At 71.5% G+C, this 55631-nt stretch carries 57 protein-coding genes (2 of these 57 only partly in view); 31 read left to right on the forward strand and 26 right to left on the reverse strand.

Translation table 11 applies throughout. The annotated features are described in order from the left end of the window. The 4 genes from IQ210_RS12645 to IQ210_RS12660 form a co-directional block, all read right to left on the reverse strand. A protein-coding gene (locus IQ210_RS12645) for a questin oxidase family protein (RefSeq protein ID WP_194079040.1) crosses the window boundary here: on the reverse strand, positions 1-696 show its 5' portion. It extends 312 nt beyond the left edge of the window; 696 of the gene's 1008 nt are visible here — the first part of the coding sequence; the start codon lies at positions 694-696; its stop codon lies beyond the left edge, outside the window. A gap of 99 nt (positions 697-795) precedes the next feature. Further along, complete coding sequence (locus IQ210_RS12650) at positions 796-1575, reverse strand: NPP1 family protein (RefSeq protein ID WP_194079041.1); 780 nt, start codon at positions 1573-1575, stop codon at positions 796-798. Between the two features lie 162 nt (positions 1576-1737). After that, on the reverse strand, positions 1738-2718 hold the full coding sequence (locus IQ210_RS12655; protein ID WP_194079042.1) for an ATP-dependent DNA ligase: 981 nt from the start codon (positions 2716-2718) through the stop codon (positions 1738-1740). A gap of 80 nt (positions 2719-2798) precedes the next feature. After that, positions 2799-3551, reverse strand: coding sequence for an SDR family oxidoreductase (locus tag IQ210_RS12660; RefSeq protein WP_194079043.1), 753 nt, complete (start codon positions 3549-3551; stop codon positions 2799-2801). A gap of 116 nt (positions 3552-3667) precedes the next feature. Here IQ210_RS12660 and IQ210_RS12665 point away from each other — a divergent pair, with 116 nt between their 5' ends. Beyond that, positions 3668-4348, forward strand: coding sequence for a TetR/AcrR family transcriptional regulator (locus tag IQ210_RS12665; protein ID WP_194079044.1), 681 nt, complete (start codon positions 3668-3670; stop codon positions 4346-4348). A 1-nt stretch (position 4349) separates the two neighbouring features. Here the strand turns inward: IQ210_RS12665 and IQ210_RS12670 are convergent, their stop codons facing one another. Both IQ210_RS12670 and IQ210_RS12675 read right to left on the reverse strand, forming a co-directional pair. Further along, positions 4350-5027: a response regulator gene (locus IQ210_RS12670; protein WP_194079045.1), complete on the reverse strand. Its 678-nt coding sequence runs from the start codon at positions 5025-5027 to the stop codon at positions 4350-4352. After that, a complete protein-coding gene (locus IQ210_RS12675; RefSeq protein WP_194079046.1) occupies positions 5024-6229 on the reverse strand; it encodes a sensor histidine kinase in 1206 nt (401 codons plus the stop codon). The genes IQ210_RS12670 and IQ210_RS12675 overlap by 4 nt, the downstream gene beginning before the upstream one ends. Positions 6230-6570: 341 nt before the next feature. Between IQ210_RS12675 and IQ210_RS12680 the strand changes: the two genes are divergently transcribed. From IQ210_RS12680 to IQ210_RS12705, 6 genes are all read left to right on the forward strand, one after another. Then, positions 6571-6747, forward strand: a complete 177-nt coding sequence (locus tag IQ210_RS12680) for a hypothetical protein (protein ID WP_194079047.1) — start codon at positions 6571-6573, stop codon at positions 6745-6747. Between the two features lie 84 nt (positions 6748-6831). Continuing rightward, positions 6832-7485, forward strand: a complete 654-nt coding sequence (locus IQ210_RS12685) for a TetR/AcrR family transcriptional regulator (protein WP_194079048.1) — start codon at positions 6832-6834, stop codon at positions 7483-7485. A gap of 156 nt (positions 7486-7641) precedes the next feature. Continuing rightward, positions 7642-8874, forward strand: a complete 1233-nt coding sequence (locus IQ210_RS12690) for a cytochrome P450 (protein WP_194079049.1) — start codon at positions 7642-7644, stop codon at positions 8872-8874. A 47-nt stretch (positions 8875-8921) separates the two neighbouring features. Continuing rightward, positions 8922-9116: a ferredoxin gene (locus IQ210_RS12695; RefSeq protein WP_194079050.1), complete on the forward strand. Its 195-nt coding sequence runs from the start codon at positions 8922-8924 to the stop codon at positions 9114-9116. Continuing rightward, a complete protein-coding gene (locus tag IQ210_RS12700) occupies positions 9113-10288 on the forward strand; it encodes an NAD(P)/FAD-dependent oxidoreductase (protein ID WP_194079051.1) in 1176 nt (391 codons plus the stop codon). Before IQ210_RS12695 ends, IQ210_RS12700 begins: the two co-directional genes overlap by 4 nt. A 52-nt stretch (positions 10289-10340) precedes the next feature. After that, the gene (locus IQ210_RS12705) at positions 10341-10856 is read left to right on the forward strand and encodes a MarR family winged helix-turn-helix transcriptional regulator (RefSeq protein ID WP_194079052.1); all 516 of its coding nucleotides are present in this window, start codon (positions 10341-10343) and stop codon (positions 10854-10856) included. Here the strand turns inward: IQ210_RS12705 and IQ210_RS12710 are convergent. Continuing rightward, positions 10814-11983: an MFS transporter gene (locus tag IQ210_RS12710; RefSeq protein WP_194079053.1), complete on the reverse strand. Its 1170-nt coding sequence runs from the start codon at positions 11981-11983 to the stop codon at positions 10814-10816. The genes IQ210_RS12705 and IQ210_RS12710 overlap by 43 nt on opposite strands. A gap of 54 nt (positions 11984-12037) precedes the next feature. Between IQ210_RS12710 and IQ210_RS12715 the strand changes: the two genes are divergently transcribed. The 4 genes from IQ210_RS12715 (at position 12038) to IQ210_RS12730 (ending at position 16132) form a co-directional block, all read left to right on the forward strand. Next, positions 12038-12787 (forward strand): AraC family transcriptional regulator, encoded by a 750-nt coding sequence (locus IQ210_RS12715; protein ID WP_194079054.1) that lies wholly within the window; start codon positions 12038-12040, stop codon positions 12785-12787. Between the two features lie 73 nt (positions 12788-12860). Continuing rightward, entirely contained in the window at positions 12861-13241 is a 381-nt protein-coding gene (locus IQ210_RS12720) for a DoxX family protein (protein WP_194079055.1), read from the forward strand. Beyond that, positions 13238-13705, forward strand: coding sequence for a peroxiredoxin (locus tag IQ210_RS12725; RefSeq protein ID WP_228047711.1), 468 nt, complete (start codon positions 13238-13240; stop codon positions 13703-13705). Before IQ210_RS12720 ends, IQ210_RS12725 begins: the two co-directional genes overlap by 4 nt. Positions 13706-13792: 87 nt before the next feature. Next, complete coding sequence (locus tag IQ210_RS12730) at positions 13793-16132, forward strand: SpoIIE family protein phosphatase (RefSeq protein WP_194079056.1); 2340 nt, start codon at positions 13793-13795, stop codon at positions 16130-16132. Positions 16133-16152: 20 nt separating this feature from the next. On the opposite strand, the gene IQ210_RS12735 is transcribed toward IQ210_RS12730, so the two are convergent. The 3 genes from IQ210_RS12735 to IQ210_RS12745 form a co-directional block, all read right to left on the reverse strand. Further along, a complete protein-coding gene (locus IQ210_RS12735; RefSeq protein ID WP_194079057.1) occupies positions 16153-16590 on the reverse strand; it encodes a cupin domain-containing protein in 438 nt (145 codons plus the stop codon). A 118-nt stretch (positions 16591-16708) separates the two neighbouring features. Next, entirely contained in the window at positions 16709-17302 is a 594-nt protein-coding gene (locus IQ210_RS12740) for a DNA polymerase ligase N-terminal domain-containing protein (RefSeq protein WP_194079058.1), read from the reverse strand. Between the two features lie 50 nt (positions 17303-17352). Then, positions 17353-18183 carry an aldo/keto reductase gene (locus tag IQ210_RS12745; protein ID WP_194079059.1) on the reverse strand — a complete coding sequence of 277 codons (831 nt, stop codon included), beginning with the start codon at positions 18181-18183 and terminating at the stop codon, positions 17353-17355. A 104-nt stretch (positions 18184-18287) separates the two neighbouring features. Between IQ210_RS12745 and IQ210_RS12750 the strand changes: the two genes are divergently transcribed. Then, positions 18288-19352 carry a LacI family DNA-binding transcriptional regulator gene (locus tag IQ210_RS12750; protein WP_194079060.1) on the forward strand — a complete coding sequence of 355 codons (1065 nt, stop codon included), beginning with the start codon at positions 18288-18290 and terminating at the stop codon, positions 19350-19352. Here IQ210_RS12750 and IQ210_RS12755 read toward each other — a convergent pair. The 4 genes from IQ210_RS12755 to IQ210_RS12770 are packed head-to-tail and all read right to left on the reverse strand — an operon-like array spanning position 19315 to position 23910. Continuing rightward, complete coding sequence (locus IQ210_RS12755) at positions 19315-20682, reverse strand: glycoside hydrolase family 32 protein (protein ID WP_194079061.1); 1368 nt, start codon at positions 20680-20682, stop codon at positions 19315-19317. The genes IQ210_RS12750 and IQ210_RS12755 overlap by 38 nt on opposite strands. Further along, positions 20679-21533: a carbohydrate ABC transporter permease gene (locus tag IQ210_RS12760; protein ID WP_126269958.1), complete on the reverse strand. Its 855-nt coding sequence runs from the start codon at positions 21531-21533 to the stop codon at positions 20679-20681. Before IQ210_RS12760 ends, IQ210_RS12755 begins: the two co-directional genes overlap by 4 nt. Before the next feature lie 17 nt (positions 21534-21550). Further along, positions 21551-22504 (reverse strand): carbohydrate ABC transporter permease, encoded by a 954-nt coding sequence (locus IQ210_RS12765; RefSeq protein ID WP_194079062.1) that lies wholly within the window; start codon positions 22502-22504, stop codon positions 21551-21553. Beyond that, positions 22501-23910 (reverse strand): extracellular solute-binding protein, encoded by a 1410-nt coding sequence (locus tag IQ210_RS12770; RefSeq protein WP_194079063.1) that lies wholly within the window; start codon positions 23908-23910, stop codon positions 22501-22503. Before IQ210_RS12770 ends, IQ210_RS12765 begins: the two co-directional genes overlap by 4 nt. A gap of 147 nt (positions 23911-24057) precedes the next feature. Between IQ210_RS12770 and IQ210_RS12775 the strand changes: the two genes are divergently transcribed. The 3 genes from IQ210_RS12775 to IQ210_RS12785 are packed head-to-tail and all read left to right on the forward strand — an operon-like array spanning position 24058 to position 27220. After that, positions 24058-25605, forward strand: coding sequence for a glycoside hydrolase family 32 protein (locus IQ210_RS12775; protein ID WP_194079064.1), 1548 nt, complete (start codon positions 24058-24060; stop codon positions 25603-25605). 20 nt (positions 25606-25625) lie between these two features. Beyond that, on the forward strand, positions 25626-26222 hold the full coding sequence (locus tag IQ210_RS12780) for an AAA family ATPase (protein ID WP_194079065.1): 597 nt from the start codon (positions 25626-25628) through the stop codon (positions 26220-26222). 20 nt (positions 26223-26242) lie between these two features. After that, a complete protein-coding gene (locus IQ210_RS12785; protein ID WP_194079066.1) occupies positions 26243-27220 on the forward strand; it encodes a TauD/TfdA dioxygenase family protein in 978 nt (325 codons plus the stop codon). A gap of 2 nt (positions 27221-27222) precedes the next feature. Here IQ210_RS12785 and IQ210_RS12790 read toward each other — a convergent pair whose 3' ends face one another. The 4 genes from IQ210_RS12790 to IQ210_RS12805 all read right to left on the reverse strand — a co-directional run bounded on the left by IQ210_RS12790 (position 27223) and on the right by IQ210_RS12805 (position 31447). Beyond that, positions 27223-28251, reverse strand: coding sequence for an LLM class flavin-dependent oxidoreductase (locus IQ210_RS12790; RefSeq protein WP_194079067.1), 1029 nt, complete (start codon positions 28249-28251; stop codon positions 27223-27225). Positions 28252-28322: 71 nt separating this feature from the next. Beyond that, on the reverse strand, positions 28323-29825 hold the full coding sequence (locus IQ210_RS12795) for a metallophosphoesterase family protein (RefSeq protein WP_194079068.1): 1503 nt from the start codon (positions 29823-29825) through the stop codon (positions 28323-28325). Positions 29826-29919: 94 nt separating this feature from the next. Further along, the gene (locus tag IQ210_RS12800) at positions 29920-30813 is read right to left on the reverse strand and encodes an MHYT domain-containing protein (protein WP_194079069.1); all 894 of its coding nucleotides are present in this window, start codon (positions 30811-30813) and stop codon (positions 29920-29922) included. Between the two features lie 181 nt (positions 30814-30994). Further along, entirely contained in the window at positions 30995-31447 is a 453-nt protein-coding gene (locus tag IQ210_RS12805) for a hypothetical protein (protein WP_194079070.1), read from the reverse strand. A gap of 92 nt (positions 31448-31539) precedes the next feature. Between IQ210_RS12805 and IQ210_RS12810 the strand changes: the two genes are divergently transcribed. Next, on the forward strand, positions 31540-32367 hold the full coding sequence (locus IQ210_RS12810; protein WP_194079071.1) for a sugar nucleotide-binding protein: 828 nt from the start codon (positions 31540-31542) through the stop codon (positions 32365-32367). A 16-nt stretch (positions 32368-32383) separates the two neighbouring features. Here the strand turns inward: IQ210_RS12810 and IQ210_RS12815 are convergent, their stop codons facing one another. From IQ210_RS12815 to IQ210_RS12830, 4 genes are all read right to left on the reverse strand, one after another. Then, positions 32384-32809, reverse strand: a complete 426-nt coding sequence (locus IQ210_RS12815) for a VOC family protein (protein WP_194079072.1) — start codon at positions 32807-32809, stop codon at positions 32384-32386. A gap of 37 nt (positions 32810-32846) precedes the next feature. After that, positions 32847-34046, reverse strand: coding sequence for a glycoside hydrolase family 64 protein (locus IQ210_RS12820; RefSeq protein ID WP_194079073.1), 1200 nt, complete (start codon positions 34044-34046; stop codon positions 32847-32849). A 168-nt stretch (positions 34047-34214) separates the two neighbouring features. Continuing rightward, entirely contained in the window at positions 34215-34970 is a 756-nt protein-coding gene (locus IQ210_RS12825; protein ID WP_194079074.1) for a dienelactone hydrolase family protein, read from the reverse strand. 146 nt (positions 34971-35116) lie between these two features. After that, the gene (locus tag IQ210_RS12830) at positions 35117-35737 is read right to left on the reverse strand and encodes an L-threonylcarbamoyladenylate synthase (RefSeq protein ID WP_194079075.1); all 621 of its coding nucleotides are present in this window, start codon (positions 35735-35737) and stop codon (positions 35117-35119) included. Between the two features lie 198 nt (positions 35738-35935). On the opposite strand from IQ210_RS12830, the gene IQ210_RS12835 reads away from it, so the two are divergent. Then, on the forward strand, positions 35936-37420 hold the full coding sequence (locus IQ210_RS12835) for a helix-turn-helix domain-containing protein (protein ID WP_194079076.1): 1485 nt from the start codon (positions 35936-35938) through the stop codon (positions 37418-37420). A 170-nt stretch (positions 37421-37590) separates the two neighbouring features. Here IQ210_RS12835 and IQ210_RS12840 read toward each other — a convergent pair whose 3' ends face one another. Next, a complete protein-coding gene (locus IQ210_RS12840; RefSeq protein WP_194079077.1) occupies positions 37591-38817 on the reverse strand; it encodes a cytochrome P450 family protein in 1227 nt (408 codons plus the stop codon). A gap of 135 nt (positions 38818-38952) precedes the next feature. On the opposite strand from IQ210_RS12840, the gene IQ210_RS12845 reads away from it, so the two are divergent. The 8 genes from IQ210_RS12845 (at position 38953) to IQ210_RS12880 (ending at position 44782) form a co-directional block, all read left to right on the forward strand. Continuing rightward, positions 38953-40302 (forward strand): transaminase, encoded by a 1350-nt coding sequence (locus tag IQ210_RS12845; protein ID WP_194079078.1) that lies wholly within the window; start codon positions 38953-38955, stop codon positions 40300-40302. A gap of 4 nt (positions 40303-40306) precedes the next feature. Beyond that, positions 40307-40747 (forward strand): Lrp/AsnC family transcriptional regulator, encoded by a 441-nt coding sequence (locus IQ210_RS12850; RefSeq protein ID WP_194079079.1) that lies wholly within the window; start codon positions 40307-40309, stop codon positions 40745-40747. A gap of 84 nt (positions 40748-40831) precedes the next feature. Next, complete coding sequence (locus tag IQ210_RS12855; RefSeq protein ID WP_194079080.1) at positions 40832-41068, forward strand: hypothetical protein; 237 nt, start codon at positions 40832-40834, stop codon at positions 41066-41068. 188 nt (positions 41069-41256) lie between these two features. Then, positions 41257-42276, forward strand: a complete 1020-nt coding sequence (locus IQ210_RS12860) for a DUF389 domain-containing protein (protein ID WP_194079081.1) — start codon at positions 41257-41259, stop codon at positions 42274-42276. Between the two features lie 107 nt (positions 42277-42383). Further along, positions 42384-43163, forward strand: coding sequence for an alpha/beta fold hydrolase (locus IQ210_RS12865; RefSeq protein WP_194079082.1), 780 nt, complete (start codon positions 42384-42386; stop codon positions 43161-43163). 54 nt (positions 43164-43217) lie between these two features. Then, positions 43218-43733 carry a hypothetical protein gene (locus IQ210_RS12870; protein ID WP_194079083.1) on the forward strand — a complete coding sequence of 172 codons (516 nt, stop codon included), beginning with the start codon at positions 43218-43220 and terminating at the stop codon, positions 43731-43733. A 70-nt stretch (positions 43734-43803) separates the two neighbouring features. Next, positions 43804-44157 (forward strand): ArsR/SmtB family transcription factor, encoded by a 354-nt coding sequence (locus IQ210_RS12875; RefSeq protein WP_194079084.1) that lies wholly within the window; start codon positions 43804-43806, stop codon positions 44155-44157. Next, positions 44150-44782 carry an SRPBCC family protein gene (locus IQ210_RS12880; RefSeq protein ID WP_194079085.1) on the forward strand — a complete coding sequence of 211 codons (633 nt, stop codon included), beginning with the start codon at positions 44150-44152 and terminating at the stop codon, positions 44780-44782. Before IQ210_RS12875 ends, IQ210_RS12880 begins: the two co-directional genes overlap by 8 nt. An 11-nt stretch (positions 44783-44793) precedes the next feature. On the opposite strand, the gene IQ210_RS12885 is transcribed toward IQ210_RS12880, so the two are convergent. Continuing rightward, positions 44794-45345, reverse strand: coding sequence for an AMIN-like domain-containing (lipo)protein (locus IQ210_RS12885; protein WP_194079086.1), 552 nt, complete (start codon positions 45343-45345; stop codon positions 44794-44796). Between the two features lie 104 nt (positions 45346-45449). Then, complete coding sequence (locus IQ210_RS12890) at positions 45450-46118, reverse strand: lipoprotein (protein WP_194079087.1); 669 nt, start codon at positions 46116-46118, stop codon at positions 45450-45452. Positions 46119-46226: 108 nt separating this feature from the next. On the opposite strand from IQ210_RS12890, the gene IQ210_RS12895 reads away from it, so the two are divergent. From IQ210_RS12895 to IQ210_RS48215, 3 genes are all read left to right on the forward strand, one after another. After that, positions 46227-46901 (forward strand): nucleotidyltransferase domain-containing protein, encoded by a 675-nt coding sequence (locus IQ210_RS12895; protein ID WP_194079088.1) that lies wholly within the window; start codon positions 46227-46229, stop codon positions 46899-46901. A gap of 98 nt (positions 46902-46999) precedes the next feature. Next, complete coding sequence (locus tag IQ210_RS12900) at positions 47000-47533, forward strand: 2,4'-dihydroxyacetophenone dioxygenase family protein (RefSeq protein ID WP_194079089.1); 534 nt, start codon at positions 47000-47002, stop codon at positions 47531-47533. A gap of 28 nt (positions 47534-47561) precedes the next feature. Further along, positions 47562-48482, forward strand: coding sequence for a helix-turn-helix domain-containing protein (locus IQ210_RS48215; protein WP_194079090.1), 921 nt, complete (start codon positions 47562-47564; stop codon positions 48480-48482). A 5-nt stretch (positions 48483-48487) separates the two neighbouring features. On the opposite strand, the gene IQ210_RS12910 is transcribed toward IQ210_RS48215, so the two are convergent. After that, a complete protein-coding gene (locus tag IQ210_RS12910) occupies positions 48488-52162 on the reverse strand; it encodes a LamG-like jellyroll fold domain-containing protein (RefSeq protein ID WP_194079091.1) in 3675 nt (1224 codons plus the stop codon). Between the two features lie 261 nt (positions 52163-52423). Between IQ210_RS12910 and IQ210_RS12915 the strand changes: the two genes are divergently transcribed. The 3 genes from IQ210_RS12915 to IQ210_RS12925 form a co-directional block, all read left to right on the forward strand. After that, positions 52424-53443 carry a LacI family DNA-binding transcriptional regulator gene (locus IQ210_RS12915; RefSeq protein WP_194079092.1) on the forward strand — a complete coding sequence of 340 codons (1020 nt, stop codon included), beginning with the start codon at positions 52424-52426 and terminating at the stop codon, positions 53441-53443. 152 nt (positions 53444-53595) lie between these two features. Continuing rightward, positions 53596-54840: a sugar ABC transporter substrate-binding protein gene (locus tag IQ210_RS12920; protein WP_194079093.1), complete on the forward strand. Its 1245-nt coding sequence runs from the start codon at positions 53596-53598 to the stop codon at positions 54838-54840. Between the two features lie 20 nt (positions 54841-54860). After that, a protein-coding gene (locus tag IQ210_RS12925; RefSeq protein ID WP_194079094.1) for a carbohydrate ABC transporter permease crosses the window boundary here: on the forward strand, positions 54861-55631 show its 5' portion. Its footprint extends 186 nt past the window's final position; only the first 771 of its 957 coding nucleotides appear in the window; the start codon lies at positions 54861-54863; its stop codon lies beyond the right edge, outside the window.

Consider the following 55631-nt stretch of genomic DNA (forward strand, 5'->3'; position numbering starts at 1 on the left):
GGTCGGCTCGCCGTGGCCGTGGGTGGCGTAGCGGTGGGTCGCGGCGTGCACGAGCTCGTTGAGGCGGGCGCGGGCGATGTCGGGGTCCGTCACGTCGTCGGCCCAGACGGGGAGTTGACGTACGGCGGCCAGGCGGTTGCGGAAGCCCACGTTGCCGGGTGCGATGGCCGGAACGGCGTCCAGCGCCTCGCCGGCGGTCGGCGCACCCGGCACCGTGGTGATGCCGGTGACCGGCTGGTGCCGTGCCGCCCAGTAGCCGAGCGCGTGCGCGAACTCCGCGAGGCGGGGCGGGTTCTCGGCGGCTTCCAGGGCCCGTACCGCGTGGCCGACGCGGATGACGGTGTGCGTGGCGCCGCCGTACAGGCCGGACAGCAGCCGCGGCCACCAGGTGGCGAGGACGTCCCGCCAGGGCCGCTCGGCGAGCATGCGGGCGTAGTAGTCGGTCCAGTCCGCTATGCGGCGCGGATCGCCCAGCGCCTGAGCCCAGTTGGCGTCCGTGACCGGCTCCGAGCGGTCGGGGAAGTCGTCCAGCCTGTCCTGGTAGAGGTCCAGCCAGCGGTGGACCGCGTCCGTCTGTCCGTGCGCGGCCAGTGCCTCGACGACCATGGGGGCGTGGTTCGTGAGCCAGCCGTCGAACTCCGGGCCGGCGGCGTGGACGCGTTCGAGGGCTTCTTCGAGGTGTCCGGTCGTGGTCATGACCGGACGGTATGCCGTGTACGAGGGTGCGGTGATCGGGCGCGGGTCGGAACCCGGCGGTGCGGGGGACCTAGGTCCCGCGCCCGAGGACCGTGTTGATCAGGCGTTCGGGTCGAACGCGATGCCGGACGGCTTGGCCGAGCTCAGGTGCGCGGCGAAGTTCGCGTCCTTCAGGCCGAAGTTGGCGCTGCCGAAGTCGTACGCGCTGAGCTTGTCGCGGACGGCCGTCGACGGGTAGCCGTTCCAGCCGACCAGCGGCGGGTACTGCCAGGTGCCCTTGGCGTTCTCCGGCGGCTCGTCATTGGAGCCCGCGAGCCGGAAGCAATGGGTGCTGATGCCGTCCTTGTGGTACACGATCTTCGCGTGGGTGCCGTCGAAGCGGACACTGGAGGCGGCGCTGACCGTGAACGAGCCGTGGTTGGACGTCGACACGTACTGGACCGTGCCGTTCTGCACCCAGATCACGACGTGTTCCCAGTCGTGCCGGTGGCCGCCGATGCTGCTGTTCGCGAGGGCCTGGTCCTTCTCGAAGTACAGGCCGTACATGTAGGCGCACCAGCCGTTGTTGCACTTGTAGCGCGAGTAGCTGTTGGTGTTGTTCAGATCCGAGAGGTCGTGGCAGTCACCGCTCAGTGAACCGGTCGGGTTCAGACCGCCGTTGACGGTGCCGTCGGGGCCGATCGCCGGCGTCGAGTAGCAGCCGTCGGTGTCGTAGTCGAAGGCGGGCTGGTACGTGTACTCGGCGGCCTCGGCGTTGGTCGGCAGCGCCGAGGGCGGGGCGGCCAGGGCCGTGCTGGGGAAGGCGAGCACGAGGGCGGCGGCGCCGGCCGCGCCGACGGCCCATCTCTTGCGGTGAGTTCCGGAGCGGTTCGACGACACTGCGTCCTCCTCTTGATGCGGGCGCAGCCCAACGGCTGTGGGGGAGAGGGAAGTTCCACTTCCCGGGCCAGGACAGCTTCCCGGCTTTTCATGTCCGCGCCAAGAGGTCGTAAGCGACTCACAGGTAACAAGCGTCCGAACCCTTGGATCTTGTTCGGGATATCAGACCGGATCGTCCGGCAGGTCGGCCGCCGACTCCTCCGGGGTGAGGTCCGGACGCAGTCGCAGCCAGGACGGTTGACGCAGCAGGCCCGCGCGGGTGCGGGTGCTGTAGCGGACCTCCCCGACCAGCCTGGGCAGCACCCAGTGGGCGCCCGCGACCCGTGGCGCCGGGCTGAAGGGGCAGGTGTCCGTGGCGGCAGCGCCCAACAGCCCGGCGAGATGCGTCCGTTCCGCTTCGCTCCACCCCGTGCCCACGCTGCCGACGTACCGCAGCCCCCCAGTGCCCCGCTGGCCCACCAGGACCGCGCCCGGCAGGCCGGTGAGTCGCCCCTTGCCGGGCAGCCAGCCCCCGATGATCACGTCCTCGCTGTGCATGTTCCGGATCTTGATCCAGGCGCGCGAGCGCACCCCGGGTTCGTACACCGAGTCCAGCCGCTTGCAGACGAGGCCCTCCAGACCGTGCGCGCGCGTGGCTTCCAGGGCCTGCGCGCCGTGACCCACGAGGGCGCCCGGCGTGGACCAGAAGGGGCCGTCCAGGCCCAGCTCCTGAAGCTGTTCGCGCCGACGGAGGTAGGGGAGGGCGATCAGGGGCCGGTCCGCCAGATGCATCACGTCGAACAGCACCAGGTGGACGGGCGTTTCGGCCGCCTTCCGCGCGGCCCGGACCGGCGCGTGGGCCAGGCCCATCCGGGACTGGAGCAGCTGGAAGTCGGCCCGGCCCTGTGCGTCGAGCGCCAGGATCTCGCCGTCCAGCACGGCGGACCGGCGGCCGAGCGAGCCGCCCAGCGGCCCCAGTTCGGGGTAGGCGGCGGTGATGTCCTCCCCCGACCGGGCGCGCAGCGTCACGCCTCCGTCCCCGGTCAGATAGGCCACGACGCGCTGGCCGTCCTGCTTGGTCTCGTAGGCCCAGCGGGCGTCCTGCGCGGCGGGCGGCAGGCTGCCGGGAGTGGCCAGCATGGGCGGGATCAGGGGGAGGCTCACGGCTCAGTTCTCGACGGGCCTGCGCCCCGGCACGCCCGCCTGCGAGCGGTTTCCCCTGAACGGCGGCCGGGAGCGCCGCCTCAGATGATGCCGCCGTTGGCCCGCAGCACCTGCCCGTTGACCCAGCGGCCGCCGGGGCCGGTCAGGAACGACACCACGGCGGCGATGTCCTGCGGGGTGCCGAGCCGCTCCAGCGGGGGCTGCGCGGCCAGCCGGGCGACCGTCTCCTCGTCCTTGCCGTCGAGGAAGAGGTCGGTGGCGGTCGGGCCGGGCGCCACGGCGTTGACCGTCACGTCACGGCCGCGCAGTTCCCGCGCGAGGATCAGCGTCAGCGCCTCGACCGCGCCCTTGCTCGCGGCGTACGCGCCGTAGCCGGGGAAGGCGAGGCCGACCACCGAGGACGAGACGTTCACCAGCGCCCCACCCGGGCGGAGCCGGCGGGCGGCCTGCTGGTCGACGACGAACGTGCCGCGGATGTTGGTGCGGTACAGCGCGTCGAGGTCGGCGAGGTCCAGCTCCACGATCGGGGCCAGCGGCATCCGGCCCGCCGCGTGCACCACGGCGTCGACCCCGCCGTACACCGTCTCGGCCCGGTCGAACAGCGCGGCGACCTCGGTCTCGTCGCCGACGTCCGCGCGGGCGGCGAAGGCGCTGCCGCCCTCGGCCTCGATCTCCCGCACGACCTCGTCGGCCGCGTCCTTGCTGCCCGCGTAGCCGACCACGACGGCGAAACCGTCGGTGGCGAGCTGCCGGGCGACCTGGCGTCCGATGCCGCGCGAGCCGCCGGTCACGATCGCGACGCGCTGTCCGGTGCCGGGTTCGGTGGTGGTCATGGTGGCTCCCTCATGAGTTAGCGACGCTACGGTCATCTCGTAACGACGATAACACGGGATCGTAGCGATGTTATTCCCCAGTCGTATCGCCGCTACGAATGGCGTACCGTGCACCCATGGACGCGAGGGAAAAGATCCTGGAAGCCGCCGCGGAACTGCTGGCCGAGGCGCCGGCCGCCGAGGTCTCGACTCGGGCCGTGTGCGAGGCGGCCGGGGTCGGGGCGCCGATGCTCTACCGGCTCTTCGGCGACAAGGCCGGACTGCTGGCCGCCGTGGTGGACCGGGGCTTCGAGCAGTACCTCGCCTCCAAGCGGGCGGCCCGGCCCGGTGACGACCCCGTCGCCGACCTCAGGAGCGGCTGGGACAACCACATGCGCTTCGCGCTCGACCACCCCCACCACTACCGGCTGATGTACTCGCCCGAGCTGACCGTCCCGCCCGCCGCGGCCCGCGAGGCCCACGCCCTGCTGCACGCGATCCTCGAACGCTGCGCCGCGGCCGGACGCCTCGCCGTGCCGCCCGCCGTCGCGACGCAGGTGATCATGTCGGCCAACGTCGGGGCGGCCCTGTCGATGCTGACCAGGCCCGAGCAGTACCCGGACCCCGGCTTCTCGACGCGACTGCGCGACGCGGTGATCGACTCGCTGACCCGCGCTACAGCGCCGGAGCAGGCGGACGGCGTGCCCGTCGCCGCCGCCACCCTCGCGGCCCGGCTGCGCGCCGCGCCCCCGGCGGAGTTCACCGCGGCTGAGTCCGGCCTGCTCCAGCAGTGGCTGGACACCCTCGCCGAGGGATGAGTCAGCCGCGCGGCGGGGCCTGCACCAGCCCCGACTGGTAGGCGATGACGACGAGCTGGGCGCGGTCCCGGGCGCCCAGCTTCGTCATGGCCCGGTGCACATGGGTGCGCACGGTCAGGGGGCTGACGAACAGCTTTCCGGCGATCTCGTCGTTGGAGTGCCCCTCGGCGACCCATGCCATCACCTCGCGCTCCCGGGCGGTCAGCGGGGAGAGGTCCGCCGGTACCGCCGGCCGGGCGCCCTTCGGCGGAACGGCCAGGAACCGGGTGATCACCGTGCGGGTGGCGAGCGGGGACAGCAGGGAATCGCCCGCCGCCACGGTCCGCACGCCCGCCAGCAGCGCGTCCGCGGTGACGTCCTTGCCGAGGAAGCCGCTCGCCCCGGCCCGCAGCGCCTCGGCCACGTACTCGTCGATCTCGAACGTGGTGAGGATCAGCACCCGGGTGTCCGCGAGGTCCGGGTCGGCACAGATGGCGGAGGTGGCGGCGAGGCCGTCGGTGCCCGGCATCCGGATGTCCATCAGGACCAGGTCGGGACGGAGGCTGCGGGCGAGGGCGACGGCCTCGTCGCCGTCGGTGGCCTCGCCGACCACCTCCATGTCCTCGCATGAGTCGATCAGGATCCGGAAGGTGGCCCGCAGCAGAGCCTGGTCGTCGGCGAGGAGTACACGGATGGTCATGGGGTCCGATCTTCTGGTTCCGGTGCGATGGGGTAGAGGGGGAGTCGGGTGGTCACCTGGAAACCGCCCCCGACGCGATGACCGGCGTCGAGGGCGCCGCCGACCGAGTGGGCCCGCTCGCGCATGCCGATGAGGCCGAAACCCTGCCCCGGCCCGTCGGCGGGGGTCCTCGCGGTGCCGTCGTCGGTGACGGTGACGGTCAGCTGGTCCACGGCGTACCGGAGACGCACCCGCGCCGCCTTGGCCGCGGCGTGCTTGGTGACGTTCGTCAGCGCCTCCTGCACGATCCGGTACGCCGTCAGGTCCACCCCCGGCGACAGCGGGCGCGGCACGCCCTCGACGGCGACCTCGACGGTGAGCCCGGCCGCCTCGAACGAGCCGGTCAGTTCGGCGAGTTGACCGAGGCCGGGACTCGGCGCGAGCGGAAGGTCGGGGTCGTCCGCCTGGCGCAGCAGGCCCACGGTCGCCTTCATCTCGCGCAGCGCCGAGGACGTCGTACCGGAGAGATCGGTGAGGATCCGGTGCATCTGCCCGGGGTGGGTGTGCGCCAGATGGGCCGCCGTGCTCGCCTGGGCGTTGGCCAGGGTCAGATGATGGGCGACGACGTCGTGCAGCTCGCGGGCGATGCGCATGCGTTCCTCGGCGACCCGGTGCCGGGCCTCCTTCTCCCGGCTCCGCTCGGCGAACTCGGCGCGGGCCTGCACGGCCTCGACATAGGCGTCCCGGAGCCGGACCGCGGTGCCGGTGGCGACCGGCAGCAGCAACCAGGCGGCGGGGCCTACCGTCGTCAACGGCCAGGGACGGTCGAGGGGATCGGTGAGGAACCCCATGACGGTGAGCAGGGCGAGCGTGCCGAAGAAGGCGAACCGGGTGGTCCCGCGGTCGGTGACCAGGGCCAGCCGGAAGAGCCCGAGGATGAGCGGCCCCATGACCAGGGGCGTGAGCAGATGGCCGAGGGCGGCGGCCCCCGCGGTGCACAGCGCGGTGACCGCGACGACCGTCCGCGGCCGGCTGCGCTGCCAGAACAGGGAGCCACAGGCGAGGGCGGCGAGCGCGATCGTGGGCCACACCGCGTCCGGCTGCCGCTCGTGCGGGAGGCGGATCTCGCTGCCGAGCAGGAAACACGCGAACAGCAGGGCAGCCGTCATCGTGTCCACGGTGCGGGCGCGCTCGTCCGCGTAACGCTGCCAGGGGATGCTCATCGCGCCTTCCGGTCGGGTCCTCGGGACCATCATCCAGACCGGGACCGCCCGGCGCGGGGACGCGCCCGGGGACGGACCCCGCGGGTCGTGGACCCGGTCGAGGCCACCGCTCCAGACTCTCCGCGCCAGAACGCTCATGTCGTCGTCCGGCTGCCGTCGATCCCGGCTACTGAGTCCGCAGTACGCGCCCTCGCGCCCATCGTCCCCGCGCAGCACGGCCCGCACAGTGCAGCGGGCTACACCACCGGTCCGGGAGCACACACCCTCGTGGCGGTGATCGCGCACCGGAATCGTGGACGGCACAAGGTCAATGCGGTTCACCGTCCCGGAAGGACACCCCGATGAAGCCCCTGCTGTCCTCGCGCCCCGTGCTGTGGTTCCTGTTCCTGTTCAACCTCGCCGTCGCCGCGGCGGCGCCCCTCCTCGTGGACGGCGCGCAGGCCGTCATGACCGGCGTCGGCATGGGCGTCGTCTCGCTCGGGGCGGGGGTGAGTCTGCTGCGGACGCGAGACCACTGAGGCCCCTCTGACGTGCTGTTGCGTAGGCTTCCCCCGCGGCACGGGAGCACGGCGGAACGCCGGCACGGCGAACGGAAGGCGACGATGGCGGCAGGCAGGGCGGTACGGGCGGAGCAGGTCAGCGCGACCCGGGAGCTGATCCTGACGGCCGCCGAGCGGCTGTTCGCCGAGCGCGGTGTCTACGCCGTCTCCAACCGTCAGGTCGGCGAGGCCGCCGGACAGGGCAACAACACCGCCGTCAGCTATCACTTCGGCACCAAGGCCGACCTGGTCCGCGCCATCATCCGCAAGCACGCCGCGCGGATCGAGGAGATCCGTGCCCGGCTGCTGGCCGGGATCGGCGACTCCACGGACGTACGCGACTGGGTGGACTGCCTGGTGCGCCCGGTCCCGGAACACCTGGCCGCGCTCGGCAGCCCCACCTGGTACGCGCGGTTCTGCGCCCAGGTCGCGACCGACCCGGCCCTGCACGAGATCATGGTCGAGGAATCCCTCTCCTCGCCGTCCATGCGGCAGATCGTCGAGGGACTCAGGCGCTGTCTGCCCGAGCTTCCCGTCGAGGTCCGAGCCGAACGCGGGGAGATGGCCCGCCATCTGATCCTGCACGTCTCCGCCGAGCGCGAGCGTGCCCTCGCCGACAACAGCCCCACCCCGCGCACCAGTTGGCAGGCGGCCGCCTCCGGTCTCGCGGACGCGATCATCGGACTGTGGCTGGCACCGGTGACACCGGAGCGCTGAAGCCGCACCCCTCGGTGTGTGAGCCGGGTCACGTCAGGGAGCTGTCAGGCAACTGACGGGAAGGCGTCAGCCGCCTCTGTTTGCCTGGGCGCAGAGGCCTCGACCCCTTCCCCCGGCGCTCCGCCTCGACGGAGCCCCCCACCACCGAGGAGAACCATGGCCGACACCCTGGCCGGACCCGTGCCCCAAGCACCGGACCCCGCCCCCGAGTTCCCGATGCCCCGCGCGGCCCGCTGCCCCTTCGACCCACCGCCCGCCCTCAAGGAGCTCCAGCGCGAAGCGCCCCTGACGCGAGTGCGGCTGTGGGACGGCAGCGAACCGTGGCTCGTGACCCGCTACGCCGAACAGCGCGCCGTGCTCGGCGACGCCCGGGTCAGCGCGGACACCGACCGCCCCGGCTATCCGACCAAGGCCTCGCCCGACGCGGGCGAGGGCAAGCTCAGCTTCATCATGATGGACGACCCCGAACACGCCCGGCTGCGCCGGATGGTGACCGCGCCCTTCGCCGTCAAGAAGGTCGAGGCCCTGCGCCCGGCCGTGCAGCGCATCGTGGACGGCCTGATCGACGACCTGCTCGCCCGCTCGGGACCCGTGGACCTAGTGGAGGCGTTCGCCCTGCCGATCCCCTCGCTGGTGATCTGCGAACTGCTCGGCGTGCCCTACGACGACCACGCGTTCTTCCAGGACAGCACCAAGACCATGGTCCGTACGACCGCCACCCCCGAGGAGCGGGGCGCGGCGAGCCGCGAGGTCGCGGGCTACCTCGCCCAGCTGCTGGGGAAGCGGATCGCCGAACCGAAGGACGACCTGCTGTCCGGCATCGCCGGCCGTGTCACCGCCGGAGAGATCGACCACCGGCAGGCCACCGAGATGGCCCTGCTCCTGCTGATCGCGGGCCACGAGACCACCGCGAACATGATCGCCCTCGGCACCCTGGCCCTCCTCGAACACCCCGACCAGCTCGCCCTGTTGCGTGACACCGACGACCCCAAGCTCGTCGCCTCCGCCGTCGAGGAACTGCTGCGCTACCTCCACATCACCCACCTCGGCCGGCGCCGCGCCGTCACCGAGGACATCGAGATCGGCGGCCAGGTCATCCGGGCCGGCGAGGGCGTCATCCTGGCCAACGAGATCGCCAACCGCGACCCCGAGGTCTTCCCCGACCCCGACCGCCTCGACCTCACCCGTGACGCCCGCCGCCATGTCGCCTTCGGCTTCGGCGTCCACCAATGCCTCGGCCAGCCGCTGGCCCGCATGGAGCTCCAGGTGGTCTACGGCACCCTCTACCGCCGCATCCCCACGCTGAGGCTCGCCTGCCCACTGACGGACGTCCGGTTCAAGAACGACGCCTTCATCTACGGCGTGCACGAACTCCCCGTCGCCTGGTGACCGTTCACCGCCCCGCAAGCCGACACGAACCACGGAAGAGGTCTGACATGAAGGTGGAGCTGGAAGCCGACAAGTGCGTCGCCTCCGGGCAGTGCGTACTGGCCGCGATGGACGTCTTCGACCAGGACGACGACGGCATCGCGATCCTCCTGGAGGACACGCCGGCGCCCGAACTCCTCGACGACGTCAAGGAAGCCGTCGCCGTCTGCCCGGCCGCCGCGATCCGACTGGTCGACCGGTGAGGCGCGTCGTCGTGGTCGGCGCGTCGGCCGCGGGGCTCGCGGCCGCCGAGACCCTCCGGCGCGAGGGCTACGACGGCACGCTCACCCTCGTGGGAGACGAACCGCTCGCCCCGTACGACCGCCCGCCGCTGTCCAAGCAGATCCTCTCCGGCGCCTGGCGGCCCGAGCGCCTCGCCCTGCGCCCCGCCGCGGACCTCGCCGCCCTCGGCCTCGACCTGCGCCTCGGTGTGGCCGCCGTCGGCCTCGAACTCGCCGCGCGCACGGTGCGGCTGGCCGACGGTGAGACGCTGCCGTACGACGGACTGATCCTCGCCACCGGAGTCCGCCCCCGCAGGCTCCCCGGCGAGGGCGCGCACGTCCTGCGCACCCTGGACGACGCGCTGACCCTGCGCGACCGCCTCGGCCCCGGACGTCGGCTGGTCGTCGTCGGCGCCGGGTTCCTCGGGGCGGAGGCCGCCGCGGTCGCCCGGCGCCTCGGCACCGAGGTGACCCTCCTCGAACCCGCCCCGGTCCCGCTGGCCCATGCCGTCGGTGCCGAGGTCGGGCGCATGCTGTCGCGGGCTCACCTGGACGAGGGCGTGGACCTGCGCTGCGGGGCCGCCGTCACCGAGGTGACCGAGGACGGGGTGCTCCTCGCGAGCGGTGAGGTTGTCGAGGCGGACGAGGTGTTGGTGGCGATCGGCTCGCTGCCCAACACCGAGTGGCTCGACGGCAGCGGGCTGACCGTCGGCGACGGCGTGGTCTGCGACGAGTACGGCGAGGCGGCCCGCGACGTGTACGCGGCGGGTGATGTCGCCCGCTGGTACAACCCCCTGTTCGGCACGTCGATGCGGATCGAGCACCGCACGAACGCCGCCGAGATGGGCATGGCCGCCGCCCGCAACCTCCTCAACCCCGAGGCCTGCAAGCCCTTCGCGCCCGTGCCGTACTTCTGGTCCGACCAGTACGACATGAAGGTGCAGGCGTACGGGTTCCTGCGCGGCCACGACGAGGTCGCCGTGGTGGAGGGCGACCTGGCCGAGCGGCGGTTCGTCGCCGTGTACCGCACGGGCGAGCGGGTGAGCGGGGCGCTGGCGGTGGGCATGGCGCCGAAGGCGATCCGGGGGTGGCGGCAGGCCGTCGCCACCGGGGCGCGGTGGGACGAGTCGTCCTTGCGCAGTACGCCTGGGTAAACGCCCGCAGTACATTACTTGAGTTACGCAACAAGATGGTAAAGTGGCTCGCATGTCCACACCACCGCTCCCCGAGATCCCTTCCGGCCCCGCGTCGCCGGAAGTCATAGAGATCGAGCGCGCGCTGAACCGCATCACGTACCTGAGCACGCGCGCCCGGCAGCACGAGCGGCTCATGGCCCTGGCCGGGGTGCCGCTGGACCGGGCCGCCGTGGCGCTGCTGCGGCAGGTCGCCGACTCGGAGCCGCTGCGGCCGGGGGAGCTGGCCAACCGGCTGGGTGTGGAGGCCTCGCACGTGACCCGCACGGTGCAGCAGCTGCAGAAGTCCGGCTACGTCACCCGGGTCCCCGACCCCGACGACCGGCGCGCCCAGCGCATCGAGCTCACCGAGGCGGGCCGCCAGGCCGTCGCCCGGGTCCGGGAGGCGGGCGCCCGGGGCATGATGCTCGCGCTGGCGGAGTGGTCGCCGGAGGAGCTGGGGCAGCTCGCCACGCTGTTCCACCGCATGGTCGACGACTTCCTGGCCTACGCCGTCGAGGAGGAGCCGGAGCCCGCGGGCACGACCTGAGCCTCGGGGTCCGGCTCCCGCAGCCCGCACAGCAGGAGCCGGCCCAGCAGTGGCAACGCGATGAGCGGGGCCAGGGCGACCTGGAGGGACGTGGCGTCGGCGAGGGCCCCCACCGCCGCGGCGGCGAGGCCGCCCACGCTCACGGTCAGCCCCAGCGTGACCCCGCTCGCCGTGCCGACGCGCGTAGGGAGATAGTCCTGGCCGAGCGTGACGTGCAGCGAGAACGGCACGTACAGCCCGGCCGACGCGAGCCCGACGAAGAGATGGACACTCGGCCCGGGCACGAACACCACCCCCGCGACGGCGGCCACCGTCACGACGTACGACCGCCGCACGACCGTCAGCCGCCCGTACCGCTCCGCGAGCCGGCCCCCGAGCACCGTGCCGAAGGCGCCCCCGGCGTACAGCACGCACAGCGCGGTCGTGCCCGCCGCGTCGCCGCCCCCGGTGCGCCGGCGGACGTACAGCGAGACGAAGGCGCTCAGCCCGACGAACACCACCGACCGGCAGACGATCGCCGCGGACAGCCGCAGGAACGACGGCCAGTCGTCGCGGCCCGAGCCGACAGCCGTACCTCCAGATCCCCCACGGGCGCCCGCGGCGCGCACCGCCGCCATGCACAGGGCGGCGCCGACCAGGGCGGGCGCGATCAGCAGGGGAGTGGCGTGCAGGCCGCCCGTGGTGGCGACCGCCATGACCAGCAGGGGCGCCGCGGCGAAGCCGACGTTGCCGCCCAGGGCGAACCAGCCCATCGCCGTGTGACTGCCCTGCGCGGCGGCGCGGGCCGCGCGGGCGGCCTCCGGGTGGTAGGCGGCGACCCCGACGCCGGACACGGCGACCGCCGCGAGCGTCAGCCCGTAGGAGCCGGTGACCCCGCTCAGCGCCACCCCGGCCCCGCCCGTGAGCGTGCTCAGCGGCAACAGCCACGGCATCGCCCACCGGTCGGTGAGCACCCCGAACAGCGGCTGCACCACCGACGACAGCAGGGAGGCGGCGAGGACGACGCCGGATGCGGCGGCGTAGGTGTAGGCGCGCTCGGCGACGAAGTACGGCACCAAGGCGGCGACGGCTCCCTGGTAGACGTCGACGCAGGCGTGCCCCAGGGAGAGATGGCGTATCGCGGTCATGACCTGATCGTCGCGGCGGCCGACCGTGGCGCGCTTTCGATAAACTGCCTACTTGTGCCGGACATCCGCCATACCCCGCAGGCGCCGACCCGGGCGCAGAGCCTGGCCGCCGGCGAGCGGATCGACGCCCATGTGCACGACGACCACCAGATCGTCTACGCGGGCTCCGGAGTCCTCGCCGTCACCACCGACGCGGGGACGTGGTTCGCGCCGGGCAACCGGGCCATCTGGGTCCCCGCGGGCACCGTCCACGCCCACCGCGCCCACGGACACCTCAAGCTGCACCTGGTCGGGCTGCCCGCCGGCGACAACCCGCTCCGCCTGGACGCCCCCACCGTTCTCGCCGTGGGCCCGCTGCTGCGCGAGCTGATCGTCGCCTACACCCACGACCCGGACGACCGGAGCCCGGAACGCCGCCGCCTGCTCGCCGTCCTGCGCGACCAGCTCCGCGCCTCACCCCAGCAGCCCCTGCGCCTGCCCGCCGCCACCGACCCGCGCCTGGCCGCCGTCTGCGCGATCCTCCACGCCGACCCCGCCGACCCGCGCACCCTCGCCGCCCTCGGCACCGCCACCGGCGCGAGCGAACGCACCCTCAGCCGGCTCTTCCGCACCGAGTTCGGCATGACCTTCCCGCAGTGGCGCACCCAGTCCCGGCTCTACCACGCCCTGCGCATGCTGGCCGACGACCAACCCGTCACGACCGTCGCCCACCGCTGCGGCTGGTCCTCCACCAGCGCCTTCATCGACGTCTTCCGCCGCTCCTTCGGCCACACGCCCGGAACCCACAACCGGCGTTCCCCGTAGGGGAAGAGGCCGCCGTACGACCTGCTTGTACCGTCCAGTAATATCGCGCGGCAGGCCCCCCATAGGAGGAACCGTGCCCCGGTCCCAACGCTCACCCCTGCTGCTCGCCGGCCTGCTGGTCACAGCGGGCGTCGCCCACTTCGCCAACCCCCGTCAGTTCGACGCCCTCGTCCCGAGCGCCCTGCCGGGCAAACCGCGGACCTGGACGTACGCCAGCGGCGCCGTGGAGCTGGCGCTGGCCGCCGGGGTGGCGCTGCCGCGGACCCGGCGCACCGCCGCGCTCGCCACGGCCGCGTTCTTCGTCGGGGTCTTCCCCGCCAACGTGAAGATGGCCGTCGACTGGCGCGACCGGCCCGCTCCCCAGAAGGCCGCCGCCCTCGGACGGCTGCCGCTGCAACTCCCCCTCGTGCTGTGGGCACGCAACGTCGCGAACAACGGAAAGGGCCGGGCATGAGCAAGGTGATAGCGGTTGGTGACACGATCGAGGACTTCGAGCTGCCGGACGAGACCGGCACGCCCCGAAGCCTGACCTCGCTGCTGGCGGACGGGCCGATCGTGCTGTTCTTCTACCCGGCCGCGATGACCCCGGGCTGCACCGCGGAGGCCTGCCACTTCCGTGACCTGGCCGCCGAGTTCGCCGCGGCCGGCGCCCGCCCGGTCGGCATCAGCGGCGACTCCGTGGAACGCCAGCAGGAGTTCGCGGGCGCCCACTCGCTCGGCATGCCGCTGCTGTCCGACGCGGACGGGACCATCCGGGAGCGGTTCGGCGTGGCCCGCGGCTTCTCCCTGGCGCCCACCAAGCGGGTCACTTTCGTCATCGCCCAGGACCGCACGGTCATCGAGGTCGTGCGCAGCGAGTTGCGGATGAACACCCACGCGGACAAGGCCCTCGCCGCGCTGCGGGCCCACGGGAAGTGACACCGAGGGGCCGCTGGAAGTGACGCCCGGGTCCCGGAGGCCGTACCGAGGTTGATGCGGTGCGGCAAAGGGACCATCCTGGACGATATGGAGCACGCCTCCGCCGCGGCGATCATCGACGCCCGCGGCACGGTGACGGGGTGGAGCGACGGTGCCCGGCGACTGACCGGTTACCCGGCCGAGGAGGCCGTGGGGCGGCCGGTGCGTGAGCTGCTCGCCGAGGAGCCGCCGCCCGATGTCGTCGCGGCCCGGGCGGGCACCGTCGTCCTGCGGCACCGCGACGGCACATCCGTCGCCCTGCCCCTGCGGGCCTGCGAGGTGCTCGGCCCGGACGGGGCCGCCGGCGGGTTCGTGGTCACCGCCGAGCAGCCCGGCGGAGCCGAGCCCACCCTGGCCGGACAGGCCTTCCAGCAGGCCTCCATGTCCATGTCCGTCTTCGACCCGCACCAGCGCTATCTGCGGCTCAACGACGTCGCCTGCCAGGTGATGGGCGTCCCCGAGGAGGCCCTGCTCGGCCGGGACTACTCCGAGACCGTGGAGGAGGCCGAGCACAGCCGGGGCTTCGAGTGGCATCTGCGGCACGTCGCCGAGACCGGCGAGCCCATCCACTACGAGAGCTACACCCGCGCCCCCTCCGGCAGCCGCTACCACGCCTGGAACATCGAGATGTGGCCGGTGCGCAACGCCCTCGACGAGTTCGTCGGCGTCGCCCTGGCAGCCTTCGACAGCACCGAGCAGCACTGGGCCCGGCAGCGGCTGGCCCTGCTGAACGAGGCGGCGGACGCCATCGGCACCACCCTGGACGTCGTCCGCACCGCCGAGGAACTCATCTCGCTCGTGGTGCCCCGGTTCGCCGACTTCGCCAGTGCCGACCTCTTCGAATGGGTCCTCGGCCCGGACGAGCCGCCGAGCATGCTGCCCGAGGACCTCGTCCTGCGCCGGGTCGCCCACGGCTCGGTCACCGAGGGCACCCCCGAGGCCGCCGTGCACCTGGGCTTCACGGACGTCTACCCGCCGTACTCACCGCCCGCGCGCGCCATGCGGGAAGGCCGGGCCGTGCTCAGCCGGGCCGGGGAGCCCGCCTTCGACCGGTGGGTCAGGGAGCGCAACGCCCGCGCCCCCAAGGGCAAGCGCTACCGGGAAGGCGCGCACTCGATGATCGCGGTGCCGCTGCGGGCCCGGGGGACCACGCTGGGCGTCGCCGTCGCCGTCCGCATCGGCGCCTCCGACCCCTACGTACCGGACGACGCCGCCCTCGCCGGGGAACTCGCCAGCCGGGCCGCGGTCTGCGTCGACAACTCCCGCCGCTTCGCCCGCGAGCGCAGCACCGCCCTCGCCCTCCAGCACAGCCTGCTGCCGCGCGGACTCCCCGGTCAGGCCGCCGTCGAGGTCGCGCACCGCTATCTGCCGTCCGGCTCGCTGGCGGGCATCGGCGGCGACTGGTTCGACGTGATCCCGCTGTCCGGCAGCCGCGTCGCCCTCGTCGTCGGTGACGTGGTCGGCCACGGCATCTCCTCCTCGGCGACGATGGGCCGCCTGTGCACGGCCGTCCGTACCCTCGCCGACGTCGACCTGCCGCCCGACGAACTCCTCACCCACCTCGACGACCTGGTCACCCATCTCGCCGCCGACGACAGCGACGACGAGGTCGCGGAGCTCGGCGCGACCTGTCTCTACGCCGTCTACGACCCCGTCTCGCGGCGGCTCACCTTCGCCGCCGCCGGCCATCCGCCGCCCGCCCTGGTGCTGCCGGACGGCACCGCGGAATGCGTCCCCATGATCGCGGGACCCCCGCTCGGCGTCGGCGGCCTGCCCTTCGAGGCCGGCGAGGTGGAACTCCCCGAGGGCGCGATCGTCGCCCTCTACACCGACGGCCTCGTCGAGGACCGCGATCGCGACATCGACCACGCGACGAGCGAACTGTGCCGGGCCCTGACCGCGCCGGCCAGCTCCCTCGACGCCCTGTGCGACACGGTCCTGAAGGCCGTCCTGCCGGAGGAGCCCAGCGACGACGTGGCCCTGCTGCTGGCCCGCACCCGGGCGCTCGGCGACGACCGCGTCGCGACCTGGGACATCCCGCCCGATCCGGCCCACGTGGCCCAGGCCCGGCAGGCCGCCACCGAGCAACTGACCGCCTGGGGACTCGACGAGGCCGCCTTCGTCACCGAACTCGTCGTCAGCGAACTCGTCACCAACGCCATCCGGTACGGCGAACCGCCCGTCCAGCTCCGGCTGATCCGCGACCGGACCCTCATCTGCGAGGTCTCCGACGGCAGTTCCACCTCGCCCCATCTGCGCCGCGCCCACGCCTATGACGAAGGCGGGCGCGGACTGCTGCTGGTCGCGCAGCTCACCCAGCGCTGGGGGAGCAGACAGACCGGCTCGGGCAAGACGATCTGGGCCGAGCAGCAGTTGCCCCCGGACTGAATCTGGTCCCCTTGTTCGGACTATTCGAAGGGGCAGCCCGGGTTGGGCACGTCCTCGGAGAACGGCGAGCCGTGTGGCAGCACGTACAGCACCTCCAGGACGAGCGGGGTGTCGCCGAGGTTCCGGCCGAGGTGGACGTCGCTCGGCCCGCCCGGCTCGCGCACGACGGTGCCCTGCGCGTAGACGCCGTCGACGGCGCAGTCGGAGTGGTAGTGCGTGAGCGTGCCCTGCTTCACGTACCCGTACACGACACCGTCGTGGTAGTGCCAGCCGGTCGCCTGACCGGGCGGCACGGTGATCTCCCGGACCGTGTAGTCGGTGTCGCCGACGGTCCTCTGGGCGATCAGCTTCGCGGTGACCCCGGGACCCGGCGGGGTCGCGTGGGCGGCGGTGCCACCGGCGAGGGCGGTGACCAGGGCCAGCGTCCCGGCGGTGGCGACGCGGAGCTGGGTGCGCATACGGGGGCCTCCAGAGGCTCGGGCGGACGATCTACGGCGTACCGCTGCGAACATAGAGGCAGGGAACGGCAGTTGGGGGCGGATTCAGCAGACTGGGGGCGGATTCAGGAGACTGTCGTCAGCCGTTCCCGGCGACCTGGGCGAGCGTCCGCCCGGAGCGGACCGAGCGGGCCCGTCGCGGATCGGGCGTCCCCTGCCGCCGTGCGTGATCCGCGGAGCCCTTCACCAACAGCCAGGACTCGTCCTTCCCGGTGCGGAACCGGGTGAGGGCGTACTCGCCCCGCAGCTTCTCCCCGTGCAGGCGGAAGGTGGCGTGCCCGTGGTCCAGCGACTCCGCGAAGTCGACGGGCCGCCCCTTGCGGTCGTGGCTGAGCGGCTCGAACGTCCCGTGGTCCCACACGATGACGGTCCCGCCGCCGTACTCGCCCGCCGGGATCACCCCTTCGTACTCCTCGTACTCCAGCGGATGGTCCTCGGTCGGCACGGCGAGCCGCTTGTCCCGGGGGTCGCCGGACGGACCCTTGGGCACCGACCAGGACTTCAGTACGTCGCCCACCTGCAGCCGGAAGTCGAAGTGCAGGGTGCTCGCGTCATGGATCTGCACGACGAAGCGCGGCTCGTCGCCCACGGCGGCTCCCCGGCCGCGCGGCTCACCGGTCCGCCCGAAGTCACGCTTGGCGTGGTAGTCCCGCAGCCGTTCCCGCGCGGTCATCTGCGACTCCCTTCCCTGGCGGTCCTCAGTGCGCCGAGTACCCCGCTGGCTCAGAACTCCTCGTGCGTCTCCGGATCGCCGCCCTGCCGCCGGTGCTCCCGGTCGGCGATCGCCGCCAACTGGTCCGGGTCCAGCTCGAAGCCGAAGACGTCGAGGTTCGCGCGCTGCCTCGCGGGGTCGGACGACTTCGGGATCGGCACCGCGCCGAGCTGGGTGTGCCAGCGTAGGACGACCTGGCCCGGTGTCACCCCGTGCGCCTCGGCGATGCCGGCCACCACGGGGTCCTCCATCAGGTCGGAACGGCGGCCCAGCGGGCTCCAGCTCTCGGTCACGATGCCCTTCGCCGTGTGGAAGGCGCGCAGCTCCTCCTGCGGGAAGTGCGGGTGCAGCTCGATCTGGTTCACGGACGGCAGCACGCCCGTCTCCTTCTCCAGCCGCTCGATGTGCTCGCGCGTGAAGTTGGAGACGCCGATCGACCGCACGAGACCGTCCTCGCGCAGCTTGATCATGGCCCGCCAGGAGTCCACGTACTTGTCGACGCGGGGGAGCGGCCAGTGGATGAGATACAGGTCGACGTAGTCGAGGCCGAGACGGCGGCGGGACTCCTCGAAGGAGGCGAGGGTCTCCTCGTAGCCGTGGTGGCGGCCCGGGAGCTTCGTGGTCACCACGACCTCCTCGCGCGGGACGCCGCTGCGGGCGACACCCAGGCCGACTCCGGCCTCGTTGCGGTAGTTCGTCGCCGTGTCGACCAGGCGGTAGCCCAGGCCCAGGGCCTCGGTCACCGCCCGTTCCGCCTCCGCGTCGCCCAGGGGCCAGGTGCCCAGGCCGAGCGCCGCGAAGCGCGTGCCGTCGTTGAGTGTGTGTACCGGGACGTTGATCACTGCCGGACCTTTCCCTCGACCATGTCGTCCCTCCAGCGTCACGGATAGGGTGAGCGGTGATCAAGCGCAAATCGGGGACAGCGGGGATGAGGACAGCGGACGGCATGGGCAGCACCGAGGAGCAGCAGCCGACGGGCAAGGGACGCCCCACGTCACGGGACGTCGCCCGGCTCGCCGGGGTCTCGCACACCGCGGTCTCCTTCGTGTTCAACGGCCGCGCCGAGGGCAACCTCTCGCCCGCCACCCAGGAACGCATCCGCCAGGCCGCCGCCCAGCTGGGCTACCGCCCCGACCCCGTCGCCCGCGGCCTGCGCCGCCGCCGTACGGCTGTGATCGGCCTGGTCACCGACGAGATCGCCTCCTCACCGTTCGCGGGCCGGCTGCTGCGCGGCGCCATGGAGACCGCCTGGGACAGCGAGCACCTCGTCCTGACCGTCGACTCCGGCGGCGACCCGGCCAAGGAGGACGCGGCGGTCGCCGAACTCCTCGACCGGCGCGTGGACGGCATCATCTACGCCGCCTTCTCCCTGCGCCGCGTCCGCGTCCCCGAGGGCCTGCACCGCACCCACTCGGTCCTCGCCAACTGCGTCCCCGAGGACGACTCGCTGCCCGCCGTCATCCCCGCCGAACGCGCGGGAGGCCGTACGGCCGCCAGGCTGCTCCTCGACCAGGGCCACCGCAGGATCGCCCACGTCGGAGGCCTCGACGACATCGCCTCCGTGGAGCGGCTGCGCGGCTTCCGCGACGCCCTCCGTGCCGAGGGGATCACCGTCCCGAAGGAGTGGGTCGTGCGGACGGGCGGCGAGATCTCCGGCGGCTACGAGGGAGCGCTCAAGCTGCTCGACGGGGTGCCCGCCGACCGCCGCCCGACCGGGGTCTTCTGCTACAACGACCGGGTCGCGGCGGGCGTCCTGCACGCCGCGACCCGGCTCGGGATCGGTGTCCCCGAGGAGCTGTCCGTGGTCGGCTACGACGACCAGGAGCACATGGCCGCCCATCTTTCCCCGCCCCTCACCACGGTCGCGCTGCCGCACCGGGCGATGGGCGAGGCGGCGACGCGGCTGCTCCTCGACGCGATCGACACGGGCAAGACGCCGCCCGCGACGGTACGGCGTCTCGCGTGTCCGGTGATCAGCCGTGCGTCGGTGGGACCTGCTCCCATCCGATGACGGTCGCCCCTTCTCCCGTCACGGTCAGCTCCGGTACGTCGCCGTCGCGCCGGTAGACCCGCTCGGTGACCGTCGCCCGGTCGTCGACGAACACCTCCACGAGGGAGCCGTCGACCAGGATGCGCACCTGACGCGCGGGCGCCCGTACGACGATCGGTGCCAGGCTCCCCGCGCCGCGGTCCACGGTCACCGTCCCCTCGTCGGGATCGAGTACGACGGTCAGTTCCGTGCCGTCCGCGGACCGCAGCAGACCTACGGTCGTCCGGGCGCGGGCGGTGACCGTCAGGTCGTACGACCGCGGCAGCGGGGCCCGTTCGTCCGGTGCGGTCACGAACGGCTCGGGGGCGCGCAGCAGTTGGAGCTCCGGTGCCGGTACGACGCTCAGGGCGCCGTCGGCGTGGACGCCCACGACCCTGGGCGCGGTGAGGGTGCCGGCCCAGCCCGCGCGGTCGATCTCGTCCTGCTCGCGGGACTCCCACGACCAGCCCCACATCAGGGCCCGGTGGTCCTCCTGGAGCACGGCGGGGGCGTAGAAGTCGCGCCCGTGGTCGAGTTGACCGCCACCGCGTGCCGCGAACCTCAATCCGCCGTCGCTGTCGGGTTCCAGACGGCCCGTCAGATAGCCGGTGCTCATCGGGTCGCCGTCCCACAGCGACACCACCAGCACCCACGCGCCGCTCGCCGTCGTGTACAGCTGCGGGCATTCCCAGCCGACCGCCTTGTCGCCGAACATGTCCGTCGCGACCGGGTCGTTGCCGTCGAGCAGGACGCCCGCGAACCGCCAGTCGGCCAGGTCGTCGCAGTCGTAGAGCAGGACCGAGGGCGTGCCATCGGCATGTCCTGCGCCGACCAGGGCCCAGCGTCGTCCGGCGTGGCGGAAGACGAACGGGTCGCGGAACATCACCACGTCCAGACCCTCCGGCGGGCTGTCCACGACGGGTGTGGGCAGCGGCTTCCAGTCGGTGAGGGTCTCGTCGTCCGGGACGACCGCGCGGGCCAGGCAGATCGTGCCGAGGCCGGTGTGCCGGCGGTCGATGCCGGTGTAGACGGCGGTCGGTACGCCGTTGTCGTCCACCACGCAGCCTGACCAGCAGCCCGCCTCGTCGGGGCCGCCAGGGGTCGGGGTGAGCGCGATCGGGTGGTGCTCCCAGTGGGCGAGGTCGGGGCTGGAGACATGGCCCCAGTGGACGTTCGTGTGGACGGGGGCCTCGGGGTTGTGCTGGTAGAAGAGGTGGTACCGGTCGCGCCAACGGAAGGGACCGTTCGGGTCGTTGATCCAGTTGGCGGGCGGGCGGACCCGGAAACGCGGGGCGTCGGGGTCGACGTTCAACGGTTGACTCCTGCGGACGTGATGCCCTCGCGCAGAGGGCGCTGGCCGACGACGAACACGGCGACGGCGGGGATCATGGACAGCACGACACCGGCGAGGACCACCGAGATGGAGCCGGTGCCGAGGTTGCCCTGGAGCGAGACGAGACCCAGCGGCAGGGTGTAGTTCTGGCCGGAGGTCTCCAGGATCAGCGGCCGGAAGAACTCGTTCCAGTGGTAGTTGAAGGCCAGCACGCCGACGATCGCGAGGCCGGGCGTGGCCAGCGGGGCGTAGACCGAGCGGAAGGTCCGCCAGGGCCCGCAGCCGTCGAGCATCGCGGCCTCGCCCAGGTCCTTCGGCATGCCGAGGAAGTACTGCCGCATCAGGAAGGTGCCGAAGGCGGTCGGGAACGCCGGAATGATCAAACCGAGCAGGGTGTCGGTCAGACCCATCGACTTGAGCACCAGGAACACCGGAACGATCGTGACCTGCAAGGGGACCATCATGGTCGCCAGGACCAGACCGAACAGCGGCTTCTTGAAGCGGAACTCGAGGCGGGCGAACGCGTAACCAGCGAGCCCGGCCGTGATCATCTGGCCGACCGCGATCAAAGCGGTCACCAGCGTGGAGTTGAGGGCCAGCAGCCACACATCGATCTGATCGAAGACACCACGGTACGACTCGATCGTCGGACTGGTCGGAATGATCTTCGGCGGCAGGTCGAAGGACTCCGCCGGGGTGCGCAGCGAGGTCGAGACGGTCCAGATGACCGGTCCCAGGGTCAGCAGGGCGCAGACCGCCAGGCCGGCGATCCGTGCCCAGGGCGCGAGGGTGTGCCGTGCCCGGCTCGCGGTCAAGGTCGCTTGGCTCATTGGGGAGTTCACCCGGCTCACTGGTAGTGGACGAAACGCCGGCTGAGCCGGAACTGGAGGGCGGTGACCGCCATGACGAGCACGAACAGCAGCACGCCCACGGCGGACGCCTCGCCGAAGCGGAGCTGCTCGAACGCGGTCTCGTAGATGACCATCACGACGGTGCGGGTGGAGTCGCCGGGCCCGCCGTTGGTCAGGACGTACGGCTGCTCGAAGACCTGGAGCGCGTTGATGATGCCGACCACCGACGCGACCAGCAGGGTCGGGGACAGCAGCGGCAGCGTGACGCTGAGGTGCTTGCGCAGTCCGGTCGCGCCGTCGAGGGAGGCGGCCTCGTGGATCTCCTTCGGGATGTTGTTCAGACCGCCGACGAACAACAGGAACGAGAAGCCGAACTGCTGCCAGACATAGACCAGGATGACTGCCGCCATCGCGGAGTTCTCCGAGGTCAGCCAGGGCACGGGAGCGATCCCGATCAGCCCGAGGAGCCAGTTGACGAGCCCGAAGTCCTGGTTGAACAGGTACTTCATCACCACCGAGATCGACGCGGCGGACAGGATGAGCGGGAAGAAGAACGCCGAGCGGAACACCGACCGCAGCCACACCGGCATGCGCCCGTTCACGGCCAGGGCGAGGGTGAGCGCGATCAGCAGCTGGAGCGCCACCGCGAGCACCATGAACACGAGCGTGTTGCGGAAGGAGACCAGAACGGTCGAATCGTTCACCATCTCGCGGTAGTTGGCCGCTCCGGCGAACGTGGGTGAGTCGATCACGTTCCAGTGGAAGAGGCTCAGCACGATCGATCCGACGATCGGGACGACCGTGAAGATCACGATCCCGACGATGGTCGGCGCCAGGAACAGCGCGGCCAGCAGCCGCGTCCCGCGCTCGCGGGCGGACGGCCGGGGTGCGGGGGCGGCTTCGGCCACCGGCTGCTGCGGTCGTACGGCGGGTATCTGGGTGTTCGTCATACGTCACGCTCCATGGCCTTCTCCAGATCGGACTGCATCCGGCGCAGCGCGGGGGCCACCGAGCGCCGCGAGGCCAGGGCGGTCCCGGTGTGCTTGAGCAGCACCTGCTCGACCTCGGCCACCTGCGGCGGGGCGGGGATCGGCCCGGTGTCGGGGAACTTGTCGAGGGTGTCGTAGAAGACCTGCCAGTGGCTCGGGCCCATCTCGCGGTAGCGGTCGGCGGTGAGCATCGAGCGGCGGGCCGGGGTGGTCTGGTTGGTCTCGAAGAGCCGCATCAGGGTGTCCCTGCGGGACGCGAACTTGATGAACTCCCAGGCCTCGTCCTGGAGCTTCGAGGTGCGCAGCAGGGCGTAGCCGGCGGCGCCGAACTGCATGCGCTGGGTGCGCCAGCGCGGGAAGTACTGCACGTCGAAGCTGCCGGGCTTCATGCCGGCCAGGTTCAGACCGCCCGCCCAGAAGCCGCCCGCCGGGGTGACGCCGACGCGGCCGGTGGAGAACACGCCGATGAGGTTCTGGCCGTTGCCGCCCTCGGGGCGGGTGCACAGGTCCTCCTGGATGAGGGAGGCCAGATAGTCGTAGGCCTCCTCGACGCGTTCGTGCGTGGCCTGCGGGGTCGTCCAGCGGTAGCCGCCGCCGCGGCCCTGCCGGTCGGCCGCCGGGTAGAAGGAGTCCCACAGCCAGGCGCCGCCGGGGGCCTTGGACTCGCTCAGCAGGTTGGTGTCGTTGGCGAACAGCCACGGCACGACCCCGCCCCACAGCCGGTTGGTCCAGAAGTACGGCGTGAACTGCGAACCGCTGGACTTCTTCATGTCCCGCAGCAGCGCGGTGAAGTCGTCGCGGGTCCAGTCGGCCGCAGGGAAGGACGCGCCCGCCCGCTTGAGGACCTGGCTGTTGAGGTAGATGTCGGCCGCGTTGAACTCGACGGGGAGCTGGTAGAGGCTGCCCTCGTACATCATCGACTCCACCAGCGAGGGGTGGACGTCGGCGAAGTACTCGCGCAGTTCGTCCGCGTCCCGCTTCACCCACTTGTCGAGGGCGACGCCGAGGCGCTGGGCGAAGAGCTGGACGCCCTCGGTGGCGACGTAGACGAGGTCGGGGGCGGTGCCCGCGGCGATCTGGGTGAGGATCTTCGCGAAGAAGTCCGACCAGTCCGTGGCCTGCACCGCGTTGATCCGCAGCTTGATGTCGGGGTGGGACTTCCTGAAGCCCTCGGTGAGCGTGCGGATGGCCTCCGGGCCGTAGGCCGGGCCGAGGGTGGCGACGACGAGGGAACCGTCGTCACGGCCGGGTATGTCGGCTCCCGTGAGCCGGTCCCAGCTCGCGGCGGTGCCGGCCAGCGCGGCGGCCCCCGCGCCGTAGGCGCCGTACCGCAACAGCGAGCGGCGAGAGAAGTGCGAGTCGGTCATCCAACGGGCCTAACTCGTGTTAGTTCAGGGTTGATGCCCCAGATGATGGGAACCGTGCCACGTCCCTGTCAAGAGTCGTGACGGCTCCACCTTTAACGTGTTAGAAACCTTGACCTTTAACGTGTTAGGCCGCACAGTCCTGTGGCCATGAGACTTTCCAGAAGAGCGCTCTTCGCGGGATCGGCGGCCGGCGCGGCCGGTGCACTGCTGCCGACGTCACCGGCCGCGGCGAAACCCAAGGCGGCCGCGGCCTGCGCCAGCTATCGCGCCGCCTACCACTTCACGGTCCCCGACCAGTGGAAGAACGATCCCCAGCGGCCGGTGTGGATCGACGGCGAGTACCACTACTACTACCTCTACAACCCGGACTACCTCACGGGCGGCACCGAGGCGGGCACCGCCTGGCGGCTCGCCACCAGCCGGGACCTGGTCTCCTTCACCGACCGGGGCATCGCCGTCCCGAAGGACACCACCGTCAACGGCGACGTCTGGTCGGGCTCGGCGGTCGTCGACACCGACAACACCGCGGGCTTCGGCGCGGGCGCGGTGATCGTCCTGGTCACGATGTCGCCCGGCGGCGGCACCGACCACCAGGAGCAGTTCCTGTACTACTCCACGGACGGCGGCCGCACGTTCCTCCCGCACGGCACCGACCCGGTACTGCCCAACCCCGGTGTACGCGACTTCCGCGACCCCAAGGTGATCCGCGACGAGGAACGCGGCCGCTGGGTGATGGCCCTCGCCGAGAACACCAAGGTCGGCTTCTATCACTCGGCGGACCTCAAGTCCTGGACGTACGTGGGCGGGTTCGTCAAGGACGGCATCGGCGTCCTGGAGTGCCCCGACCTGTTCCGCATCACGGCCTCGGACGGCACGGTGAAGTGGGTGCTGGGCGTGAGTGCCAACGGCAAGGGGTCCGGGCTGCCCAACACGTACGCCTACTGGACCGGCTCCTTCAACGGCACCACCTTCACCCCCGACGCGAGCGACCCGCAGTGGCTCGACCACGGCTGGGACTGGTACGGGGCCGTCACCTTCGAGAAGCGGGCCGCGGACGGCACCCTCGACGAGCGCGCCCGCTACGCGATCGGCTGGCTGAACAACTGGGACTACGCCAACACGACCCCCACCATCGACTGCGACGGTTTCAACGGGACGGACTCGATCGTCCGCGAGATCACCCTGAAGCGCGCGTCCGCCGGCACCTATTACCTGGCCTCGCGCCCGATCGCGGCCCTGGACAACCATGTCTCGCGCACGATCGACCTCGGTGACCTGTCGGTGTCCGGCACCCGCGTCCTCGACTACACCGGCATCTCCTACGAGGTGACCACCGAGGTGACCTGGGACTCGCTGACCGGCGCGGGCTTCCAGCTGCGCCGCTCCGCCGACGGGGGGCGGCACATCGACGCCGGCATCTACGGCGACTACGCGTTCCTCAACCGCCGCAACACCGTCAACCCCGACACCTCCGGCAAGTGGCAGGAGAGCCACAGCCCCTTCGACCGCTCCGCCCGCACGGTCAAGCTGCGCATCCTGGTCGACCGGACGTCCGTCGAGATGTTCGTGGACGACGGCCGGTACGTGCACTCGTCGGAGGCGTTCCCGTATCTGGTCGACACCGGGCTCGCGCTGTTCACGATCGACGGGACGGCGGTGTTCCGGAACACGGTGATACGGGAGTTCACCGTGTGACGTCACCTATGGTCGATGAGATGCGCGTACTGCTCATCGGGGGAACCTCCCACACCGGCAAGTCGACCGTGGCCCGGGCCGCCGCCGAGCGGCTCGGGTTCACGTACCGCCCGACGGATCTGCTGGCCCGGCATCCCGGCCGGCCCTGGCGGACACCGGACCGGGAGGTGCCGCCCCATGTCGCCGAGCACTACGGCACCCTCGCCGTCGACGAGCTGATCGACTCCGTGCTCGACCACTACGCCCGCCTGTGGCCGCGCATCGAGGAGCTGATCACCGAGCATGCCGAGGGCGAGGGGCCGGGCCTGGTGCTCGAAGGCTCCGCGCTCTGGCCCAGCCGCGTCGCCACGCTCGGCACCCCGCACACCGAGGCCGTCTGGCTCACCGCGGACGAGGAGGTGCTGGCCGACCGGATGCACGTCTCGGCACGCTACGCGGTGGCGAGCGCCGAGGAGCGGTACCTGGTGGACCGGTTCCTGGCCCGCACGCGGCGCTTCCAGCAGCTGATGCGGGAGTCCGTCGACGCGGCCGGACTGTGCCGCATCGACACGACGGGGAGGTCCGTGACCGAGCTGGTCGAGGAGATCCTGGGCAGGCGCTGTCGCCAGAGCCCGTGATCGCTGACACGATCTTCGCCATGACGACGAATACGGGCAGGGACGCGACGGCAGCGGAGGGTGTGTCGGGGATCGAGGTGAAGCCGGTCGCCGGGCACATCGGCGCGGAGATCACGGGCGTCGACCTGGCCGGAGAGCTCGACGACACCGCGGTCGCCGCGATCCGTGCGGCCGTACTGCGGTGGAAGGTGGTGTTCTTCCGGGACCAGAAGCTGGACCACGCCGGGCATGTGGCGTTCGCGCGCCGGTTCGGTGAACCGGTCGTGCTGCGCAAGCGGGGGAGCGCCTCGCCGCCGGACTTCCCCGAGGTCGAGACGACCGCCGACCGGCTGGAGCTGGGCGGGAGGTTCGGCATGGAGCACGACGAGTGGCTGCAACGCCGCCGGCACACCCTGCTGCGCGGCTGGCACTGCGACCACGGCGCCCGCGTCGACCCGCCCGCCGCGACCATCCTGCGCGCCGAGACCGTCCCGCCCTACGGCGGCGACACCACCTGGTCCAACCTGGCCGCCGCCTACGCCGGACTCTCCGCCCCGGTAAGGGAGTTCGTGGACGGACTGCGCGCCGAGCACCGGCTCGGCGTCGGCTATCAGCCGCGGCCCGGTGACGACCGTTATCTGAGGCACCTGTTGGATCACCAGGTGACCTCCGAGCACCCGCTGGTCCGAGTGCACCCGGAGACGGGGGAGCGGGTGTTGTTCGTCAACGGCTACTACCTGGAGCAGATTGTCGGCCTCTCCCGTCCCGAGAGCCGGGCGATCCTCGACATGCTGCTGGAGCAGGCGGTCCGGCCCGAGTACACGGTCCGCTTCCGCTGGGAGCCGGGCAGCGTGGCCTTCTGGGACAACCGGGCCACGATCCACCTGGCCCCCAGCGACAACGCCCACCTGGACTTCCCCCGCACCATGCACCGGGTGATGCTGACGGGCGACATCCCCGTGGGCGTGGACGGCAAGCCGTCGCAGCCGGTCGTGGGGACCGCCCCCGGCCGCTGGTGACTTCAGCCTGCGGGCCGCCATCCCAGCGCCGGGCCGAGCTTCGTCGCCATGTCGGTGAGGATCTGGACGTAGTCCTCGTGCTCGAAGGTGAACGGCAGCGCGAACGCGACCTCGTCGATCTCCCGGAACGCGGCGTGCGCGTGCAGCCGTTCGGCGATCTCGGCCGAGGTGCCGACGATGTCCGGCGCGAACATCAGCCGGGCCGGGCCCTGCGGTGACGTGGTGCGAGGGGTGCGCTTGGCGGCGTACTCCTCGTACTTCGCGCGCTGAGCGGGCGAGGCCGAGTCGGTCGGGATGACGACGAGCCCCTGGGAGACCCGGGCGGCCGCGCCGTCGGGGTGGGCGGCGCGGAAGGCGCGGATGTGGGACAGCTGGATCTCGGCGAAGTCCGTTGTCTCCTCGGGGCGTTCGGCCTTGACGACGCTGCTGGTGAGGAAGTTCATGCTGTGCTCGCCGGCCCAGCGCGCCGAGCCGAGGCTGCCGCCGCCGTACCAGAGCCGGCTGCCGAGGCCGGGGGACTGGGGCTGCACGCGATCGGAGAACACCTCGAAGCCCTCGACCCCGCTGAAGTCGGTCGCGGACTTGCCGCGCACGAAGTCCAGCAGCCGTCGCACCCGCTCGTAGGAGAAGTCCTCGGCCTCCGCCGTGTCCGGGTAGAGGGCCTCCTTGACCTGGTCGTAGTGCATCGGCGGACCCACGCTCACCCCCGGGTTGACCCGGCCCCCGGACAGCAGGTCGACGGTCGCCAGGTCCTCGGCCAGCCGCAGCGGGTTCTCCCAGCCGAGCGGGATGACCGCGGTGCCGAGTTCGATGCGGTGGGTGCGCTGCGAGGCGGCGGCGAGGACGGCGACCGGGGACGAGATGCCGTACTGGAGGTGCCGGTGGCGCAGCCAGGCGCTGTCGAAGCCGAGCCGCTCGCCCAGCTCGATGATCTCCAGCGTGGACTCGTGACCGCGGCGCGGGTCCGCCTCGTCGAACAGTCCGATGGTGAGGAAGCCCAGCTTGCGCAGCGGACGAGAGGTGGGTGGCACGGGCCCCTCCACAGGTCATGGATCAACGTCGTACGGCAGTGCCAACCCGGGCTCGTCCCGTGATGTTCCCGTCAGGTCAGGGCGATGGTGACCTCGTCCTCGACCGGCGGGTCGAGCTCCTGGGCGAGGTTCCCGGTCGCCGCGTGGCAGCGCAGCGTGACGGACTCCGGGGTGACGTCCAGGCGCAGGAAGCACTTGAAGAACGGCGGGCTGTAGGTCGCCGAGCTCGGCGAGAACAACTGCGTGTAGATCTTGCGCACGGGGAGCCGGAACCGCTTGGCCTGGTCGGGGCGGCGGCCGGTGCCCAGCAGCCCGGCGACCAGGCGGGTGCGCCGGGTGATGCGGGCCTCCGGTCCTGGGGCGCGGCCCGGCCGGATCTGCAGGCGTTCGGCGACGACGGCCGCCGCCTCCGCGTCGGTGAGGGTGAAGAAGCGGCGCAGCCGCAGCCGGCGGCCGTAGAGCCTGCTGTAGAAGGCCAGGGAGTCGCCGCGCAGGGGATAGCAGCGGAAGGTGTCCTCGGTGACGCCCGCGATGTCGACCCGGGGGATGGTGTGGGTGGCGTGCATGAAGGCACCGCCGCCGCCCGAGACGACGTACTGGATGGTGCGGCCGTCCACGTCGACCGGGTAGCGCTGGTAGTTGTGGATGTCGCCGCCTATCGCCGCGATGTAGTGGTGGGCCGGGTCGCGGACGAGGTCGTCGACCGTGCCGCCGCCGTCGATGGGGCAGGGGTGGTGCTCGCCGTCCACGTACAGAGGCGAGCCGGTGACCAGGATCTTCGGGCGCGGTCCCTGGGACACCTCGCGCAACCAGGCGCCCTGTTCGGCGTCGAGGGTGCCGAGCAGTCCGGTGTCGATGCCTATGATCCGCACCGGTCCGGCGTCGATCGCCCAGTACGGGCCCGGCTGGACGGCCTGTTGGGCTGAGGCGGACCGCAACTGCCGTGCCTTGTCGAGGTGTTGGCCGTCGTGGCGGCGCGGGCGGTGCCAGAGCAGGGAGCGCAGCCAGGCGCGGGTGAGGGGGCGCGGGGCGGATTCGAGGGCGAGCGGTGGGGCGTCGTCGCAGAAGACGCGCATGAACCCGCCGAGGTCCTCGTACCAGTCGTGGTTGCCGGGTATCGCGTAGATGGGCGCCCGGTAGTCCTGGTACGGGCGGAAGAACTTGGTGCCGTAGTCGTCGGCGCTGCCGACCGGGTAGATCACGTCGCTGGCGAGGACGGTGAACTCTGTGTCCTGACTGACCTTCAAGAAGCCGGGCACGACGGCGTATTGGGGTGCGTCTCCCTCGCCGGTGTCGCCGATGACCATGAAGGAGAAGCGGTCCGGGTCGTCGCGCCGGATCACCTTGTCCGCGGGGGCCCCGGCCGCGGCGCGCTGGGCGACCCACCGGCTGCGGGTGCGGCCCGTCGGGTCGCCGAACCAGGAGGCCAGTACGCCGTTGCGGGCCGCCCACAGCATCCTGGGATCGAGCCACGAGATCTTCTCGACCTTGGACGGCATCAGGCGCTCGTAGGCGCCGCGTTGTGCGGCACCCCAGCCGGCGCCCTCGGCGGTATCGCGTGAAGAGTCAGACACCGGTGAACCGTAACAACGATCTAGCGGAGGCCGGTCGGCGGGGAGTCCTGGTGCCGGTGAACGAGCGCGGTGAGCATGGTCGTTGGGGCCGGTGTCACCACTCGCCCGCGCGCTGCGGGGTGTCGTACGGGTGCTGGCGTGCCCGTGAAGGGCCGGCGGGAGTCTCAAAGAGCGAGCTGTGCGTCGGTGCGGGCGCATCTTCGGCGGGCGGCACGGCAGGCTTCCGGCGGGCGGTGGGGCGGTTCCAGTCGCCGTCGCCCAGCACCAGCAGCGGGTCGAACATCACGACCACACCGGCCAGGACGAGGAAGATGACCGGTCCCACCAGCATGGGCAGCAGCAGCGAGGACGCCGAGGCGCCGGCCCAGGAACCGCCCGTCGTGCCGTGCACATGGACGCTGACGGCGGCCATCGCCGTGTAGTGCATGCCCGAGACGGCCACGCCCATGACGAGACTGGCGCCGAGGCTCGTCAGGAAACCCCGGATGGTGACGGCCGCCCACAGGGCCGCGGTGGCGGCGACGATCGCGATCACGATCGAGAGGGCGACGGTGAACGGGGCATAGTTGATGGCGCCGTTGAGGCGCATGGCGTACATGCCGAGGTAGTGCATGGCCGCGACGCCGAGCCCGGTGACGATGCCCGCGAAGGCCAGGTTGGCGGTGCCGGCGCCGCGATAGCCGACGATGAACACGCCGATGCCGACCACGACGATCGCCACGGCCAGACTGAGGAGGGTGAGGCCCGTGTCGTAGCGGATCCGGGTCTCCTCGACCTGGAAGCCGATCATCGCGATGAAGTGCATCGTCCAGATGCCGCACCCGATGGACGCGGCGCCCAGGGCCAGCCAACCGGGCTTCCACGACTGGGCGTTGAGCAGCGACCGCACGATGCACCGCAGCCCTAAAGCCCCACCCAGACAGGCCATGACATACGCCGCGACCGGCGTCACCGCGCCGTAGCGAAATCCGTCGACGGTGCCTTCCATACGCCAACTCCCCCCAGAGCCACCGCGAGTGCTGGGGCAAGGTCTACGCCGTAAGGCCCGCGTAAAGCAAGCATTACCAGCAGTAACCAGCGAACTCTGGACCACCACGTGTTCACTTCGGTCACAGGGGGGCGATATTGAGCCATGAACGATTTGGGCGGAGCGAGCCGGGGTGACGACGTCAGTCGAACCAGACCACCAGCCGCACATGTTCCGCCCCGTGCACCCCGGCGAGGGTCCGCATCACGTCCCACACCGGGGCCCAGTGCGTCTCGGCGCCGGCGACGGCACGGCGGCTGTTCCTGCCCGACCCATCGGTCTCGTCCCAGTCGGCGGCCTGTAACTCGGCCCAGGTGATCCAGGTCGTCCCCCAGGCGGAGTCCGTCCCTCCCCAGCTCGCGAACCTCTCACGCAGTTCGTCCGAGGCGTCCTCGGGCAGGCCACGCCCCTCGGCGAGCGGCCGGAACCCGAAGGAATTGCGGACGCCGAAGAGACAGGCGAGGGCGTTGTAGGCATTGCCGGTGTTGAGGAGATCGACGTCGATGGCGGCCTGCCATACCGCGTCCTCGTCCTCGACGCCCCAGATACGGGCCAGGGGCCTGCACTCGATCATCCCGCTGAACTCCGTGGTCATGACGGCATTCTGCCGAGCGACTGATGGCCGGTCGCCTCCATTTCCCGGCTCGGCGGGGTGCGAGGTACGGCGTGGCCCTAACGTGGTCGATCATGAAGATCCTGATCGTCGGCGGCAGTGGCTTTCTGGGCCGTGAGGTGGTTCGGCAGGCGACGGCTGCTGGGCATGCCGTGGCGGCGACCTTCGCGACGCGTGCGGGTGATCTGGCCGGGGTGCACTGGCTGCCGATGGACCTGCGGCGGGCGGGTGAGATCGAGGCGGTGGTCGGGGACGTGCGGCCGGATGGCGTCGTCAACGCGGCCTATCGCAAAGGCGATTGGGGTGCGACGGCCGACGGTGCGGTTCGGATGGCCGTGGCGGTGAGCGGGCTTGGCTCCCGGCTGGTGCATGTCTCCAGTGACGCGGTCTTCTCCGGCTCCGACGTCCGCTACGACGAGTCCGCCATGCCGGATCCGATCACCCCGTACGGCGCCGCGAAGGCCGCCGCCGAGACGGCGATCCGGGTGCTCGCCCCGGCCGCCGTCATCGCCCGCACCTCACTGATCGTCGGCGACGGCGGCTCCGCGCACGAGGCCTTCGTCCACGACCTGGCCGCCGGGCGGCGCGACGGCGTGCTGTTCACCGACGACATCCGCTGCCCCGTCCATGTCGCCGACCTCGCCGCCGCGCTCCTCGAACTCGCCGCCGGCGATCACGCCGGTGTGTGCCATCTCGCGGGCCCTGACGCCGTCAGCCGCCACGAACTCGGCGTCCTGATCGCCGCCCGCGACGGCCTGGACGCCTCCCGGCTCCCGGCCGGACGGCGTGCCGACACCGGCGCCCCGGGCGCGCTGGACGTCCGCCTGGACAGCAGGCGGACGCAGCGCACCCTGCGGACGAGGCTGCGCGGCGCCCGTGAGTTCCTGCGGCGCGACGCCTGAGCGGCAGGCCCGGCTCTCAGACCACCGGTTCCCCGATGCCGAGCAGATTGCCCTCACTGTCCCGGAACCACGCGGCGCGCTCTCCGCGAAATCCCTTGCTGGGATAGTGCCCCTCGACATCGGCGATCCCGCCCTTCGTCCGCAGGCCCGGCACGTCGACCTCCTCGAACGTCACACCGCGCTCCCGGAGTTGTGCGACGAGCGTGTCGAGGTCGTCGACCTCCCAGCCCATCTGGGTGAACGTGCCGGGGGCCGCCCCCGTCGAGCTGAACACGGCGAACTCCGTCCCGCCACACCGGTACAGCAGTCCCCCCGGCCGCTCGTCGACCGGCTCCAGACCGAGCACCTCGGAGTAGAACCGCCGTGCCCGGTCCAGATCCTGCGCCGGCAGCCTCGTCGCCACCCGGCCCCGCGCCAGAATGTTCCTCTTGTCTGCGTCCATCCCTCCACTGTGCCCCCGGACGGACGTGGCGGCTTCCTCAGCTGAGCGGGTCGAGCGTCAGATACGCCTGGAGCGGGTTGCCGTCGTGCACCAGGGACTCGTGCTGCCCGACGTCGTCGAAGGCGAACGCGTACGCCTTGCCGTCCGCCATCCGGTCGTGGATGACGCGGGCGTAGTGGTTGGTCACCGGGTCCTGGTAGAAGGCCGCGGACGACGTGTCCGGCTGGTTGGGGTTGGTGAGCAGGGTCGAGCGGTTGAAGCCCGCGCACAGGGTGCGGGAGATCGGGCCGCGGACGGCGTCGTTCGGGGCGTCGAGGAGCTTGTGGCAGCCGAAGACACTGCTCGCGTCCGGCTTCTGGAAGCTGGTGACGACCGCGCCGGACGAGTTGGTGAAGTTCATGACGCCACCGGAGACCCGGCCGTAGTACTTCGTGTTCGGCTGGTCGGCGAACGGGGTCACCGTGAGGGGCGACGTGGCGTACTTCTGCCAGACCCGGTTGATGTAGTCGTCGAGGACGGAGGCCGGCAGAGCTCCCGTCTCCAGGCCGTACGCGGGAGACAGCGCGCGCAGCACCGTGCCGTCGGCGCGGGTCTGGACCAGGCCGCCCCAGCCGCCCGACTGGGCGCGCAGGGCGCTGAAGACGGCGGTGTAGCCACCGGACTTGAGGTGCCCGGTGCTCACCGTGCTGCCGTCGGCGCGCTGGACCCCGACCGCGTAGGGCGCGGAGAACATGTCGACCTGGGTGCTGTTGAGCCACAGCCCCGAGTCGTTGAGCGTGTACTCCGACCAGTTGAAGAGGATGTCGCGGTTCGGGTCGCTCGGATTCTGCACCGCCGGCTGCACGAGACCGCCGGTGGTGAGGCGGAAGTCCAGCTTCTTGCCGTACGAGAAGTAGATGCGGCCGGAGAACTTGGGGATACGGATCGTCTTCGACTGGCCCGCCGCCGGGCCCGCTATCGACGCGTCCGGTGCGGGCGTCGGCGGGTTGCCGCCCGCGGGCCAGGCGTGGAAGGTGCCGTCCGCGTCGGCCCAACCCTGTTGGCCCGTGGCCAGGTGGGTGCCGAGGTTGTAGACGTAGACCGGGTCGCCGCGGCCGGAGTTGTTGGTCACCTTGAGCGGGATCGTGGCGGGTACCGCACCGCTCGCGGTGGACGGCGAGCCGAGCGTGAGCAGGGTGCCGAGCAGGGCCGCTGCTCCTGCGGCCGCCAGGAGCCGATGCCTGAGTCGTCCGGGCACTCTCCACCTCCGTGGGGGGATAGGGGAGGGACGGGATTGGTCCGTACCTGTTCTGAGAGCGCTCTCAGCGTTGCGCTGCGACGCGGTCATGTCAATGAAGTCGACGGAATACGCCGGGCGGGGCGGCACGCACGGTCCCCCGTGTGCGCCGCCCTGGGTTGGTGTGTCTCAGAACGTCCGCTTCAGCAGGTCCAGCAGCGCCGCCCAGTGCCGCTCGGCAGCCTCGCGGTGGTACGCCGAGGTGTCGGCCTGCGTGTAACCGTGGTGCGCGCCGGGATAGACCTCGCTGCGGTGCCGTACGCCCGCCGCGGTCAGGGTGTCCTCCAGGAGCCGGATCTGCTCCGGCGGCATCGAGGCGTCCTCGTCGGCGTGCCCGAAGTACAGCTCGGCGGTGACGTGTTCGGCGACCAGGTGCGGGCTGTCCGGGGCGTCGGTGGCGAGACGGCCGCCGTGGAAACCGGCCGCGGCCGCCACCCGGTCCGGGTAGGTGCCCGCGGTCAGCAGGGTGAGCCGGGCGCCCATGCAGTAGCCGGTCAGCGCCACCGGACCGTCGGCCACGAACGGGCTCTCCGCCAGCCAGTCCAGATACGAGCCGGCGTCCCGCATGGCGAGCTCGGGGGTGAGGGACTGCATGACCGGGCCGATCGCGTTCCACAGGTCGGGCCGCGCGTCGGTGTCGATGAACTCCGGCAGGTCGAAGACGGGTGAACGGCCGTGCCGGTAGAAGACGTTGGGCACCAGGACCGTGTACCCCTCGCCGGCGAGCCGGTCGGCCATCGACCGCAGGTGCGGGCGCAGTCCGAAGGCGTCCTGGTAGAGCAGGACGCCAGGGCGGGGAAGCCCGTCCTCGGGGTGGGCCAGATAGGCGTCGGCGACGCCGTCCGCGGTGGGGACGTCCACGGCTGTTCCCTGTACGGAGGTCATGGGGGGTGCCTCTCTGTGCATGTGACGGCGAGCAGCTCGCCGGCCCGGCGGGGTCGGGCCGTGAATATCGTTTCACGCACCATGCAAGTGGCGTACGAGGCCCCCCTCGCCCCCTGGCCCGTGAGGCGCCTCGCCCCGGGGCCTCCTCACTCGAACCGTGACGTGTCGCCCGCTCCCCGCCGTACGATCTCCGCCTCGCCGTCGGAGAAGTCGATGACGGTCGTCGGCTCGGTGCCGCACTCGCCCGAGTCGACCACCGCGTCCAGCACATGGTCGAGGCGGTCCTTGATCTCCCAGCCCTGGGTCATCGGTTCGTCCTCGTCGGGCAGGAGCAGGGTGCTGGACAGCAGCGGCTCGCCGAGCTCGGCGAGCAGGGCCTGGGTGACCACGTGGTCGGGGATGCGGACGCCGACCGTCTTCTTCTTCGGGTGCTGCAACATGCGCGGCACCTCCCGGGTCGCCGGCAGGATGAAGGTGTAACTGCCCGGCGTCGAGGCCTTGATGGCCCGGAACACGTCGTTGTCCACCCGTACGAACTGGCCCAGCTGCGCGAAGTCCTGGCACACGAGGGTGAAGTGGTGCCGGTCGTCCAGCCGGCGGATCGTGCGGATCCGCTCGATGCCGTCCCGGCTGCCCAGCTTGCAGCCGAGCGCGTAACAGGAGTCCGTCGGATACGCGATGAGTGCCCCGGCCCGGATGCTGTCCGCGACCTGGGAGACGGTGCGCGGCTGCGGGTTGTCGGGGTGCACGTCGAAGTACTTCGCCATCCGCCGAGCTTATGCCGTACAGGGGCGTCGGCCACGCAGGAGGACGGTGGCGGCGCAGCGCCGAAGGGTTCGGTCCCTCGCACTGGCGTTCGGCCCCTCGTACCGCCGTGTCGGCGGGGGAGACCCTCGCCCGGGTGTGAGGTACGGTCCCGTGACCGGCAGGGCGAAGGCGACGCGAGGGACGAGGAGAAGGGTGACGTGGCGGGCAGCGAGGACGGCGTGCGAGGGACGCACGCCGAGGTGCCGTGGGCGCAGGAACTGCTGGAGCAGCTGCGGCCGGCCGGGCGGGACGTCCGGCGGGTGGTGGCCTGGCTCGCGGACGGAGTGCACGGGACGGTCGTGCTCCAGGACGACACCGGGAACCTCCTCGCCGGCACCCCCATTCCGCTCGACGAGGTCCTGGTCGCCGACATCGTCACGGGCCGGATCGCCTCCGCCGCCTGGGAGGGCGACGGGCGCCACCAGCGGCTGGTCAGAGTGGGGCAGCCGCGCTCGGCCGCGGCGGGCGTGCTGGCGGTCTCCCGTGACGTGCCGTTCGACCGGCGGGCCGCCGACATGGTGACGCACACCGCCCAGGTCGTCGAACTCCTGCTCAGGGCCCGTGAGTCCACCGCCGCGGGACACCGGCTGCAACGGGCCACGTCCGATCTGCGGCTGGCGATCCTCCAGTTGCTCATGGTGGAGGACATCGTCTCCGCCCGCCGGGTGGCCGCCGGGCTGTGGCCGGGGCTGCTCGACACCGACTCGGCCTGCGTCTACGTCGTCGAGAGCGCCGCCGAGGAACGCGACCGGCTGCTGGAGGAGTGCCTGCACGTCACCGCCGAGCAGGCCCTCGTCGTACGCTGCCCGGCGATGGACCAGCACGTCATCGTCGTCACCCCCGGCGAGGCCGCCGCCCGTGAGCTGCGGACCGTCATCGGCCGCCGCCCCGGTACCTTCCTCGGCGGCAGCGCCCGGCAGAGCCTCGCCCGCACCGCCACCGCCTACGGACAGGCCGTCAGCGCCCTCGCGGTCGCCCACTTCCGGCCGGACCACGCGGCGGTCTACGCCGAACGCACCCACCCCGAGCGCCTGATGGACCCCGAGCTCCTGCACAGCTGGACGGCCCAGCTGCTGCGCCCGCTCGACGCGCTGGCGCACCACACGCGGGCCGAACTCCTCGCCACCACCCGGCTCGGCCTGGAGTTCACCGCGGTGAACGCGGCCAAGGTGCTGGGCGTCAGCCGCAACACCGTGCGCGCCCGGATGGAGCGGGTCGAGGGCCTGCTCGGTGTGTCCTTCTCCGACCTCACCGCCCGGGCCGTCGTCCATCTGGCGCTGAACACCCAGGTGGGGATGGAGCCGGGACCCGCCGCCCCGGCGGCCGAGCAGGAGGCGGCCGCCGGGCTCTGCGACGTACTGTCCGGGCCCGCGCTGCGCACCTGGGGGCAGGAACTCGTCGGCCGCCTCGCCCTCGACGCCCGCGACCTGCGCCGCACGCTGCGCACCTGGATCGCCGCCGGCGGGAACTCCGAACGGACCGCACAGGCGCTCGGCGTCCACGCGCAGACCGTGCGCGAGCACGTCCGCAGCGCGGAACCCGTCCTCGAACGCCAGCTCCTCGCCGGCGGCAGCGACCTGTATGAGGTCGTCCTCGCGCATCTGGCGACCGGGGACGTCCCGCACCCACGGCTCGCCGCATAGCCGGTCGCCGTGCGAAAGCGTGCTATTCGGACTCACCTGTGCACAGGTGAGTGCCCACGGCGCCGCATCTGGCACGAACGCGATTCACAACGGCTCCGCCATTCACGTAAGTTCATCGAGCCGCAGGGGCACGACCGGAACGGGGGACCGGTCGCGCCCCTGCTCTCGTCTCAGCCGCGGAGCCGCACCGGCACCTCCCGCCAGCCGAACGCGATGAACGACGGCACCTGCCGCAGCTCCCCTTCCCCGACCGCCAACCGCAGGTCGGGGAAGCGTCCGAAGAGCGCGGGCAGCACCGTCAGCGCCTCCAGTCGGGCGAGCGGAGCCCCGATGCACCGGTGCACACCGATGCCGAACGCCAGATGGTCGTCCGCGCCGCGCCCCGCGTCGAAGGCGTCCGCGTCCGGCCCGTAACGGGCGGGGTCCAGCCCGGCGGCGGCGTACGTCGTGATGATGGCGTCGCCCGCCGGCACGGTCACCCCGCCGACCGTGAGGTCGTCGACCGCGAAGCGCAGCGGGAGCTGGGCGATGGACGGATACCGGCGCAGCGTCTCGTCGACGACGGCGTCCCAGCCGATCTCCCCCGAGCGCACCGCGCGCAGCTGTCCGGGATGGCGCAGCAGGGCGACGACGGCGTTGCCGATCAGGTTCACGGTGGTCTCGAACCCGGCGCCGATGACCAGCAGCAGCGTGTACATCAGCTCCTCGTCGCTGAGCCGGTCGCCGTCCTCGTCGCGCACCCGGATCAGCTCGGTCGTCAGATCGTCGCCGGGGTGCTCGGCGCGGTGGGCGATCAGCGCGGGCAGCACGGTGCCGATCTGCCGCTGCACGGACGCGGCGTGCTCGGGGGACGGGTCGGAGGTGTCCATGATGGCCGCGATGAGCCGCCCCGTGTCGGGCACCAACGCGTCCGGCACACCGAAGAGTTCGCAGATGATGCGCATGGGCAGGGGATGGGCCAGCGCCGCCCGCAGGTCGACGACCTCGGACTCGTCCGCCGCCATCGCGTCCAGCAGCTCCGCCGTGATCGCCTCCACCCGCGCCCGCATCGCCTCGGTGCGACGGTGCGTGAAGCTCGGCGCGACCAGCCTGCGCAGCCGCGTGTGGTCGGCGCCGTAGGTCGAGAGCATGTTGACCACGCCGATCCAGCCCAGCACCCACCCCCACGAGGGGTGCCGGTCGATCTCCGGCCACAGCCTCCAGTGCCGCCGGGGGTCCTTGCTGACCCGCGGATCGAGGATGAGCTCCTTGAGCGTGTCGTACCCCGTGGGCGCCCAGGCGGGGATGCCGCCGGGCAGCTCGACGGGCACGACCGGGCCGAGGGCCCGCAGCCGCGCGCACTCGGCGGCGATGTCGGCGCCGAGGGGATCGAGGGCGATGCGGTCGGTGACGGTCACGCGGGCTCTCCTGGCGGGTCGACGACGCTCGAATCAATCGTGGCGACAATCGAATCAGTTCTCAGACCTTGAGATCAGTACGTTTTCAGCCGTACGCTGCCGTCGATCAGTCGGCACTCACCGCCCGGGGTAACCATGGACCGCACCCGCCTTCAGCACCTCCTGGCCCGCGAGAGGGCGGAGGCCGAGCGGCGCTGCCCGCGCTCCCGGGACGCCTACGCGTGCGCCGGCCATCTCTTCGGGCGGGTCCCGATGACCTGGATGAACAAGACGGCCGGCCCCTTCCCCCGCTACCTGGACAGCGCCCGGGGCGCCCGGGTCACCGACATCGACGGCCAGGAGTACATCGACTTCTGCCTCGGCGACACCGGTGCCATGGCCGGACACTCACCCGCGCCGGTGGCCGAAGCCGTCCAGCGCCGGTTCGCCGAACTCGGCGGGGCGACCGCGATGCTGCCCACCGAGGACGCCGAATGGGTCGGCGCCGAGCTGACCCGCCGCTTCGGGCTGGCCCGCTGGAGCTTCTCGCTCACCGCGACGGACGCCAACCGGTGGGCGATCCGGCTGGCCCGGGCCGTCACCGGCCGCCCGAAGATCCTCGTGAACAGCTACAGCTACCACGGCAGCGTCGACGAGTCCCTGATCGTCGTCGGACCCGACGGCGAGGGCACGGCCCGCCCCGGAAACGTGGGCGCCCCCTGCGACGTCACCCTCACCAGCCGGGTCGCCGAGTTCAACGACCTGGAGCAGCTGGAGCGCGCACTGGCCCACGGCGACGTGGCCGCCGTCCTCATGGAACCCGCCCTCACCAACATCGGCATCGTCCTGCCGGAGCCCGGATACCTGGCGGGCGTGAGGGAGTTGACCCGACGTCACGGCACGCTGCTCATCAACGACGAGACGCACACCCTCTCCGCCGGCCCCGGTGGCTGCACGGCCGCCTGGGACCTGGAGCCCGACCTCCTCACCGTCGGCAAGGCGATCGGCGGCGGCATCCCCGCCGGTGCCTACGGCCTGTCCGCCGAACTCGCCGACCGGTTGCTGGGTCGCGCCGACCTCGACCTCGTCGACATGGGCGGCGTCGGCGGCACCCTGGCCGGGAACGCCCTCTCGGTCGCCGCCATGCGCGCCACCCTCGAACACGTCCTCACCGACGACGCGTTCGCCCACATGACCAAGCTCTCCGAACGCTTCGAGGCGGGCGTCCGCGCGGGCGTCGACGCCCACGCCCTGCCCTGGTCGGTGAGCAGGCTCGGGGCCCGCACCGAGTACCGCTTCGCCTCGCCCGCGCCCCGCACCGGCACCGAGTCCGCGGCGGCCGGCGACGAGGAGCTCGAGGACTTCCTCCACCTCCACCTCGCCAACCGGGGCATCCTCCTGACGCCCTTCCACAACATGGCGCTGATGTGCCCCGACACCACCGAGCGCGACGTCGACACCCACACCGAGGTGTTCGCCGCGGCCCTCGCCGAGCTGGCGGGCTGAGCGCATGGACGACATCGACCGGGCCATCCTGCGCGAACTGCAGACCGACGGCCGGATCGCCTACGCGGACCTCGGTCCCAAGGTCGGCCTCTCCGCGTCCGCCGCCCGCCAGCGCCTCCAGCGCCTGCTCGACTCCAAGGCCGTCCAGGTCGTCGGGGTCACCGACCCGATGGCCATGGGCGGGCAGGCCATGGCCCTGCTCGGCATCGGCGTGGACGGCGACCCCCGTGCCGTCGCCGACGAACTCGCCGGCCGCGCCGAGGTGGTCTACTCGGTGCTCACCTCCGGCGGCTTCGACCTGTTCGTCGAGGTCGTCGCCCCGGGGCCGCGGGACCTGCTGGACTTCGTCAACGACGTCGTACGCGCCGTCGAAGGGGTCCGCGAGGTCCGCTCCTTCCCCTACTTCGGCATCCACACGCACCGGTTCCTGTGGGACGTCGGCTGACAGACCTGCGCGGAAGCTGATTGAGCCGCGCGGAACGGGTACCCGGCCAGCCCCGGAACGACATCCGCTGGAGGAGGCGCCCTCATGACCAGCAGCACGGAGACCGGCGGCGTGACCGGTACGCCGGACAAGGACTACAACCTCATCTGGTACGTCGAGGCGTGCCTCAGCAACGCGCTGCGCCTGGAGTCGTACATCCAGGACGCCGAACGCGCCAAGGACACCGAGGTCGCCGACCTCTTCCGCAAGGCCCAGGCGGACAGCCGCAAGGGCGCGGAGATCGGCAAGGGACTCCTGCGTTCACGGCTGAACGGCGGCTGAGCGGGATCATCGACGGGCCGGGACGGAAGCGATCGCTTCCGCCCCGGCCCGTTCCGCTGCCCTGGGGCCGCCGGTCCGCCGTACGGCGTACATCCGGTCGTGATCCGCGGGGACCGGCGTGAGGGTGGCAGTGGGCGGGGCCCGTTGCGCGTCAAGGCGCCTGTGTCACGGCGGAAGGACACCCGGTCATGGCAGAGGTCGACGCGGTCGCCGCCCGGCGGATGGCGGACAGTCTGTTCATCGAACGCGGGTGGCGCAGCCCGAGTTCGACCCGCTTCTGGGCACTGCTCGCGCTGGCCGCCGTCATCGCGGGCGCCGGCGTGGTCGGCGACTCCACGGCCACGGTCATCGGCGCGATGATCGTCGCTCCGCTGATGACGCCGATCCTGGGCTGCGCCCTGGCGCTTGTCCTGGCCGACCGCCACCAGGCGGTCCGCTGCGTGCTGCTGGTCGTCGGCGGCGCCCTGGCGGTGGTGGCGATCGGCATGCTGCTCGGCTGGATCGCCGCCCCGCCCGACGCGTTCGCCTCCAACAGCCAGGTGTCCTCGCGGATCAGCCCCCGGCTCATCGACCTGTTCGCCGCGCTGGCCACGGGCACGGTCGGCGCGTTCGCCCTGGTCCGCGCCGACATCTCCGACACGCTGCCCGGTGTCGCGATCGCCATCTCCCTGGTGCCGCCGCTGGCCGTCACCGGGCTGCTCATCACCGTGCACCGCTACCACGACGCCGGCCAGTCGGCCCTGCTCTTCGCCACCAACGTCGCCGCGATCGTGGCGACCGGCACCCTGGTGTTCCTCGGCTACGGCGTCCGCGCGGGCGCCGAGAAGGCCGCCCTGCACGTCGGCCGCTTCCACGGCAGGACGCTGGCCGCCGTGGTGTGCGTGGTCGTCCTCGTCGCCGTCCCCCTGACCGCGGGGACCGTCACCGTCGCGCGCGACCGGGCCCTCGCGGCCGACGCCCGGCCCGTCGCCGAACGCTGGGCGGCGGACGGCAAGTGGGAGATCGCCTCCGTCGAGGCCCGCAACGGCATCGTCGTCATCGGCGTGCTCGGTCTTCCCCCACAGCCCGCGCCGACGGCACTGCGCGCGGCACTGGACGCGAACGGCATGCGGGACGCCGACCTGGAACTCCACCTCGTCGGCGGACGTACCCACTGGTGCCCGGCGGAGACGGACACCTGCACGGTGCGCGAGAGCGGACGCAGCTGAGCCGTCCGCGAGGACGCCGCCGCGATCGGCACGCCCTGACGGTGACGACGGCCCGGCGGGCGGCTACCGTACCGGTCAGTAACCCACGGGACCGCAGGGAGGCCGCCATGCCGCAGCTCGAAGTCGACGGCGCAGCGCTGACGTACGACGACGAGGGCCCCCGCGACGGCGAGGGCGTGCCCCTGGTGTTCGTGCACGGCTGGACGGCCGACCGGCACCGCTGGGACCACCAGCTCGCGCACTTCGCGGAGATGCGCCGGGTGATACGGCTGGATCTGCGCGGCCACGGGGAGAGCAGCGGGGCCGGAGTGCGCACGATCGCGGAGCTGGCCGACGACGTCCTCGCACTCCTCGACCACCTCGGCGTCGAGCGCTGCGTCCTCGTCGGCCACTCCATGGGCGGCATGATCGCGCAGACCATCGCCCTGGCCCACCCCGAACGGGTCGAGCGCATGGTGCTGGTGAACTCGATCGGCCGCATGACCTACAGCCGGGGCAGGGGCCTGCTGATGGGCGTCTCGACGCTGGTCCCCTTCAAGCTGTTCGTCGCCGCCAACATCCAGCGCGCCTTCGCCCCCGGCTATCCGCGCGACGAGATCCGCGCGTACATCAAGGCCTCGGCGGACACCCCGCGCGAGGTCGTCAGGACGCTGTACGGCGCCATGCGCGCCTTCGACGTCCTGGACCGGGTCGGCGAGATCCGCGTCCCCACCCTGATGGTCCACGGCTACCACGACATCCAGCTGCCGGTACGGCAGATGCTGCGGATGGCGAAGGCCTATCCGGACGCCGAGGTCCGCATCATCGACGCGGGTCACGAACTCCCGGTCGAGAAACCGGAGGAACTGACCCGGGCGCTGGACCGGTTCGTGACCCTCCCGGCCTGAATCAGCGGCCGGCCTAGCGGCTCCTCCCTAGGGGACGACGGGGGGAGTCTGCTGATGCCCGGACCATGGGGCGACACGGCCGAGCGGCGCCGGCGGCGCGAGATCCGCAGGCGCAGGGCACGGGTGCGAGAGGCGCGCCGCTCCCGGGAGCACGCCGAGCGCCGCCGCGCCGAGGGACTGACGTACCAGGAGATCCGGCGCCGCCGCCGGGCCGGGTGGCGCCGGGTGTGGGGGACGGGCGCGGTGCTGCTCGGTGCCTTCACGGTGCTCACCGCTCATGAGGTGTGGGCGGCCCGGGACGATCCGGCGTTCGACGCCGCGCTCACCCTCGCCCTGCTCGCCGGCGGGCTCTACGGCGTCGGCGCGGGCGGCGCCGTGGTGTTCCGGGCGCGACGCGAACTGCCGCGCTCGCTCGCCGGATGGGGCCTGGTCACCTGGTTCGCCGTGGTCCTCGCGATCCCGTCCTACAAGTACGGCGAACTGATCGGCGGGCCCGTCGCGGTGACGGGGGTGTGGCTGGCGGCGGTCGTCGCCACGATCTGGTACCTGCGCCGCGAGGCCGATGACTGAGCCGACCACCTTCCCCGGACGATTGCATAAGCGTTGCCTTATATAAGTGGCTCGTGGCATAGTCGGGTTCGTGCACGCCTTCGACGTACTGGGAGATCCGGTCAGGCGCCGGATATTGGAGCTGCTCGCCATGGGTGAGCAGACGTCGGGCGAGGTCAGCGCGGTGATCCGGAGCGAGTTCGGGATCTCCCAACCGGCCGTCTCACAGCATCTGCGAGTGCTGCGGGAGAGCGGATTCGCGTCCGTGCGGGCCGAGGGAACGCGACGGCTGTACGCCGTCCAGGCCGAGCCTCTCCGGGAGGTGGACGCCTGGCTGGACCGGTTCCGGGGGTTCTGGGAGCAGCGCCTCGACGCGCTGGGGACGGAGCTCGCGCGCGGCAAGCGCGAGCGCAGACTGAGAGAGGAAACGAGCGGAGATGACTGACTTCGTCGAGGAGATCAAGCGGCTGCACCGGGAGGTCGGCACCCGCAAGGTGGAGGCGGGCGACGCCCGCACCGTTCTGCTGCGGCGCACCTACGACGCCGACATCGCCGACGTCTGGGACGCGGTCACGTCCCCCGAGCGGATCAGTCGCTGGTTCCTGCCGGTCAGCGGGGACTTCAAGGTCGGCGGCCACTACCAGCTGGAGGGCCAGGCGGGCGGCGAGATCCTCGAGTGCGTGGCGCCGGAGCGGCTCCGGGTGAGCTGGCTGTTCGGTCCCGACCCGGGCTTCAGCGAGGTCGAGGTGCGGCTGACGCCCGAGGGCGACGGGCGGACGGTGTTCGTGCTGGAGCACGTGGCCGTCGTACCGGACGCGTTCTGGGGACAGTACGGCCCCGGCGCCACCGGAGTCGGCTGGGACCTGATGTCCCTCGGTCTCGGCCTGCATCTCGCGGGCGGTGCCATGACCCAGGAGGAGTCGGTGGCCTGGCAGCTCTCCGACGAGGGGAAGCGGTGCGCGACGATCTCCGGCAACGCCTGGGGCACGGCGTACAGTGCGTCGGGCGCCGACGCCGGGACGGTCGAGTCCACGACCGCGGCGACGATCGCCTTCTACACGGGAGCGTAGGGCTCGGCGATTCACCTCCAGGTGTGGGCGACGTCCACCACGACCCGGTCGTCGACCCGCAGGACCCGGAACGGCAGCCGGGCGCGGACGCCGAGGCCGAACTGCGTGTCCCCTTCGAAGCTGCCGACGAAGCGGGCGTCCCGGAAGGTGCGGTACCCGTCGAGGTCCACGCCAGGGAGCGTGCGGCCCGAGCGGGCGGGATAGGTGGGGGAGCCAGTGTCGATGTCGTACGCGGGTGCCGTCACCCGCACTTCCAGGACCGCTCCGCCCGCCACCGGGACGACGCGGCCCGAACCGTCCTGATGGACCTGACCGACGTACCGGACGGAATAGCCGAGCTCGGCCTTGTCGGCGCCGGGTATGTCGACGACGAGCCGGTCGTAGCAGGTGTGGCGGCTGGTCCTGGCGTTCGTCACCGAGTCCGTGGTGCCGACCGCGCGGCTCTTGTCGAGGCTGCCCCAGCCGGTGGGGCAGGTGGTGGTGGCCTGGGCGGGCGCCGTGGCCACGGCGAGTGTCGCACCCATGAGTGCGACGGTGGCCCATGTCGTTCTGCTGCGTCGCATGATGTCCCCCGGGATTCATGTGCCTGATATCTGATGAGACAACCGGCTTGAGGAAAAGGTTGCATCTTGTCCCGATATCAATTTCGGGGGAATCGGGCGTCGGCTCAGACCGTGTGGAGCGTCTTCTTCGCCAGCTCGAACGCCGGGAGCATGTCCTGGTGCTCCTCGGTGTCCGCGCCGCCGAGATGGACGACGACCGGGCCGTCCGGGGTGACGACCGCGAAGGCGCTCTCCTGCTTCGCCTCGTCCAGCAGCTCGCTGGTCGCGAGGTACTCGACCTCCGCACCGGAGACGCCGTCCCCCTCGAAGGTGCTGTACTTCGCCTTCTCCGCCCCGTCCTGCGCCGCGACGAAAGCCTCCAGCACGGCCCGGGCGTCGCCGTCCTTCTCGCCGGCCTCCCCGGTGTAGACCCGGAGGAAGCCGAGGTGCCCGGCCGGCTTGGCGTCGACCTCGCACACCAGCGAGACCGGCCCCTGACGCAGCAGGGACGCCATGTCCTCGTCGACGCCGGCCTTGCCGCTGCCGTCCGCCGCCGAGCCGTCGATGGCGTCCGCCTTCCACTCGGCGGCGAGGTCGAAGCCGACCGGCAGCAGACAGGCGGAGCCGGCCCCGCCGACCGCGCCGGCGCTCTCGACCTTCTCGGAGGCGCTCACCGAAGGGCTCGCGGACGACTCGGCGTCCTTCTCCTCGGCCCCCGAGCAGCCTGCCAACACGCCCACCAGCACGGCCGCGTGCGCCGTCCGCCGCCAAGCCTTCCCCACCCCGACCAGCACCGCGCCGACTCCCCTCGAATCCCCTGCCCCAAAAAATCTGATGCCCGCATCCTCGCAGGTCACCACAATGAGGCCACACGACCCCGCCCCGAGGAGAGGTGACCGACCATGCCCGTCCCGAACGTACTGCTGTCCGGCATCGTCGGTTCCACCGCCTACGGCCTCGCCCACGCGGGCTCCGACGTGGACCGCCTCGGCATGTTCGCCGCCCCCACCGAGGCCCTGCACGGCCTGCACCGGCCGAAGGAGTCGCACGTCAGCACCGCCCCGGACAGCACCCTGCACGAGGCCGCGAAGTGGTGCAGGCTCGCCCTCGGCGGCAACCCGACCGCGACGGAACTCGCCTGGCTCCCCCCGGAGTTGTACGAGGTCCGCACCCCGCTCGGCGACGAACTCATCGGCCTGCGCACCGCGTTCCTGAGCGCCAAGCGGGTCCGGGACGCCTATCTCGGGTACGCCACCCAGCAGTTCCGCCGTCTGGAGAGCCGCGAGGCCGACGCCCGCACCGCCAAGCACGCCCGTCACCTCAAGCGGCTGTGCCATCAGGGCCTGGAGCTCTACACCACCGGCCACCTCACCATCCGCCTCGAGAACCCGCAGGAATACGTCGAGTTCGGCGACCGTGTCGCCGCCGACCCGACGGCCGCGCGCCCGGTCCTCGCGTACTACGAGTCGGCGTTCGCCGAGAGCCGCCCGGCCCTGCCCGAGCAGCCCGACGAGGCGGCCGTGGAGGCGTGGCTGCGGCGGGTGCGCGCGCACTTCTACGCGACGGCCGGGGTGTAGGTCCCGAACAGGCAATGGGCATGGCCGCCAGGGAGAAGACCTGACCCCGTCGCGCGGGTTCACTGGCGGCCACCACCCGCGACCCGAGGGAACCGACCATGCCCGAAGCAGCCGCCGGCGAGTTCTGGAAGAACCTCAAGCCGATCACGAACTCCTTCAAGCCCGATGCCCTGCCCGAGGTCTATCTGACCCAGGTGGCGACCGACGACGACCGGTACTACGTCCCGTTCACCGAGACCGTCGGCTCGCGCCCGCTGTGGATCAACGTCAAGGACAACTCGTGGGCCGACATCCTGCGCGCCAAGGAGGCCGGTCTCGTCAACCGGCACTACCACCCGCACGAGGTCTTCGCCTACACGATCTCCGGCAAGTGGGGCTATCTGGAACGGCCTTGGACCGCGCGCGCCGGTGACTTCGTCTACGAGGCACCGGGGGAAGGGCACACGCTCGTGGCGTACGAGAGCGACGAGCCGATGAAGGCGTTCTTCATCGTGAAGGGCCCGTTGATCTGGCTGGACGAGAACGGCGAGCCGGACGGATACTTCGACGTCCACGACTACATCGAGATGTGCCGTACGCACTACGACAAGGTCGGCATCGGAGCCGCACACGTGAACTCGCTCTTCCGCTAGCCCGGTCGGCGAGGGGCAGGAGGACCGGGTGGGCGTGCCCCTCGTCTCCCAGGTGTCCACGCTCGCTGTGGACTCCGCCGACCGGATCGCGTTCTGGGAGGAGTACAACCGGCGCGAACTGGTCGGCCTGACCTGCTCGTCGTACTCCCGGGACGGTCTGCTCGCCGCCCAGAACAACTACCGGCTGGGCGGCCTGCGGCTCGCCGAGATCAGTGGCAACGAGCATGTCATCCAGCGCACCCGGCGCACCTGCGAGGACCTCCCGAAGGACTCGGTCTTCGTCAGCCTGCTCACGGACGGCGAGGCGGTGTTCTTCCACGAGGGCGGCTGCCTCACCGTCCGGGCGGGCGATGTGGTCCTCTACGACACCCGGCGCTCGTACCTCTTCGGCTTTCCCACCCGCATGCGCCAGCTCCTCATGGACATCCCGCGCGAGATCTTCGCCGAACGCTGTGCGTACGGTGAGCTGTCGGCGCCCGTGCTGTGTGAAAGGGGTGTGGCGGCAACCGCGTTGGAGTCGGTGCTGTCCGACTGGGCGGCCGGGGACGGGGGCGAGGCCCCGGCGCACACCGAGGCGATGGTGCTGGACCTGGTCCGCGCGTTGGTGGCGCCCCAACGCGGGGGAGGGTCCGCCTGGTTGGCGATGGCACGGTCCTTCGTCGACCGGCATCTGACCGACCCCGGCCTGAGCGCGGAACGGGTCGCGGCCGCCATCAGGGTGTCTCCCCGGCACTTGAGCCGCGTCTTCGCACCGAGCGGCGTCAGTCCCGCCCGGTACATCCTCGAACAGCGACTGGCCCGCGCCCACGAGCAGTTGGGCGACCCCGGCTCCCGTCATATGACGGTCGCCGAGATCGCCCACCGCTGGGGATTCGCCGGTCAGGCGCACTTCACCCGGGTCTACCGCGGCCGCTACGGCCGTACGCCCGGTGCGGCGCGCCCGCGCTGATCAGCTCACCGGACCTCCTTCGCGTACGGTGCGACCGTGATCCGGTCGATGAGCGGCGCGTACCGGGAGCGGAGCAGTACGCCGGGGAAGGTGTCCGAGGCGTAGGTCGTGCCGTCGAAGTTCGGCAGTTCCTCGGAGCGGAAGGTGACGGTGTTCTCGCCCTTCTTCAGCTGCACCGGGACGGTCAGCTCCCAGAAGTTGTTCTGGTGGAAGCTGTGCGGGAAGCCGACCCGCCGGGCCTCGCCGCCGTTGACGCTGATGTCGGCGTGGCGGGCGAGCGGGTCCGGGTTGTAGTGGGTGGCCTCCGACTGCTCGGGGTTGGAGTAGCGGATGCGCAGGGCGTAGAGGCCGGCCCGGTCCGCGGAGACGGTGAACTTCGCGGTGTTGGCGTTGCCCGGGGCGCCGCCGATGCCGGTGATCGCCGTTCCGTCGGTGGCCAGGGACAGCGGGGTGAGCGTGGCCGAGCCCGCGAGTACGGCGTCCTTGGCCTCGTACGTCCTCACCGGCAGGGTGCCCTCGGTGGGCGTGACCGAGAGCCGGTCGACCAGTGTCGGGCTCGAACTCCCGGTCAGGGTCACCTTGTTGAGGCCACCTGAGAGGGAGACGGCGACGCTGTTCCGGTCCTTGGCCAGGCGCAGGACCTCGTTGCCGTTGACGGCGAGCCGGGCGCCGGTGCCCCCGAGGGTGTCGACCTTGAGGGTGGCCTCGCGGTCGGCGGGCGAGTAGACCCAGAACGTCGCCGTCTGGCCCTTCGCGAGCCGGGCCGCGCCCGAGCCCGTGGCCGCGCGCTTCGGCAGGTCGTAGACGGGTTGCGCCCCGCCGCCGAGCCAGGCCAACTCGCCCTCGTACACCTGCGTGTCGGCGGAGGCCTCCGGCAGCGTGAGGGTGAGGCGGTCGACGATGGCGTCGCCCTTGGTGACGCGCTTGCCGTCGAGGCTCTTGGCGGCGAGCGTCAGGGTGTGCTTGCCCTTGGTGAGGTGGACCTGGGTGTCGGTGTGGTCCCAGACCACCCACTTGTAGCCGAGCGGGAGGTTCAACTCCTGTTCGCCGTCCGCCTTGCCGTCCACGCGGAGGAAGACGTTGGTGGGGCCCTGCTCCTTCACCTTGTCGTAGGTGTTGAGGGAGTTGGCGAAGACGCTCAGGTCGTAGGTGCCGTCCTCGGGGACGTCGACGGTGAAGTCGAGCGTGACGTCCGAGCCGGTGCGCAGACCGCCGACGTCGTAGCCGCCGGAGGTGTAGAACTTCGACACATCTCGCGGTGAGCCCTCGGGGCCGTTCTTGGAGTAACCGGACCCGGTGTGGGCGGCGTCCTCGGCCTCGTACGAACCCTGCCAGCGGACCGGCGCGGTCTGGGTGGCCTTCGCCTTTCCGGCCGGGCTGAGGACGATCTCGTACGCCGACGACTCCTTCAGCTTCGGCAGCGTGCCGTCGCCGAAGTCGACGACCACCTTGCCGTCGTCACCGACCTTGAGGTTCGCCTCGGTGAGCAGCTTCGGGCCGGAGTTGTCGCCGACCTGGCCGCTCCACTCGATCTCCCGTACCCAGGCGTGGACTTGGGAGCCGAAGATCTTCTTCGGGACGTTGTCGAAGGTGATGTGGCCCTTGCCGGTGGATCCGCCGAAGATCAGCCGGGCCTGCTTCTTCTTCGCGTCGAGGGTGGCGACGCCCTGCATCGTGTAGTTCTCGCCGGGGAACGGCGGGGTCACCGCCACCGTGTGCCCGGTCATCGAGGCGTACGAATTGAGCAGCCACCACTGGCCGTTGCCGCGGTTGGACTGCACGGCGGAGTCGGAGAGGTTGCCGTCGATGTTCCAGTACGCGATGTCGGCGTCCACCTTGGACTCCTCGATCGCGGACACCCACTGGATCATCTGGCCCGGGACGGAGGTGTGGTAGTTGAAGGCGTACTCGTTGATGTTGACGGGGAGTTGGGTGCCTTCCCGAGGTGTTCCCTTGAACAGGTCCTTCTCCCACGCCCGGTACTTGGCGACGCTGTCCCGCACCGCCTCCGGGTGGCTCAGCTCGTGCCAGGTGATGACGTCGGGGAGCGTGTCGGCGGCCAGGGCGTGCGTGAGGAAGCCCTTCACCTGGTCGTACAGGACGCTGGTGTTGGGGCCGGCTATGCGGGCGTCGGGCATCTTGCCCTTGATGAGCTTGTACGCGGAGTCCCAGGCGGCGAAGTAGGCGTCAGGCTTGCTGAGCCAGCTGACCTTGTCGTAACTCCACTGCCCGGTACCGAACATGTTGCCCTCGGGCTCGTTGAACGGCACGAAGACGATGTTGTCCTGGTACTCCTCGGGCAGTTGGAGCACCTGGTCGACCTGCTTGGCGAGCTTCTCCTCGTAGAGCTTGAGCTTCTCCGCGGGGGTGTCGCCGGGCCATTCGTACGGGAATCCGCGGTGGATGTCCGTCATGTAGATGTAGACGTCGCCGTCGGTGGAGTCGGCCAGCGGCTTGACCACCTCCAGTGCGTCGGCACCGGGGTGCTGCGGGCCGTCCTGCGCCTTGGTGGAGACCGTGCGCAGGCCCATGCCCTCCATCAGGTTGTTCGTCGGGACGTCCGGTCCGTACACGCCGTAGAGGGTGCCGGAGGCGCCGCCGTGGAAGGCGCCGGTGTCCGAGCCGAGGTCGACGGTGAGCGCTCCCTCGCGGACCACGGTGACCTTCGCCTCGACGCTCCGCCCGGCCGCCTTGCCCGCCACGGTGAAGGTGCCGGGCTGCGCGTACTTCTCGGACGGTACGGCGTCCCAGGCGACCGGGGTGTCGCGGTCGTAGCCGTCGGAGAACGTGGCGCGGACGGCGGCGGGGAGCGACGGGGCGGTGCCGGTCGTCGTACGGACGTCGAAGGAGGTCTGCGACAGTTCGCCCACGGTCGGGACGGCGTCGACCAGGCCGGCCACCTGGTCGGCGTTCAACGCCGCGTGCCACACCGTGAAGTCGTCGATGGCGCCCTTGAGGAGCGGGTCCGGCCAGAAGGACTTGCCGATGTACCCGGCCGCGGTCGCCGAGCTGTCCAGCAGTTCCTTGGCCTTGATGCCGGTCGCGGAGGAGGAGACCGCGACGCCGTCGAGGTAGGTGGTCAGCCGGCCCGCGGCGGTGTCGAGGGTGACGGTGACCGTCCGCCACTCGTCCGCCGGGAGCATCGCATAGCCGCGGACCTGGGTCTCCGCGCCGCCTCCGCCGGTGGTCACGGAGGTCTGGAACAGTCCGTTGCCGTTGTACGGGGTGCTGAACAGGTACTTGGTGGTGTTGGTGCCCAGGTCGAAGAGGCGCTGCCAGGACGACTTCTCGCCGCTCCACTTCACGCGGGCGGAGACCGTCAGGTCGTTCGCGTCGCCGACCACCTCGCGGGGGAGGCGGACGTAGGCGCCGTCGGAGGTGGGCGCTCCGCCGGGCAGGGACAGGGCCTTGCCGCCGCCAGTGCCGTCGACGGACCGGGCGGTGGAGCCGTTCACCAGGGTCGCGGTGAGGCCGTTGCCGGAGCTGTCGGTGATGCGGCCGGAGGCGAGGTCGTCCTGGTCGAAGGTGTAGCGGGCGGTGGGCTGGGGAGTCTCGGCCGCCTGCGCGGGCACGGCGGGCGCGGCCAGCAGGCCCGCGCCGAGGGTCAGTGCGACGGCGGCGGAGGCGCGGCGCGGGCCGGGCGGGGCGTGGCGCCGGGCGGGTCTGTCGGGGGATGACATGGATTGCGTCCTCAATCCTTGCGTTCGGCGACTCGAACCGGTTCGACTGCGCCGGATGCGGCGGTCAACGGGTGCAACGGATCTTCTTGTCGAACCGGTTCGGCAAGCTAGCACCGAGGCGTGGGGCGGGCAATCCCCCGGGACAAGGAACTCTTGATGCCGTCCGAGGTGTTGACAGCCGCCCGGGGCCTTCCTACCGTCACTTCACGCGAACCGGTTCGACAGCGGTTCGCATGTGCATCGGTTCGACGAAGGAGTCCCGTGAACATCGGTGAGATCGCCCGGCGGGCCGGTGTCTCGCGGAGCACCGTCTCCTACGCGCTGAGCGGCAAGCGCCCGGTCTCGGAAGACACCCGGCGGAAGATCCAGCAGGTCGTCGACGAGCTGGGCTACCGGCCCAGCGCCAGCGCCCGCGCCCTCGCCAACGGGCGGACCAGCACGATCGGGCTGGTCTTCCCGCCGGCCGGGAACCACTACACGGGCATGCAGCTCGACTTCATCGGCAGCGTGGTCGAGGCCGCCGCGGCCTACGACTACGACGTGCTGCTGTCCCCCAGCGGCGTCGACAGCGACCGTTCCTTCCAGCGGCTGCTGGGGGAGCGGCGGGTCGACGGCGCGATCCTGATGGAGATCAGGCTGGCCGACGACCGGGTCGATCACCTGGCCGAGCTGGACTTCCCCTCCGTCGCCATCGGCCGCACCGCGCATCCCGAGGGCAGCTGGTGGGTGGCCCTCGACCACACCGCCCTCGCGGCGGCGTGCGTCCACCACCTGGCGGACCTCGGCCACCGCCGGGTCGCCTTCGTCAACCGGCCCGAGCAGCTGCTGCGGGCCGGGTACGAGTCCGCGCACCGCGGCCTGGACGGCTTCACCAAGGCCGCGGCCGAGCGCGGGCTGACGGTCCGGACGTACTGCTGCGGGGACGACGCCGCCTCGGGTCAGGGCTGCGTGGAGCGCATCCTGCACGACGACCCGGACACCACCGCCCTGGTCACCCTGAACGAGGCCGCCCTCGGCGGCCTCTACCGGGGGCTCGCCCGGGCGGGCCGCCATGTGCCGCGCGACTTCTCCGTCACCGGGGTGGTGGCCGGCCGCTGGGCGGAGACGGTGACCCCGCAGCTCACCGCGGCGGATGTACCGGCGGCCGAGCTGGGCCGGCTCGCCGTCGAACTGCTCGTGGAACGGCTGGACCACCCCGACGCACCGCCCCGCCACCATCTGCTCACACCGCCGATCTCACTGCGGGCCAGCACCGGGCCCGCGGGAGTCGGCACCGCCTGACCCGGCTCTCCCGGAACCCCTTTCCGACGCCGTCGCACCACGGCGCCCTCCGCCGTGCCCGTTTCCGCCCGGCACCCCACTGCCTCGGCACCTCCCTGCCCGAAAAGCCCGTGCCTCGGCACCCGCATGCCGAAAACCGTTAGGAACCCGCGATGAACAGCACCTCCAGGCGCCGTCGCCTGACCGCCGCCGCCCTCACCGCCCTGGCCGTTGCCACCACCGCCACCGCCTGTGGCTCCGGCTCGGACGGCGGATCGAACACGGCGGACAGCGGGACGTACACGATCTGGGACCCCTACCCGCAGTTCGACAAGAGCTCGGCCTGGGCGAAGCTGCTGGACTCCTGCGGCACCGAGGCCGGGGTGAAGGTCAAGCGGACCGCGTTCGACACCAGCGACCTGTCGAACAAGGCGCTGCTGGCGGCCCAGCAGGACAACTCCGCGGACGTCCTCATCGTGGACAACCCGGTGGTGTCGACGCTGGCCGAGGCGGGCGTGCTCACCACGACCGACGACAACAAGCTGGACACCTCCAAGGTCGACCCCAACCTGCTGGCGGCCGGCCAGACCGGCGGCAAGACGTACGGCACCCCGATCGGCGCCAACACCCTCGCCCTCTACTACAACAAGGACGTCCTGAAGAAGGCCGGCGTCGACGTCGCCTCGATCAAGGACTGGGCCTCCCTCACGGCGGCCCTCGCCAAGGTCGACAAGGCCGGCAAGAAGGGCATCACCTTCTCCGCGATCGGCACCGAGGAGGGCAGCTTCCAGTTCCTGCCCTGGTTCTGGGGATCGGGCGCCCAGCTGACGCAACTCGACTCCGCCGAGGGCGTCTCCGCACTCGCGCTGTGGAGCGACTGGTTGAAGAAGGGGTACGCGCCCAACTCGGTCATCAACAACACCCAGACCACCAGCTGGCAGGAGTTCGCCAGCGGCGACTACGCCTTCGCCGAGAACGGCACCTGGCAGCTCGCCAACGCCAAGAAGGCCGGCTTCGAATACGGCGTCCTGCCGATACCCGGAGCCAAGGGCGGCAACGCGGCGGCCCCGACCGGTGGCGAGTTCGTCACCCTCCCCGTCCAGAGCGACACCGGCCGCTACGCCACCTCGCAGAAGCTGGTCGCCTGTCTGACCAACACCGACCACCTCTACGACACGGACACCACGCTGTCCTACGTGGCCCCCACCAGTGAGGTGCAGGCCAAGCAGGTCGCGGCGAACGCCGAGTTGAAGCCGTGGGTCGACGCGGTCAAGGCGGCCCGGGGACGGACGAGCGACGACCTCGGCACCAAGTACCCGAAGATCTCCGAGCAGATGTGGAAGGCCGTCCAGTCCGCCCTCAGCGGCTCGAAGTCCCCGAAGGACGCGATGGCCGCCGCCCAGTCCGCCGTCAAGTGACCCCACGTCAGGGCAATTTGATGAGTGCCACACTCCAGAAGTCGGACCACCGGGCCACGCTCGGTGGCCCGGCCCCCACCGCACCGCGCCGCCGACCCACCTCCCAGCAGTGGGCCGCCTGGGCCTTCCTCACCCCGGTGACCCTCTACCTCGTCCTCTTCTACGCCTATCCGCTCTACCGCAACCTCGACCTGAGCCTGCGCAACTACACCGTCCGCTCCTTCGTCCAGGGCGACGCGCCCTTCACCGGCCTCGCCAACTACCGCACCGTCCTGGACGATCCGACCTTCGCGCCCGCCCTGCTGCACACCGTGGTCTTCACCGCCGTGTGCCTGGTCTTCCAGTACGCCCTCGGCCTGGCCCTCGCGGTCTTCTTCAACCAGCACTTCCGGCTCTCGGCCACTCTGCGCGCCCTGTTCCTCGTGCCGTGGCTGCTGCCGCTGATCGTGTCGGCCTCCACCTGGTCCTGGATGCTCAACAGCGAATCGGGCATCGTCAACGCCCTGTTGAGCGCCGTAGGCGTCGACCCGGTCAACTGGCTGACCTCACCGGACTGGTCACTGACCTCGGTGATCATCGCCAACATCTGGATCGGCGTCCCCTTCAACCTGGTCGTGCTCTACAGCGGCCTCCAGTCCATCCCGACCTCGCTCTACGAGGCCGCCGCCCTCGACGGCGCGAACGCCTGGCAACGCTTCTGGCGGATCACCTTCCCGCTGCTGCGCCCGGTCTCCGCGATCACCCTGCTGCTGGGCCTCGTCTACACCCTCAAGGTCTTCGACATCATCTGG

The sequence above is a fragment of the Streptomyces justiciae genome (assembly GCF_015163075.1).
Taxonomy (GTDB): domain Bacteria; phylum Actinomycetota; class Actinomycetes; order Streptomycetales; family Streptomycetaceae; genus Streptomyces; species Streptomyces justiciae.

Bases quoted from the DNA above. Each gene is read 5' to 3' on its own strand.
- IQ210_RS12660 (WP_194079043.1), bottom strand. From the start codon at position 3,551: ATGACCACCACCGAACCCGGCACCGGACAGCGCGTCGCGATCGTGACC.
- IQ210_RS12665 (WP_194079044.1), top strand. From the start codon at position 3,668: ATGGACGCGAGGGAAAAGATCCTGGAAGCCGCCGCGGAACTGCTGGCC.
- IQ210_RS12670 (WP_194079045.1), bottom strand. From the start codon at position 5,027: ATGACCATCCGTGTACTCCTCGCCGACGACCAGGCTCTGCTGCGGGCC.
- IQ210_RS12675 (WP_194079046.1), bottom strand. From the start codon at position 6,229: ATGAGCATCCCCTGGCAGCGTTACGCGGACGAGCGCGCCCGCACCGTG.
- IQ210_RS12680 (WP_194079047.1), top strand. From the start codon at position 6,571: ATGAAGCCCCTGCTGTCCTCGCGCCCCGTGCTGTGGTTCCTGTTCCTG.
- IQ210_RS12685 (WP_194079048.1), top strand. From the start codon at position 6,832: ATGGCGGCAGGCAGGGCGGTACGGGCGGAGCAGGTCAGCGCGACCCGG.
- IQ210_RS12690 (WP_194079049.1), top strand. From the start codon at position 7,642: ATGGCCGACACCCTGGCCGGACCCGTGCCCCAAGCACCGGACCCCGCC.
- IQ210_RS12695 (WP_194079050.1), top strand. From the start codon at position 8,922: ATGAAGGTGGAGCTGGAAGCCGACAAGTGCGTCGCCTCCGGGCAGTGC.
- IQ210_RS12705 (WP_194079052.1), top strand. From the start codon at position 10,341: ATGTCCACACCACCGCTCCCCGAGATCCCTTCCGGCCCCGCGTCGCCG.
- IQ210_RS12710 (WP_194079053.1), bottom strand. From the start codon at position 11,983: ATGACCGCGATACGCCATCTCTCCCTGGGGCACGCCTGCGTCGACGTC.
- IQ210_RS12725 (WP_228047711.1), top strand. From the start codon at position 13,238: ATGAGCAAGGTGATAGCGGTTGGTGACACGATCGAGGACTTCGAGCTG.
- IQ210_RS12730 (WP_194079056.1), top strand. From the start codon at position 13,793: ATGGAGCACGCCTCCGCCGCGGCGATCATCGACGCCCGCGGCACGGTG.
- IQ210_RS12735 (WP_194079057.1), bottom strand. From the start codon at position 16,590: ATGCGCACCCAGCTCCGCGTCGCCACCGCCGGGACGCTGGCCCTGGTC.
- IQ210_RS12740 (WP_194079058.1), bottom strand. From the start codon at position 17,302: ATGACCGCGCGGGAACGGCTGCGGGACTACCACGCCAAGCGTGACTTC.
- IQ210_RS12750 (WP_194079060.1), top strand. From the start codon at position 18,288: ATGGGCAGCACCGAGGAGCAGCAGCCGACGGGCAAGGGACGCCCCACG.
- IQ210_RS12760 (WP_126269958.1), bottom strand. From the start codon at position 21,533: ATGAGCCAAGCGACCTTGACCGCGAGCCGGGCACGGCACACCCTCGCG.
- IQ210_RS12765 (WP_194079062.1), bottom strand. From the start codon at position 22,504: ATGACGAACACCCAGATACCCGCCGTACGACCGCAGCAGCCGGTGGCC.
- IQ210_RS12770 (WP_194079063.1), bottom strand. From the start codon at position 23,910: ATGACCGACTCGCACTTCTCTCGCCGCTCGCTGTTGCGGTACGGCGCC.
- IQ210_RS12775 (WP_194079064.1), top strand. From the start codon at position 24,058: ATGAGACTTTCCAGAAGAGCGCTCTTCGCGGGATCGGCGGCCGGCGCG.
- IQ210_RS12780 (WP_194079065.1), top strand. From the start codon at position 25,626: ATGCGCGTACTGCTCATCGGGGGAACCTCCCACACCGGCAAGTCGACC.
- IQ210_RS12785 (WP_194079066.1), top strand. From the start codon at position 26,243: ATGACGACGAATACGGGCAGGGACGCGACGGCAGCGGAGGGTGTGTCG.
- IQ210_RS12800 (WP_194079069.1), bottom strand. From the start codon at position 30,813: ATGGAAGGCACCGTCGACGGATTTCGCTACGGCGCGGTGACGCCGGTC.
- IQ210_RS12805 (WP_194079070.1), bottom strand. From the start codon at position 31,447: ATGACCACGGAGTTCAGCGGGATGATCGAGTGCAGGCCCCTGGCCCGT.
- IQ210_RS12810 (WP_194079071.1), top strand. From the start codon at position 31,540: ATGAAGATCCTGATCGTCGGCGGCAGTGGCTTTCTGGGCCGTGAGGTG.
- IQ210_RS12815 (WP_194079072.1), bottom strand. From the start codon at position 32,809: ATGGACGCAGACAAGAGGAACATTCTGGCGCGGGGCCGGGTGGCGACG.
- IQ210_RS12825 (WP_194079074.1), bottom strand. From the start codon at position 34,970: ATGACCTCCGTACAGGGAACAGCCGTGGACGTCCCCACCGCGGACGGC.
- IQ210_RS12830 (WP_194079075.1), bottom strand. From the start codon at position 35,737: ATGGCGAAGTACTTCGACGTGCACCCCGACAACCCGCAGCCGCGCACC.
- IQ210_RS12845 (WP_194079078.1), top strand. From the start codon at position 38,953: ATGGACCGCACCCGCCTTCAGCACCTCCTGGCCCGCGAGAGGGCGGAG.
- IQ210_RS12850 (WP_194079079.1), top strand. From the start codon at position 40,307: ATGGACGACATCGACCGGGCCATCCTGCGCGAACTGCAGACCGACGGC.
- IQ210_RS12855 (WP_194079080.1), top strand. From the start codon at position 40,832: ATGACCAGCAGCACGGAGACCGGCGGCGTGACCGGTACGCCGGACAAG.
- IQ210_RS12860 (WP_194079081.1), top strand. From the start codon at position 41,257: ATGGCAGAGGTCGACGCGGTCGCCGCCCGGCGGATGGCGGACAGTCTG.
- IQ210_RS12865 (WP_194079082.1), top strand. From the start codon at position 42,384: ATGCCGCAGCTCGAAGTCGACGGCGCAGCGCTGACGTACGACGACGAG.
- IQ210_RS12870 (WP_194079083.1), top strand. From the start codon at position 43,218: ATGCCCGGACCATGGGGCGACACGGCCGAGCGGCGCCGGCGGCGCGAG.
- IQ210_RS12880 (WP_194079085.1), top strand. From the start codon at position 44,150: ATGACTGACTTCGTCGAGGAGATCAAGCGGCTGCACCGGGAGGTCGGC.
- IQ210_RS12885 (WP_194079086.1), bottom strand. From the start codon at position 45,345: ATGCGACGCAGCAGAACGACATGGGCCACCGTCGCACTCATGGGTGCG.
- IQ210_RS12895 (WP_194079088.1), top strand. From the start codon at position 46,227: ATGCCCGTCCCGAACGTACTGCTGTCCGGCATCGTCGGTTCCACCGCC.
- IQ210_RS12900 (WP_194079089.1), top strand. From the start codon at position 47,000: ATGCCCGAAGCAGCCGCCGGCGAGTTCTGGAAGAACCTCAAGCCGATC.
- IQ210_RS12910 (WP_194079091.1), bottom strand. From the start codon at position 52,162: ATGTCATCCCCCGACAGACCCGCCCGGCGCCACGCCCCGCCCGGCCCG.
- IQ210_RS12920 (WP_194079093.1), top strand. From the start codon at position 53,596: ATGAACAGCACCTCCAGGCGCCGTCGCCTGACCGCCGCCGCCCTCACC.